At 69.1% G+C, this 56,627-nt stretch carries 53 protein-coding genes and 2 tRNA genes (1 of these 55 running past the window's edge); 24 read left to right on the forward strand and 31 right to left on the reverse strand.

The genetic code is table 11. The features are described from left to right. The first annotated feature begins 367 nt into the window (after positions 1–367). Entirely contained in the window at positions 368–4,243 is a 3,876-nt protein-coding gene (hrpA, locus tag CCK91_RS12520) for an ATP-dependent RNA helicase HrpA (RefSeq protein WP_086474339.1), read from the forward strand. Positions 4,244–4,400: 157 nt separating this feature from the next. Here hrpA and CCK91_RS12525 read toward each other — a convergent pair whose 3' ends face one another. Further along, on the reverse strand, positions 4,401–5,252 hold the full coding sequence (locus CCK91_RS12525; protein WP_086474340.1) for a sulfurtransferase: 852 nt from the start codon (positions 5,250–5,252) through the stop codon (positions 4,401–4,403). Positions 5,253–5,451: 199 nt separating this feature from the next. Here CCK91_RS12525 and CCK91_RS12530 point away from each other — a divergent pair, with 199 nt between their 5' ends. From CCK91_RS12530 to CCK91_RS12540, 3 genes are all read left to right on the forward strand, one after another. Next, on the forward strand, positions 5,452–6,084 hold the full coding sequence (locus CCK91_RS12530) for a flavin reductase family protein (protein WP_207568241.1): 633 nt from the start codon (positions 5,452–5,454) through the stop codon (positions 6,082–6,084). A 95-nt stretch (positions 6,085–6,179) separates the two neighbouring features. Then, on the forward strand, positions 6,180–6,560 hold the full coding sequence (locus CCK91_RS12535; protein WP_079705419.1) for a DoxX family protein: 381 nt from the start codon (positions 6,180–6,182) through the stop codon (positions 6,558–6,560). A 128-nt stretch (positions 6,561–6,688) separates the two neighbouring features. Then, positions 6,689–6,916, forward strand: coding sequence for a hypothetical protein (locus CCK91_RS12540; protein WP_086474341.1), 228 nt, complete (start codon positions 6,689–6,691; stop codon positions 6,914–6,916). 5 nt (positions 6,917–6,921) lie between these two features. On the opposite strand, the gene CCK91_RS12545 is transcribed toward CCK91_RS12540, so the two are convergent. The 5 genes from CCK91_RS12545 to nrdH all read right to left on the reverse strand — a co-directional run bounded on the left by CCK91_RS12545 (position 6,922) and on the right by nrdH (position 11,640). Next, positions 6,922–7,431: a hypothetical protein gene (locus CCK91_RS12545; protein ID WP_133059988.1), complete on the reverse strand. Its 510-nt coding sequence runs from the start codon at positions 7,429–7,431 to the stop codon at positions 6,922–6,924. Between the two features lie 130 nt (positions 7,432–7,561). Continuing rightward, on the reverse strand, positions 7,562–8,536 hold the full coding sequence (gene nrdF, locus CCK91_RS12550) for a class 1b ribonucleoside-diphosphate reductase subunit beta (RefSeq protein ID WP_056007612.1): 975 nt from the start codon (positions 8,534–8,536) through the stop codon (positions 7,562–7,564). A gap of 243 nt (positions 8,537–8,779) precedes the next feature. After that, a complete protein-coding gene (nrdE, locus tag CCK91_RS12555; protein WP_079706251.1) occupies positions 8,780–10,885 on the reverse strand; it encodes a class 1b ribonucleoside-diphosphate reductase subunit alpha in 2,106 nt (701 codons plus the stop codon). Between the two features lie 23 nt (positions 10,886–10,908). Beyond that, entirely contained in the window at positions 10,909–11,322 is a 414-nt protein-coding gene (gene nrdI, locus CCK91_RS12560) for a class Ib ribonucleoside-diphosphate reductase assembly flavoprotein NrdI (RefSeq protein ID WP_064296523.1), read from the reverse strand. 84 nt (positions 11,323–11,406) lie between these two features. Beyond that, on the reverse strand, positions 11,407–11,640 hold the full coding sequence (nrdH, locus tag CCK91_RS12565) for a glutaredoxin-like protein NrdH (RefSeq protein WP_056007615.1): 234 nt from the start codon (positions 11,638–11,640) through the stop codon (positions 11,407–11,409). A gap of 353 nt (positions 11,641–11,993) precedes the next feature. Between nrdH and CCK91_RS12570 the strand changes: the two genes are divergently transcribed. Next, positions 11,994–13,202 carry an MFS transporter gene (locus tag CCK91_RS12570; RefSeq protein WP_086474343.1) on the forward strand — a complete coding sequence of 403 codons (1,209 nt, stop codon included), beginning with the start codon at positions 11,994–11,996 and terminating at the stop codon, positions 13,200–13,202. A gap of 11 nt (positions 13,203–13,213) precedes the next feature. Here CCK91_RS12570 and CCK91_RS12575 read toward each other — a convergent pair whose 3' ends face one another. Then, positions 13,214–13,780: an NADPH-dependent FMN reductase gene (locus CCK91_RS12575; RefSeq protein WP_086474344.1), complete on the reverse strand. Its 567-nt coding sequence runs from the start codon at positions 13,778–13,780 to the stop codon at positions 13,214–13,216. Between the two features lie 48 nt (positions 13,781–13,828). Here CCK91_RS12575 and CCK91_RS12580 point away from each other — a divergent pair, with 48 nt between their 5' ends. The 4 genes from CCK91_RS12580 to CCK91_RS12595 all read left to right on the forward strand — a co-directional run bounded on the left by CCK91_RS12580 (position 13,829) and on the right by CCK91_RS12595 (position 17,715). Further along, complete coding sequence (locus CCK91_RS12580; RefSeq protein ID WP_086474345.1) at positions 13,829–14,680, forward strand: aldo/keto reductase; 852 nt, start codon at positions 13,829–13,831, stop codon at positions 14,678–14,680. 22 nt (positions 14,681–14,702) lie between these two features. After that, complete coding sequence (locus CCK91_RS12585) at positions 14,703–15,551, forward strand: alpha/beta fold hydrolase (RefSeq protein WP_086474346.1); 849 nt, start codon at positions 14,703–14,705, stop codon at positions 15,549–15,551. Positions 15,552–15,613: 62 nt separating this feature from the next. Next, positions 15,614–16,528 carry a DUF4349 domain-containing protein gene (locus CCK91_RS12590; RefSeq protein WP_086474347.1) on the forward strand — a complete coding sequence of 305 codons (915 nt, stop codon included), beginning with the start codon at positions 15,614–15,616 and terminating at the stop codon, positions 16,526–16,528. Next, a complete protein-coding gene (locus CCK91_RS12595; RefSeq protein ID WP_086474348.1) occupies positions 16,525–17,715 on the forward strand; it encodes an acyl-CoA dehydrogenase family protein in 1,191 nt (396 codons plus the stop codon). Before CCK91_RS12590 ends, CCK91_RS12595 begins: the two co-directional genes overlap by 4 nt. A gap of 9 nt (positions 17,716–17,724) precedes the next feature. Here the strand turns inward: CCK91_RS12595 and CCK91_RS12600 are convergent, their stop codons facing one another. Next, a complete protein-coding gene (locus CCK91_RS12600) occupies positions 17,725–18,003 on the reverse strand; it encodes a metal-sensitive transcriptional regulator (protein ID WP_064296530.1) in 279 nt (92 codons plus the stop codon). 83 nt (positions 18,004–18,086) lie between these two features. On the opposite strand from CCK91_RS12600, the gene CCK91_RS12605 reads away from it, so the two are divergent. Next, positions 18,087–19,364, forward strand: coding sequence for a DUF445 domain-containing protein (locus tag CCK91_RS12605; RefSeq protein WP_086474349.1), 1,278 nt, complete (start codon positions 18,087–18,089; stop codon positions 19,362–19,364). Between the two features lie 12 nt (positions 19,365–19,376). On the opposite strand, the gene CCK91_RS12610 is transcribed toward CCK91_RS12605, so the two are convergent. Next, on the reverse strand, positions 19,377–20,426 hold the full coding sequence (locus tag CCK91_RS12610) for a hypothetical protein (RefSeq protein ID WP_086474350.1): 1,050 nt from the start codon (positions 20,424–20,426) through the stop codon (positions 19,377–19,379). Positions 20,427–20,555: 129 nt separating this feature from the next. Between CCK91_RS12610 and CCK91_RS12615 the strand changes: the two genes are divergently transcribed. From CCK91_RS12615 to CCK91_RS12625, 3 genes are all read left to right on the forward strand, one after another. Beyond that, positions 20,556–21,902 carry an MFS transporter gene (locus CCK91_RS12615; RefSeq protein ID WP_242664535.1) on the forward strand — a complete coding sequence of 449 codons (1,347 nt, stop codon included), beginning with the start codon at positions 20,556–20,558 and terminating at the stop codon, positions 21,900–21,902. Between the two features lie 72 nt (positions 21,903–21,974). Then, on the forward strand, positions 21,975–22,940 hold the full coding sequence (locus CCK91_RS12620; protein ID WP_369821899.1) for an aldose 1-epimerase family protein: 966 nt from the start codon (positions 21,975–21,977) through the stop codon (positions 22,938–22,940). A gap of 25 nt (positions 22,941–22,965) precedes the next feature. Beyond that, positions 22,966–23,217, forward strand: a complete 252-nt coding sequence (locus CCK91_RS12625; protein ID WP_079001938.1) for a response regulator — start codon at positions 22,966–22,968, stop codon at positions 23,215–23,217. A gap of 62 nt (positions 23,218–23,279) precedes the next feature. Here CCK91_RS12625 and CCK91_RS12630 read toward each other — a convergent pair whose 3' ends face one another. Further along, positions 23,280–24,740, reverse strand: a complete 1,461-nt coding sequence (locus CCK91_RS12630) for a serine hydrolase domain-containing protein (protein ID WP_086474352.1) — start codon at positions 24,738–24,740, stop codon at positions 23,280–23,282. A 229-nt stretch (positions 24,741–24,969) separates the two neighbouring features. Here CCK91_RS12630 and CCK91_RS12635 point away from each other — a divergent pair, with 229 nt between their 5' ends. After that, positions 24,970–26,433: an MFS transporter gene (locus tag CCK91_RS12635; RefSeq protein ID WP_242664536.1), complete on the forward strand. Its 1,464-nt coding sequence runs from the start codon at positions 24,970–24,972 to the stop codon at positions 26,431–26,433. Between the two features lie 13 nt (positions 26,434–26,446). Here CCK91_RS12635 and CCK91_RS12640 read toward each other — a convergent pair whose 3' ends face one another. The 8 genes from CCK91_RS12640 to galU form a co-directional block, all read right to left on the reverse strand. Beyond that, complete coding sequence (locus CCK91_RS12640; RefSeq protein ID WP_207568233.1) at positions 26,447–27,109, reverse strand: MurR/RpiR family transcriptional regulator; 663 nt, start codon at positions 27,107–27,109, stop codon at positions 26,447–26,449. 185 nt (positions 27,110–27,294) lie between these two features. Continuing rightward, positions 27,295–28,470 carry a mechanosensitive ion channel family protein gene (locus CCK91_RS12645; RefSeq protein WP_086474686.1) on the reverse strand — a complete coding sequence of 392 codons (1,176 nt, stop codon included), beginning with the start codon at positions 28,468–28,470 and terminating at the stop codon, positions 27,295–27,297. A 769-nt stretch (positions 28,471–29,239) separates the two neighbouring features. Then, positions 29,240–30,415: a N(5)-(carboxyethyl)ornithine synthase gene (locus CCK91_RS12650; RefSeq protein WP_086474353.1), complete on the reverse strand. Its 1,176-nt coding sequence runs from the start codon at positions 30,413–30,415 to the stop codon at positions 29,240–29,242. A 147-nt stretch (positions 30,416–30,562) separates the two neighbouring features. Next, positions 30,563–30,639, reverse strand: a tRNA-Ala gene (locus CCK91_RS12655). Between the two features lie 51 nt (positions 30,640–30,690). After that, positions 30,691–31,344, reverse strand: a complete 654-nt coding sequence (locus tag CCK91_RS12660; RefSeq protein ID WP_133059989.1) for a hypothetical protein — start codon at positions 31,342–31,344, stop codon at positions 30,691–30,693. Positions 31,345–31,451: 107 nt separating this feature from the next. Then, complete coding sequence (locus tag CCK91_RS12665) at positions 31,452–32,477, reverse strand: hypothetical protein (protein ID WP_086474355.1); 1,026 nt, start codon at positions 32,475–32,477, stop codon at positions 31,452–31,454. 248 nt (positions 32,478–32,725) lie between these two features. Then, positions 32,726–33,379, reverse strand: coding sequence for a GNAT family N-acetyltransferase (locus CCK91_RS12670; protein WP_086474356.1), 654 nt, complete (start codon positions 33,377–33,379; stop codon positions 32,726–32,728). A 135-nt stretch (positions 33,380–33,514) separates the two neighbouring features. After that, positions 33,515–34,408, reverse strand: coding sequence for a UTP--glucose-1-phosphate uridylyltransferase GalU (gene galU, locus CCK91_RS12675; protein WP_085510398.1), 894 nt, complete (start codon positions 34,406–34,408; stop codon positions 33,515–33,517). Between the two features lie 153 nt (positions 34,409–34,561). Here galU and CCK91_RS12680 point away from each other — a divergent pair, with 153 nt between their 5' ends. From CCK91_RS12680 to mscL, 3 genes are read left to right on the forward strand one after another with little or no spacing between them, the layout of a single operon-like run. Beyond that, positions 34,562–35,161 (forward strand): 5-formyltetrahydrofolate cyclo-ligase, encoded by a 600-nt coding sequence (locus tag CCK91_RS12680; RefSeq protein ID WP_086474687.1) that lies wholly within the window; start codon positions 34,562–34,564, stop codon positions 35,159–35,161. Positions 35,162–35,193: 32 nt separating this feature from the next. Then, complete coding sequence (locus tag CCK91_RS12685) at positions 35,194–35,541, forward strand: FmdB family zinc ribbon protein (RefSeq protein ID WP_086474357.1); 348 nt, start codon at positions 35,194–35,196, stop codon at positions 35,539–35,541. A 51-nt stretch (positions 35,542–35,592) separates the two neighbouring features. Then, positions 35,593–36,039, forward strand: coding sequence for a large conductance mechanosensitive channel protein MscL (gene mscL / locus CCK91_RS12690; RefSeq protein WP_086474358.1), 447 nt, complete (start codon positions 35,593–35,595; stop codon positions 36,037–36,039). 36 nt (positions 36,040–36,075) lie between these two features. Here mscL and CCK91_RS12695 read toward each other — a convergent pair whose 3' ends face one another. From CCK91_RS12695 to CCK91_RS12705, 3 genes are all read right to left on the reverse strand, one after another. After that, complete coding sequence (locus CCK91_RS12695; protein ID WP_086474359.1) at positions 36,076–36,291, reverse strand: hypothetical protein; 216 nt, start codon at positions 36,289–36,291, stop codon at positions 36,076–36,078. A 16-nt stretch (positions 36,292–36,307) separates the two neighbouring features. After that, on the reverse strand, positions 36,308–40,009 hold the full coding sequence (locus CCK91_RS12700) for an AAA family ATPase (RefSeq protein WP_242664537.1): 3,702 nt from the start codon (positions 40,007–40,009) through the stop codon (positions 36,308–36,310). Positions 40,010–40,144: 135 nt separating this feature from the next. Further along, complete coding sequence (locus CCK91_RS12705) at positions 40,145–41,359, reverse strand: ROK family transcriptional regulator (RefSeq protein WP_086474361.1); 1,215 nt, start codon at positions 41,357–41,359, stop codon at positions 40,145–40,147. A 116-nt stretch (positions 41,360–41,475) separates the two neighbouring features. On the opposite strand from CCK91_RS12705, the gene CCK91_RS12710 reads away from it, so the two are divergent. Then, a complete protein-coding gene (locus CCK91_RS12710) occupies positions 41,476–42,678 on the forward strand; it encodes a glycosyltransferase family 4 protein (RefSeq protein ID WP_086474688.1) in 1,203 nt (400 codons plus the stop codon). On the opposite strand, the gene CCK91_RS12715 is transcribed toward CCK91_RS12710, so the two are convergent. Continuing rightward, positions 42,641–43,675 carry a Gfo/Idh/MocA family protein gene (locus CCK91_RS12715; RefSeq protein ID WP_085510392.1) on the reverse strand — a complete coding sequence of 345 codons (1,035 nt, stop codon included), beginning with the start codon at positions 43,673–43,675 and terminating at the stop codon, positions 42,641–42,643. The two genes, CCK91_RS12710 and CCK91_RS12715, sit on opposite strands and share 38 nt — an antisense overlap. A 164-nt stretch (positions 43,676–43,839) precedes the next feature. Between CCK91_RS12715 and CCK91_RS12720 the strand changes: the two genes are divergently transcribed. After that, positions 43,840–44,337 carry a LysM peptidoglycan-binding domain-containing protein gene (locus CCK91_RS12720; protein ID WP_165767053.1) on the forward strand — a complete coding sequence of 166 codons (498 nt, stop codon included), beginning with the start codon at positions 43,840–43,842 and terminating at the stop codon, positions 44,335–44,337. A 19-nt stretch (positions 44,338–44,356) separates the two neighbouring features. On the opposite strand, the gene CCK91_RS12725 is transcribed toward CCK91_RS12720, so the two are convergent. Beyond that, on the reverse strand, positions 44,357–45,781 hold the full coding sequence (locus tag CCK91_RS12725; protein ID WP_086474689.1) for a CitMHS family transporter: 1,425 nt from the start codon (positions 45,779–45,781) through the stop codon (positions 44,357–44,359). A 228-nt stretch (positions 45,782–46,009) separates the two neighbouring features. On the opposite strand from CCK91_RS12725, the gene CCK91_RS12730 reads away from it, so the two are divergent. After that, entirely contained in the window at positions 46,010–47,749 is a 1,740-nt protein-coding gene (locus tag CCK91_RS12730) for a sensor histidine kinase (RefSeq protein WP_086474363.1), read from the forward strand. After that, entirely contained in the window at positions 47,749–48,420 is a 672-nt protein-coding gene (locus CCK91_RS12735; RefSeq protein ID WP_086474364.1) for a response regulator, read from the forward strand. Before CCK91_RS12730 ends, CCK91_RS12735 begins: the two co-directional genes overlap by 1 nt. A 216-nt stretch (positions 48,421–48,636) precedes the next feature. Here CCK91_RS12735 and CCK91_RS12740 read toward each other — a convergent pair whose 3' ends face one another. The 6 genes from CCK91_RS12740 to CCK91_RS12765 all read right to left on the reverse strand — a co-directional run bounded on the left by CCK91_RS12740 (position 48,637) and on the right by CCK91_RS12765 (position 53,537). Continuing rightward, a complete protein-coding gene (locus CCK91_RS12740) occupies positions 48,637–49,290 on the reverse strand; it encodes a ScbR family autoregulator-binding transcription factor (RefSeq protein WP_086474365.1) in 654 nt (217 codons plus the stop codon). 182 nt (positions 49,291–49,472) lie between these two features. Further along, on the reverse strand, positions 49,473–50,315 hold the full coding sequence (locus CCK91_RS12745; RefSeq protein WP_086474366.1) for a LysR family transcriptional regulator: 843 nt from the start codon (positions 50,313–50,315) through the stop codon (positions 49,473–49,475). A 78-nt stretch (positions 50,316–50,393) separates the two neighbouring features. Continuing rightward, a tRNA-Arg gene (locus tag CCK91_RS12750) sits at positions 50,394–50,465 on the reverse strand. A gap of 25 nt (positions 50,466–50,490) precedes the next feature. Next, positions 50,491–50,988, reverse strand: a complete 498-nt coding sequence (locus CCK91_RS12755) for an HNH endonuclease (protein WP_079001921.1) — start codon at positions 50,986–50,988, stop codon at positions 50,491–50,493. A gap of 428 nt (positions 50,989–51,416) precedes the next feature. After that, positions 51,417–52,586: a CHAP domain-containing protein gene (locus tag CCK91_RS12760; RefSeq protein WP_133059990.1), complete on the reverse strand. Its 1,170-nt coding sequence runs from the start codon at positions 52,584–52,586 to the stop codon at positions 51,417–51,419. Between the two features lie 249 nt (positions 52,587–52,835). Further along, entirely contained in the window at positions 52,836–53,537 is a 702-nt protein-coding gene (locus CCK91_RS12765; RefSeq protein ID WP_079705381.1) for a metal-dependent transcriptional regulator, read from the reverse strand. A gap of 144 nt (positions 53,538–53,681) precedes the next feature. On the opposite strand from CCK91_RS12765, the gene serC reads away from it, so the two are divergent. After that, a complete protein-coding gene (gene serC, locus CCK91_RS12770; RefSeq protein ID WP_086474368.1) occupies positions 53,682–54,794 on the forward strand; it encodes a phosphoserine transaminase in 1,113 nt (370 codons plus the stop codon). A gap of 86 nt (positions 54,795–54,880) precedes the next feature. On the opposite strand, the gene CCK91_RS12775 is transcribed toward serC, so the two are convergent. Both CCK91_RS12775 and CCK91_RS12780 read right to left on the reverse strand, forming a co-directional pair. Next, entirely contained in the window at positions 54,881–55,570 is a 690-nt protein-coding gene (locus CCK91_RS12775; protein WP_086474369.1) for a DUF3027 domain-containing protein, read from the reverse strand. Next, the gene (locus CCK91_RS12780; protein WP_079705376.1) at positions 55,563–55,946 is read right to left on the reverse strand and encodes a cold-shock protein; all 384 of its coding nucleotides are present in this window, start codon (positions 55,944–55,946) and stop codon (positions 55,563–55,565) included. Before CCK91_RS12780 ends, CCK91_RS12775 begins: the two co-directional genes overlap by 8 nt. A gap of 135 nt (positions 55,947–56,081) precedes the next feature. Here CCK91_RS12780 and CCK91_RS12785 point away from each other — a divergent pair, with 135 nt between their 5' ends. Beyond that, on the forward strand, positions 56,082–56,357 hold the full coding sequence (locus CCK91_RS12785; protein WP_133059991.1) for a multidrug ABC transporter ATPase: 276 nt from the start codon (positions 56,082–56,084) through the stop codon (positions 56,355–56,357). 5 nt (positions 56,358–56,362) lie between these two features. After that, positions 56,363–56,627: the start of a helicase-associated domain-containing protein gene (locus CCK91_RS12790; protein ID WP_086474371.1), read on the forward strand. Its footprint extends 1,571 nt past the window's final position; the window shows 265 of its 1,836 coding nt (coding positions 1–265); the start codon lies at positions 56,363–56,365; the stop codon falls past the right edge of the window.

The raw sequence follows: 56,627 nt of genomic DNA on the forward strand, positions 1-56,627 counted from the left end.
AGCTGCGCGGCGTATTCGTCGCCGACGCGGGTCGCGGTGCGGGTGGTCTCGGTCATGGAACCAGTCCACCATGGACCACTGACATTCCAGATGCCGAGTCGGCCCGGTTGTGGAAGTCTCCTCGTTTGCCCTTCGACAAGCTCAGGGACCGGCGGGGCGTTGCGGAGTTCGCGAGGTTCTCCGCCTGCCCTTCGACAAGCTCAGGGACCGAAGGAGGTTGCTCAGGGACCGGGGAAGGCGGCTCAGGACCGGGGAAAGCGGCTCAGGGACCGGCGGAGGTGACTCAGGGACCGGAGGAAGGGTTCGCCGGATCAAGAAGGTCCGGAGCGGCAGCACAACGCGTCCAGCCCGATACGATGGAGGGCTGATGTCCGACCTCCGAATCTCCTACCCGCCCGAGCTGCCGGTCAGTGCCGCCCGCGCGGACATCGCGCGTGCCATCAGCGAGCACCAGGTCGTCATCGTCGCCGGGGCGACGGGTTCCGGCAAGACCACTCAGCTGCCGAAGATCTGCCTCGAGCTCGGTCGCGAGTCCATCGGGCACACGCAGCCCCGACGACTGGCCGCGCGCACGATCGCCGAACGCATTTCGGAGGAACTCGGCCAGGAGCTCGGTGGCATCGTCGGCTACCAGGTCCGCTTCACCGATCAGGCGTCGAAGGCGACGAAGATCAAGCTGATGACCGACGGCATCCTGCTGAACGAGATCCACCGCGACCGGATGCTGCGCAAGTACGACACGATCATCATCGACGAGGCACACGAGCGCAGCCTCAACATCGACTTCCTGCTCGGCTACCTCAAGCAGCTCCTCCCCCAGCGCCCCGACCTCAAGGTCATCATCACGTCCGCGACGATCGACCCGGAGAGCTTCTCGAAGCACTTCGACGGAGCGCCCATCGTCGAGGTCTCCGGCCGCACGTACCCGGTGGAGATCCGCTACCGGCCGCTCGTGGCCGACGAGCCCACGGACGACGATGAGGACGCCCCCGAGTCCGAGGCCGCCGACCGCGACTACCTCGAAGGCATCAACGCCGCCCTCGACGAGCTGGCGCGCGAGTCGATGGGCGACGTCCTCGTCTTCCTGTCCGGCGAGACGGAGATCCGCGACGCCGCCGACGCCATCCGCGGCCGCAACCTGCCCGGCACCGAGGTGCTGCCGCTCTACGGCCGGCTCTCCTCCGCCGACCAGCACCGCGTGTTCCAGCCGTCGACCGTGGCAGGCCTCCGCCGGCGCATCATCCTCGCGACGAACGTGGCCGAGACGAGCCTCACGGTGCCCGGCATCAAGTACGTCATCGACGCCGGAACCGCCCGCATCTCGCGCTACAGCGTGCGCTCCAAGGTGCAGCGGCTCCCCATCGAGGCGATCTCGCAGGCGTCGGCGAACCAGCGTTCGGGTCGATCCGGCCGTACGAGCGACGGCATCGCCATCCGGCTCTACTCGGAGGACGACTTCGCGAAGCGCCCGGAGTTCACCGAACCGGAGATCCTCCGCACGAACCTCGCCGCGGTGATCCTGCAGATGATCTCCCTCGGCCTCGGCGACATCGCCGCTTTCCCCTTCCTCCAGCCGCCGGACGCCCGCGGCATCAAGGACGGCGTCGACCTGCTGTCCGAACTCGGCGCGATCGAGACGCGCACCTTCGCCGACGGCTCACCTCGGGGCGGCGGTCCACGCCTCACGCGGGTGGGGCGCGACCTCAGCCGCCTGCCGATCGATCCGCGGTTCGCGCGCATGGTCGTGGAGTCGAAGCGGCACGGGGTGTCGCGGGAGGTGCTCGCGATCGTCGCGGCGCTCACCATCCAGGACCCACGCGAACGACCGCTCGAGCACCGGCAGAAGGCCGACGAACTGCACCGCCGGTTCGTCGACCCCACGAGCGACTTCCTCGCCCTCCTGAACCTCTGGAACTACCTCGAGGAGAAACAGGACGAGCTGTCGTCGAGCGCGTTCCGTCGGCTCTGCAAGAACGAGTTCCTCAACTACCTCCGCGTCCGCGAGTGGCACGACGTCTACCGCCAGCTGCGTCAACTCGCGAAGCCCCTCGGCCTGACGATCAACGAGCCGACGGTGAACCCCGACGGCATCCACAAGTCGCTCCTCGCCGGGCTCCTCTCCCACATCGGGCTGAAGGACCAGACCGTCGCTCCGGTCGTGAAGGGCCGGAACGCTCCACCGGCGACGAAGACCGCGAAGAAGGGCGACTACATCGGCGCCCGCCAGACGCGCTTCGTCCTCTTCCCCGGGTCCGCGCTCGCGAAGAAGCAGCCGAACGCCGTGATGAGCGCGGAACTCGTGGAGACGAGTCGGCTGTTCGCCCGCACCAACGCCTCGATCGACCCGGCGTGGGCGGAGCAGATCGCCGGCGACCTCTGCAAACGCTCGTACAGCGAGCCGCACTGGGAGAAGAACCAGGGCTCCGCCGTCGCCTTCGAGAAGGTGACCCTCTTCGGCGTGCCGATCGTGCCGCGCCGCCGGGTGCAGTTCGGTCGCATCGACCAGGAACAGGCCCGTGAACTGTTCCTGCGGCACGCGCTCGTCGACGGCGAGTGGACCCACGACATCGGTCGCGACAAGCTGTTCGACTTCCACCGCGCGAACCGACGACTGCGCAAAGAGCTGAGTGAGCTCGAGGAGCGGACGCGACGCCGCGACATCCTCTTCGACGACGAGGCCGTCTTCGACTTCTACGACGCCCGCGTCCCTGCCGAGACCTCGACGACGCGGGGCTTCGAATCCTGGTGGCGCAAGACGCGCGCCGACCAGCCCGAGCTGCTCACGATGCGCCAGGAGGACCTCCTCCCCGAGGACGCTCCGGCGGTGGATGAGGACCGCTTCCCCGCCGAGTGGGTGCAGGCCGATCAGCGGTTGAAGCTCAGCTACCGTTTCGAGCCCGGAAGCGACGACGACGGCGTGACGGTCATCGTCCCGCTCGCCCTGCTCGACCGACTCTCGCCCGCGGGTTTCGACTGGCAGGTCCCCGGTCTCCGTCGGGACCTCATCACGGCGATGATCAAAGCGCTCCCGAAGGCCCTGCGTCGGAACATCGTGCCTGCGGCCGACTGGGCGGCGAAGCTGCTCGCCGAGCTCCCCGCCGACGTCCCGGCGGTCGCCCCCGGCAGTCCCGCCGCCGAGGACTCCTTCGCCACCCGTCTCGCGAACGCGATCAAACGGCTCTCCTACATGGACATCTCGGCTTCGGACTTCGAGATGGAACGCGTCCCCGAGCACCTGCTCGTGACCTTCCGGGTCATCGACGAGCGCGGCCGGACGCTCGCCAGCGGCAAGGACCTCGTCGAGCTGCAGCAGCGCCTCAAGCAGCGCACGCGGGCGAGCGTCGCCAAGGTCGCCGCCGCCAGAGTGCCCAACGCCATCGAACGGTCCGGGTTCACCAGGTGGGACTTCGACGACCTCCCCCGCTTCATCGACATCCGCCAGGAGGACGGCGTGATCCGCGGCTACCCCGCGATCGTCGACGACGGCACGAGCGTGTCGATCCGGATCATGAGCACGGAGGCCGACCAGGCCCGCGCCATGCCCGCGGGGGTGCGCCGCCTCCTCCTGCTCGCGATCCCGTCCCCGACGGCGTACGTGCAGCAGCACCTCAAGGCCAACGAGAAGCTCGCGCTCGCGACGAGCCCCTACCGGTCGACGCCGGCGTTGTTCGAGGACTGCCTCGCCGCCTGCATCGACGATGTCCTGTTCCGTGTGGTACCCGACGGACAGGTGTTCTCCCGGCTGCAGTACGAGACGCTTCGCGACCGCGTCTCCGCCTCGGTCATGGACCGCATGTTCCAGACGGTCGCCATCGTCGCCCGCATCCTGCAGGCCGCGCGCGACACGGAGAAGGCCATGAAGGCGGCGACGAGCATGACGCTGCTCGCGGCCCTCACCGACATGCGGGGCCAGCTCGACGGACTGGTCTTCCCGGGCTTCGTCTCCCGGACGGGCTCAGCACGACTCGAGCATCTGCCCCGCTACCTCGCCGGCATCCGTTACCGCGCCGAGCGGCTGACGGACAACCCGAACCGCGACCGGGTGTGGATGACGGAGGCGCAGACGGCGTTGGCGCGGTTCGAGGCCGCCGGTGGCACGATCCCACTGCCCGCCGAGGCTCCGGAGCACCTCGTGAAGGCCAGGTGGATGCTCGAGGAGCTCCGGATCAGCCTGTTCGCCCAGCAGCTGGGCACGGCCGAATCGGTCTCGTTGCAGCGCCTGCAGAAGGTCCTCGCGGGCTAGCGCTCCCTGCTCCCTGAGCCTGTCGAAGGGCGCCGGTCCCTGAGCTTGTCGAAGGGCGCCGGTCCCTGAGCCTGTCGAAGGGCACCGATCGCGGACCCCGGTCCCTGAGCCTGTCGAAGGGCGCATCTCGACAGGCTCGATGACCGGGGTCAGCGATTCAGGCGTCGGGTCCCGTCGCCACCGGACGCTCCGGGTGGTTCGCCCACTCGCTCCACGACCCCGGGTACAGCACCGGTTCGAAGCCGGCCAGAGTGAGTGCGGCCGCGTTGTGCGCCGCGGTCACCCCGCTGCCGCAGTAGGTCGCGACCGTCGCGTCCTCCGGCACGCCCGCGGCGAGGAACTGCTCACGGAGGGTCTCAGGCGACAGGAATCGGCCGTCTGTGCCGACGTTGGCGGTCGTCGGCGTGCTGAGCGCTCCGGGGATGTGACCGGACCGAGGGTCGATCGGTTCGACCTCGCCCCGGTACCGTTCGCCGGCGCGCGCGTCGAGTAGCACACGTCCCTCGCCCGCCCACGTCGCGGCGGTGTCGATGTCGATGGTCGGCAGGACACCCGCGGTCAGCGTGACCGTCCCGGGTTCCGGGACGACCTCGCCGCGCTCCAGGGGCAGTCCGGCGTCCGTCCACGCCCGGAACGCGCCGTCGAGGATGCGGACGTCCGCGATGCCCGCGTTCCGCAGCACCCACCAGGCTCGTGCCGCCGACAGGCTCTTGAGATCGTCGTAGACCACGACCACGTCGCCGTCGTCGACGCCCCACGATCGCGCAGACCCCTGAAGCGCCTCACGATCAGGCAGGGGATGACGGCCTCGGACGGCCGCTTCTCCGGTCGGTACGTGGTCGGCCAGCTCGTGGTCGAGGTCGACGTACACGGCGCTGGGCAGGTGCCCCTCGAGGTAGGCGGGCCGTCCGTCCGGTGCGTCGAGTCGCCACCGCACGTCGAGGACGCGCACCGGCGTCTCGGAGGCGATCAGGGCTGCGAGGTCGTCCGGGGCGATGAGAATGGGCATGCGTCCAGCGTACGCAGGCGAGGTCGACGAGACCTGCGCCCGAACGCTCGGTCGCCGTCACACCGGGTAACAGAGTTGCAGCTCCGGCCGGATGAGCGAAACGTAGCCTGTGCAGCGTCGACCGAATCGGCGTTGCAGCAGTCGTCCACAGCCGTTCGAAGGATCCCCCGTGAGCTCAGTCCACCCGGCAGCCGCCTCCGTGACCGCCTTGCCGTCCCCCGTCGACGGTGGCGAGGTCGCGCCAGGTTTCGCCTCCCTGTCCCCCGACGACTTCAAGGCGGCGTTCCGCCAGCACCCGGCTGGCGTCTCGGTCATCACCGCGGACGACGGCAGCGGGCCGGTGGGACTCACCGCCACCTCGGTCTTCTCCGTCAGTGCGGAACCGCCGCTCCTCGTCTTCTCCGTGTCGTCGCTGTCCTCGAGCGCACCGACCATCACCGCGTCCGACACCGTCGTCGTCCACCTCCTGGGTTCCGAGCAGCTGCACATCGCGAAGCTCTGCGCGACGAGCGGGATCGACCGCTTCGCCGACACCTCGATCTGGGACCGCCTGCCGACGGGCGAGCCGTACTTCACGGGCAACGGCGTCTGGATCCGCGGACGCATCGTCAACCGCATGGAGGCAGGCACTTCGACGGTCATCGCGGTGCACGCACTGGAGTCGAGCGTCTCGCAGCCGCAAGCGGCCGAGGAGCCGGTCCGGACCGAGCCGGCCGCCGAGACACCCGCTCCCGCCGTCCCGGCCTTCACCCCGAGCTTCGACGGCGCGCCGCTCGTCTACCACAACCGCACCTGGCACCGTCTCGACGCGAACTCGCAGATCGACGGCTGAGCGGTCGGCTGCTGGACATCTGTGCACTCCAACCCGCCGTCGGTCCACCGATCTCCGGATAGCGTGGTGACATCACCATCGTCGAGAGGACCCTCATGGCTGGATCGAAAGCCCGCACCGCCGCACGTCTGCTGCTCGGAGGCGCACTCGTGTTCGCCGGCATCAGCCACCTGACCTTCGCTCGCAAGGACTTCCAGGCGCAGGTGCCGGAGTGGGTCCCGATCGACGAGGACACCACCGTGCTCGCCTCGGGCGTCGTCGAGATCGCGCTGGGTGCGGCACTCGCCTCAGGCGTGAAGCGGACGGCCGTCGGCAACCTCGCTGCGGCGTTCTTCACCGCGATCTTCCCGGGCAACCTCTCCCAGTGGCTCAACCGCCGCGACGCCTTCGGCCTCGACACCGACAGTCGCCGGTTCACCCGCCTCTTCTTCCAGCCCGTGCTCATCGCCTGGGCCCTCTGGTCCACCCGCCGCTGATCACCCGCCGTCGCTGAGTCGCCCGAATCTGCGCGTTTCCTCGTCGAAATCGGACATCCTCGGGCGAGTCAGCGGCGCACGGCGGCTCTCCAGGTAGGGTCGAGGACACCAGAGCCACAGGGAGAACGATGCTGACGACCGAAGCGACCATGGACGAGCTGCTCGTCGCCGAACCCGTCGAGGCTCCGAGCGCAGGACGCAACGGTGTCGTCAGCCTGGTCGCGCTCGTGGCCATCCTCACGATCGTGGTCACCGCGATCGCGGCGCTCTTCTTCCCGGTCGTCCAGGGTGCGACGGCGTTCTTCTACTTCTTCCTCGCGGCCGGCGGCGGTATGAGCGGTGCCCTGGCCGGCTGAGCGGCTCAGTCCTGCAGGGGTGAGATCTCCACGCTTCCTGATGCGAACGGGAACGGGAACAGCACGTCGATCGGGCCTCCATCCCAACTGGTCACGTCGAGTTGAGCGAACCAGACCTGCGCGACGAGGATGCTCACGAGCGCAACGCCGCAGACGATCCAGCGGGCACGGGAGATGAACCGCAGGGCCTGGGCCTGAGATGACGCTCGGCGGAGGATGACACTCAGCACCCCGATGATGGTGCCGCCGATGACGCCGTAGACGATCGGACTCGGCAGCAGGGAAACGGTCAAGCACGTGGGCGCTGTGTCCGTCGGTCCGCCGTCGGCATCGATGAACCCACCGCTGCCGTCGAACCCGCCAGGACAGATGCCCTGCGTCGCGTGACTCAGCGCGGTGTAGACCAATGACGCCAAGACGGCCCAGATCAGTAGCGCGCGGATCGCTCGGATGATGTCTGCCCCTGGCAGCTCCGGACCGATGGCCTCGCGGTGTTGTTCGAGTGTCGCGCTCACGGTGGTCTCCCCCAAGATCGATCGTGCGTCCCTCCACGCTAACCGCTGAGGTCGCTGCACGCACGAGGGCCGGATGGAATCGTGGATTCCATCCGGCCCTCGTGCGTCCAGCGCAGTGCTTGCGTGGTGACTAGAAGTCCCAGTCCTCGTCTTCCGTGACCACGGCCTTGCCGATCACGTAGGAGGAGCCGGAACCGGAGAAGAAGTCGTGGTTCTCGTCGGCGTTCGGGGAGAGCGCCGACAGGATTGCCGGGTTCACGTCCGTGACCGTCTTCGGGAACATGGCCTCGTAGCCGAGGTTCATGAGCGCCTTGTTGGCGTTGTAGTGCAGGAACTTCTTGACGTCCTCGGTGAGACCGACCTCGTCGTAGAGGTCCTGCGTGTACTGCACCTCGTTGTCGTAGAGCTCGTAGAGCAGCGAGAACGTGTAGTCCTTGACGTCGTCGCGCTCGGCCTGCGTCAGCTTCTCGAGGCCCTTCTGGAACTTGTAGCCGATGTAGTACCCGTGCACTGCCTCGTCGCGGATGATCAGGCGGATCATGTCGGCCGTGTTGGTGAGCTTCGCGCGGCTCGACCAGTGCATCGGTAGGTAGAAGCCCGAGTAGAAGAGGAAGGACTCGAGGAGGGTCGAGGCGGCCTTCCGCTTCAGCGGGTCGTCACCGTGGTAGCGGTCGAGGACGATGGACGCCTTCTTCTGCAGGTTCGGGTTCTCGACCGACCAGCGGAACGCCTCGTCGATCTCCTTCGTGCTGCTGAGGGTGGAGAAGATCGAGGAGTAGCTCTTCGCGTGCACCGACTCCATGAACGCGATGTTCGTGTAGACGGCCTCCTCGTGCGGGGTGATCGCATCGGGGATGAGGGCGACGGCGCCGACGGTGCCCTGGATCGTGTCGAGAAGTGTGAGGCCCGTGAACACGCGCATGGTGAGCTGCTGCTCCTGCGGCGTCAGGGTGTTCCACGACTGGACGTCGTTCGACAGCGGGATCTTCTCGGGCAGCCAGAAGTTGTTGACGAGGCGGTTCCAGACCTCGACGTCCTTCTCGTCCTCGATCTTGTTCCAGTTGATCGCCTGGACGCGGTCGACCAGCTTGAGCTTCTCTGACATGAATTGGTGTCCTCTATCGGGAAGTGGGGTTGGCCCTTCGACAGGCTCAGGGACCGGTGATGCCGGTGGCCCTCGACGGACCGGTGATGCCGGTGGCCCTCGACGGACCGGTGCTACTCGTGGTCCTCGACGGACCGATGATGCTGATGCCCTTCGACAGGCTCAGGGACCGGGGTCGGGATCAGGGACCGGAATCCCGGTCACCGAGCCTGTCGAAGTGCGGATGACGAAGCGCGAAGCTCCTTAGAGCATGCAGCTGACGCAGCCGTCGACTTCCGTGCCCTCGAGCGCGAGCTGGCGGAGACGGATGTAGTAGATGGTCTTGATGCCCTTCTTCCACGCGTAGATCTGCGCCTTGTTGATGTCGCGCGTGGTGGCGGTGTCCTTGAAGAACAGCGTCAGCGACAGCCCCTGGTCGACGTGCTGCGTCGCCGCGGCGTACGTGTCGATGATCTTCTCGGCACCGATCTCGTAGGCGTCCTCGTAGTACTCCAGGTTGTCGTTCGTCATGAACGGAGCCGGGTAGTACACGCGACCGAGCTTGCCTTCCTTGCGGATCTCGATCTTCGACGCGATCGGGTGGATCGACGACGTGGAGTTGTTGATGTAGGAGATCGAACCGGTCGGCGGGACGGCCTGGAGGTTCTGGTTGTAGATGCCGTACTCCTGGATGGACGCCTTGAGGGCCGTCCAGTCCGCCTGCGTCGGGATCTGCACGCCGGCCTGCTCGAAGAGCTCGCGACCACGAGCCGTCTCGGGCTCCCAGACCTGGTCGATGTACTTGTCGAAGAACTCACCCGACGCGTACTGCGAGTCGGCGAAGCCGTCGAAGGTCTCCCCGCGCTCCTTGGCGATGAGGTTCGAGGCGCGCAGCGCGTGGAACACCACCGTGTAGAAGTAGATGTTCGTGAAGTCGATGCCCTCGGGGCTGCCGTAGTGCACGCGCTCGCGGGCGAGGTAGCCGTGGAGGTTCATCTGGCCGAGGCCGATGGCGTGCGACTTGTCGTTGCCGTCCTCGATCGAGCGCACCGAGGAGATGTGGCTCTGGTCGGACACGGAGGTGAGGCCGCGGATGGCGGTCTCGACCGTGCGACCGAAGTCGGGCGAGTCCATCGTGAGCGCGATGTTCAGCGAGCCGAGGTTGCAGGAGATGTCCTTGCCGATCTCCTTGTACGAGAGGTCCTCGTTGTAGGTGGTCGGCGTGTTGACCTGGAGGATCTCCGAGCAGAGGTTCGACATGTTGATGCGGCCCTTGATGGGGTTCGCCTTGTTCACCGTGTCTTCGAACACGATGTACGGGTAGCCGGACTCGAACTGGATCTCCGCGATGGTCTGGAAGAACTCGCGCGCGTTGATCTTCGTCTTCTTGATGCGGGAGTCGTCGACCATCTCGTGGTACTTCTCGCTCACCGAGATGTCGCCGAACGGCACACCGTAGACGCGCTCGACGTCGTACGGGGAGAACAGGTACATGTCCTCGCCCTTCTTCGCGAGGTCGAAGGTGATGTCGGGGACGACGACGCCGAGGGACAGCGTCTTGATCCGGATCTTCTCGTCGGCGTTCTCACGCTTGGTGTCGAGGAAGCGCAGGATGTCGGGGTGGTGTGCGTTGAGGTACACCGCGCCGGCGCCCTGACGCGCGCCGAGCTGGTTCGCGTAGCTGAAGGAGTCCTCGAGGAGCTTCATCACGGGGATGATGCCGCTCGACTGGTTCTCGATCTGCTTGATGGGCGCACCGGACTCGCGGATGTTCGACAACGAGAGCGCCACACCGCCGCCACGCTTCGAGAGCTGGAGCGCGGAGTTGATGCCACGGGCGATCGACTCCATGTTGTCCTCGATGCGGAGGAGGAAGCAGGAGACGAGCTCGCCGCGCTGGGCCTTGCCCGAGTTGAGGAAGGTGGGCGTCGCCGGCTGGAACCGACCCGCGATGATCTCCTCGACGAGCGCGACCGCGAGCTGCTGGTCGCCGTCGGCGAGACCGAGGGCGGTCATGACGACGCGGTCCTCGAACCGCTCGAGGTAGCGCTTGCCGTCGAAGGTCTTCAGCGTGTACGAGGTGTAGTACTTGAACGCGCCGAGGAAGGTCTGGAAGCGGAACTTCTTCGAGTAGGCCAGGTCGTTGAGCTCCTGGATGAAGTCGAACGAGTACTTGTCGAGCACTGCCTGCTCGTAGTACTCCTTCTCGACGAGGTAGTCGAGCCGTTCCTTCAGCGAGTGGAAGAAGACGGTGTTCTGGTTGACGTGCTGGAGGAAGTACTCCCGCGCGGCCTCACGGTCCTTGTCGAACTGGATCTCGCCGTTCGGGCCGTAGAGGTTGAGCATCGCGTTGAGCGAGTGGTAGTCCATCTGGCTCGTCGACGGTGCGTCGATCACTGAAACTGGCGCTGCTGCCAAAATGATTCCAATCCATTGTGGACGGTGGTGACATCGTCCTGGGTTCCGAAGAGTTCGAAGCGGTACAGGTGCGGGACCTTGCATTTGCTGGCGATCACGTCGCCGGCGAGCCCGTAGGCTTCGCCGAAGTTCGTGTTGCCGGCGGCGATGACCCCGCGGATCAGGGAGCGGTTGGCCTCCACGTTGAGGAACCGGATCACCTGTTTGGGCACCGCTCCGTCGCCGTTGCCCCCGCCGTAGGTGGGGGTCACGAGGACGTAGGGTGCCGTGGCGTGCACGGCTTCGTCTTTCGCATACAGCGGGATCTGCAACGAGGGCAGGTCGAGCTTCTGCATGAAGCGATGCGTGTTGCCGGAAATGCTGGAGAAGTAGATCAGCCGTGGTTGCACGGGTGGCCTCCTCGTCGACGTCCGGACGGTCGGATGGTGCGGTGCTGCTGGAGCCGGCTCATGATGACGCCTGCGACCGTGGGCTCAAGCCAGACGTGCGGCGAGCTCTTCGATCTTGTCGGGACGGAAGCCCGACCAGTGGTCTTCCTCGGTGATGACGACCGGCGCCTGCAGGTAGCCGAGGGCCTTGACCTGCTCGAGTGCGTTCTCGTCGACCGAGAGGTCGAGGATGTTGTACTCGATGCCCTTGTTGTCGAGTGCGCGGTACGTCGCGGTGCACTGCACGCAACTGGGCTTCGTGTAGACCGTGATTGCCATAGCTCTTCGTGCCTTCCCCTCAAAATCTGGTGATTCCCGCGGCGTCCTGCGCCGGGGTTCCAATACTACATATAGTTGGCGACCTTCAGGCCAACCCCAAGGGCTAGTAGTTACAGCCCTGTAGTTTTCCACCGGGTTCTCCACCGTTTCGGGCGAGTTATCCACCGGTTCTCCACTGGGTACAACGCTCGTGGGCGACGCGAAAATCCCGGATTGACGGCCTTTTCTCCCCCGTCTGAGGGATATCTATCCACAGGCAAGATTCTCCTCCGCACCTCCGACATCCGTTGTCGGTTTGGGCGTGTCGCGGGCGTGTCGCGCGTGTCGGAACCGGTCCCTAGACTGGTGTCCTTGTGAGCAGCTACCGTGACCTTCTTCGTACCCCCGGCGTCGCCCGGATCATCGCGGCGCAGCTCACCGCACGCTTCCCGTTCGGGATGCTCTCGTTGGCCTTCCTGCTCCACATCGAGCAGGTCACGGGGTCCTACGGGGCCGCCGGGCTCGTCCTCGCCGCCACGAGCATCGGGCAGGCGATCGCCGGCCCCCTCACGAGCCGGTGGATGGGCGTCTGGGGCATCCGCAAGGTGCTCCTCCTCACCCTCGCGGTCTGTGCCGTCTCCGTCACGACCATCGCCCTCGTCACCATGACCGTTCCCGCCTACATGGCGGTCGGATTCGTCGCCGGGCTGAGCACGCCGCCCGTCCAGCCCGCGGTCCGCACCATCTACCCGAAGCTCGTCACCTCCCAGCAGCTCACCCCACTGTTCTCCCTCGACGCCTCGGCCCAGGAGATCATCTGGGTGCTCGGGCCCGTCGTGACCACCTTCGTCTCCACCCAGGTCGGCACCGTCTGGGGCATCGCGCTCGCGGCCGTGATCATGGTCGTCGGCTGCCTGTGGTTCATCTCCTCACCGGAGGTCGGGCGCGTCCGCATCCCGAGGAGCCGTCGCAAGCTCGGACAGGTGCTCAAGCGCCCGCCGGTCCTCCTCGCCACCGTCGTCGGCTTCCTCCTCATCGGTGCCTGTTCGGCCGTCGAGGCGGGCGTCGTCGCGACCTTCGGGCACGACGGCCTCGAAGCGGGCATCGTGCTCGCGATCTTCTCGGTCGGCTCGCTGGCCGGCGGCCTCGCCCTCGGACACACCCCGATCGGTCCCTACGCGCTGGCGCGCCGCATCTTCATCGTCTTCGCCGGACTCGCCGTCGCGAGCCTCTTCCTCAACGCCTGGTGGCTGTCGGTCACCCTCTTCGTCGCCGGCATCGGCATCGCGCCGGCCCTCGCCGTGCTGTTCGCCATCGTCTCGGCGAGCGTGAAGTTCAGCGACACGGCCGAGGCCTACGGCTGGGTCGGCACCGGTCAGCTCATCGGTGCCGCGATGGGGTCGGCGGCGGCCGGCTTCCTCATCGACGGTTCCGGAGCGGTCGGCGCGTTCTGGGTCGCCGGCGTGTTCGCGCTGTTCGGCTTCGTCATCCCGTGGATCGGTCACCGCTGGCACCCCGACCTCCGCGGACGCGATGCGAGCCCGATCCCCGACACCGAGCCGATCAACACCCACCCGTCCTGAGCCGACCCGCTTCAGTCGATGGCGCGCAGCGGCGCGAGGGCCCCGTCGAGTGCTGCCAGTTCGCCCAGCAGCATCGGCAGCATGGTCGTCTGGCGGTCGTTGGGCGCGAACACGCCGTCGGCGATCTGCCGTGAGACGTACGGGATCTCCACGTTCGCACCGGTACTGACGAGACCGAGCGCCTGCAGGACGGGTCGAAGCGCCACGACGCCGCGGGTTCCGCCCGACAACCCGCCGTAGCTGACGATCCCGACCGGCTTCCGCGCCCACTCGTGCATGAGGTAGTCCAACGCGTTCTTGAGGGCGGGCGCGTAGCTGTAGTTGTACTCGGGCGTCACGAACACGAAGGCGTCCGTCCGGTCGACCCGCTCGCTCCAGGAGATCGTGTGCGGGTGGACGTAGGCGCGCTTCCGCGGGTGCGCGGGCTCGTCCATGAACGGCAGCGCCAGCTCCCGGAGATCGACCGCGTCGACGGTGAACCGCTCGTCCGCCTCGGCCACGCCCGCGACCCAGTCGGCGACGGCACCGCCCACCCGCTCGGGACGGACGCTCCCGGTGACGATCATGAGTTGCGGCATGGGCTCCCTTTCGACGGTGACGGTGGCCCTGTCGAGGATACTGGTGCCATGGCAGACAGCACCCCGACCGTCCTCCTCAACGACGGGCACACGATCCCCCAGCTCGGCTTCGGCGTCTACAAGGTCCCGGACCTCGCCAGCACCGAGATCGTGCGGACGGCGCTCGAAGTCGGGTACCGCCACATCGACACCGCCTCGCTGTACGGCAATGAGCGGGGCACCGGCGTCGCGATCCGCGAGTCGGGCATCCCCCGCGACGAGCTCTTCGTCACGACGAAGGTCTGGAACACCGATCAGGGGTACGAGGAGACGCTGCGCGCGTTCGACACGAGCTTGGACCTCCTCGGCCTCGACCACGTCGACCTGTACCTCATCCACTGGCCGGCCCCGGCGCAGGACCGGTACCGCGAGACCTGGCGCGCGCTCGAGCGGTTGCGGGCCGAGGGACGTACGCGCTCCATCGGCGTCTCCAACTTCCACCGCAGCCATCTCGAACGACTCCTGGAGTCGGCGGAGGTCACCCCGGCCGTCAACCAGGTCGAACTCCACCCGTTCCTGCCCCAGCGGGAGTTGCGCGCCGTCAACGCGGCACACGGCATCGCGACGGAGGCCTGGTCGCCACTCGCCCGCGGCCGCTTCTTCACGCCCGCCGCAGACGGATCCGACGCCACCTCCGACCTCGGGGCCATCGCACGGAAGCACGGGCGCACGGTCGCGCAGGTGGTGCTGCGCTGGCACGTGCAGCTCGGCAACATCGTCATCCCCAAGTCGGCCACGCCGGCGCGGATCGCGGAGAACTTCGCGGTGTTCGACTTCACCCTCGACGCCGACGACCTGGCCGCCATCTCGGCGCTCGAGAACGGCGAGCGCACCGGCACCGACCCGGACCGACTCGACTGACGCGAGACCGTAGGCTGAACGCATGACCGAGCCCGTCGTCGACACCGCGTCCAGCCTCGCCGCCCGCACGATCACGCCCGTGGAGCTCCCGCGTCACCGCTGGGGTCGTCACGACGCGCCGGCTCGGGCGCTCGTGGTCCACGGACTCGGCAGCAACGGTCCGAGCACCTGGCGCATCTGCGCCGCCCTGGCCGACCGGGGTTGGCTCGTGGAGGCGGTCGACCTCCGCGGCCACGGCGTCGCCCCGCGTGCGCTCGACTACCGGGTCGAGGCCTACGCCGCCGATCTGCTGGCCACCAGGCCGACCTCCGGGATGGGCGTCGGGCACGCCGCGTGGGACCTCGTCGTCGGACACTCGCTCGGGGGTGCCGCCACGGCGGTCGCCGCTGCAGCCGATCCCCGATGGGCGGCGGCGGTCGTGCTGCTCGACCCCGCCATCGCGCTCGACGACCACGACGCCGAGATCATCCGGGCCAGCCAGGAGGCCGCCTTCGCGGACAACACGATCGCATCCGTCCGCGCGAAGAACCCCGAGTGGCACCCGCTGGACGTGGAGATCAAGGTCCAGGCGGTGTCCGAGGCGAGCCGATGGGCGATCGAGCAGACGAGCGAGCAGAACCATCCGTGGGACGTCCGCCCCGCTGCGGCCGCTCTGCGCAACCCGACCTTCGTGATCGCCTCCGACCCGGAGGTGTACAGCCTCTTCCGCGGCGCGCTCGCCGCCGAGGTCCTCGCCAACCGCCAGGTCAGCCTGACGATCGTCCAGGGCGCCGGTCACAACGTGCACCGGGACCGCCCGGCGGAGACCACGAAGGCCATCGGCGATTGGGCCGAGCTGCAACTCGAGCAGCGGTCGCGTCGCGAGACCTGATCGTGACCCGCTTCCCAGGGTCCCTGCACCTCCGCGGTGCGGTGGCTCCCTAGGGTGATGCCATGAAGCGCTCAGCAGTGACCCGCACCACCACCGTGTTCGTCTCCGCCGTCCTCGTCGGGCTCGTCCTCTCGGGCTGCTCGGCCGGGTCGAGCACCGAGGCCGGCAGCGACTCGCGAGCTGCGATACCCGCGCCCGGCCAGGTCGCCGGCGACGCGCAGCTCGGCGTCGACGGCGCCGCCTCCCCCGACCTCACCCAACAGCAGGTGGTCACGACCGGTTCACTCACCGTCACCGCTGACGACCCGATCAGCACCGCGACGGACGCCACCCGGATCGTCACCGAGGCGGGCGGGCGGGTCGACAGCCGCGACGAGACGCCAGGCACCTCCGACCAGGCCGCGCAGGCGACCCTGACGGTCCGCATCCCCGCCGACGACTTCGACGACGTGCTCGCGCAACTGCAGGCGCTCGGCACGGTGAACAACCTCTCCGTGTCCGCGGTGGACGTCACGGCACAGGCCGCCGACCTCGACGCGCGGGTCACCGCCCTCCAGGCCTCGGTCGACCGACTGCTCGGACTCATGGCGGCTTCGACCACGACGGCCGACCTCCTCGCCGCCGAGACCAGCCTGTCCCAGCGGCAGGCGGAACTGGACGGGCTCGTCGCCCAGCGCGACGCGCTTGCCGATCAGGTCGACTTCTCCTCCGTGTTCGTGAGCTTCGTGGCCCCGGGCTCGGTCGCGCCGGGCGTGCCCACCGACTTCTGGGGCGGCGTGGTCGCCGGGTGGAACGCGCTCGTCACCGCCGCCTCGGGACTCGTCGTCGTGGTCGGCGTCCTGGTGCCGTGGCTGCTCCCCCTCGCGATCGTCGCCGTGGTCGTAGTCCTCCTCATCAGGTCGGGCCGTCGGCGCACTGCTCGCCGCTCGCAGACACCTGCCACCTCGGCCGGGCCCGATGCGACAATGGACCGGTGACCGCTCAAGCGCAGCACCACCCGTCCGATCGACCGTTCGACCCCGCGTCGATCCTCAGTGACGGGCTCGTCGAGCGCATTCGCGAACGTGCCGCCGTGGCGGACCGCGAGAACGCCTTCTTCGACGAGGACCTCGCCGAGCTGCGAGCGTGCGGCTACCTCCGGGCGTTCGTCCCCGAGGAGTTCGGCGGCCTCGGCCTCGGCATGAGCGAGGTCACGCTGCTCCAATCCCGGCTCGCCACCGCCGCCCCGGCGACCGCCCTCGCGATCAACATGCACCTCGTGTGGACGGGGGTCGCGCGACTGCTCCACACCCGAGGAGACGACTCGCTCCGCTTCGTCCTCGAGGGAGCTGCCGGGGACGAGCTCTACGCGTTCGGGGTGAGTGAGGCTGGCAACGACCTCGTGCTCTTCGGATCCGACACCGAAGCCCGTCCGGGCCCCGACGGTTCCTATCGGTTCCACGGCCGGAAGATCTTCACCTCTTTGTCACCCGCGTGGACCTGGCTGGGGACGACCGGGCTCGACACGACCTCGGCCGACGGTCCGAAGGTGGTCTACGGGTTCATCGAGCGCTCGCGCGGCGGGTTCGAGATCCTCGACGACTGGGACACCGTCGGGATGCGGGCCAGCCAGAGCAGGACGACCCTGCTCCAGGGCGCCGAGTCGACGGCGGAGCACATCGTCCGACGCCTCGACCCGGGGCCCAACCCGGACCCCATCGTCTTCGGGATCTTCGCCTGCTTCGAGACCCTCATCGCCGCCGTGTACACGGGCATCGGCGAACGCGCCCTCCGGCTCGCGGTCGAGACCGCCCACCGGAAGACGTCGAAGAAGGCCGGTGGCGCGAGCTACGCGGCGGACCCCGACATCCGCCGTCGGATCGCGGCGGCCGCCATCGCGTACGACGGCATGCTGCCGCAGCTCGCCGGCATCGCCCGTGACCTCGACGACGGGGTAGACCACGGCGCGCTCTGGTTCCCGAAACTCGTCGGGCTCAAGGTCCGCGCGACGGAGACAGCCCGCGAGGTCGTCGACCAGGCGATCCGGGTCGCCGGCGGCGGCAGCTACTTCGCCGCGAGCGAATTGGGCCGGCTGTACCGCGACGTCCTCGCCGGGATGTTCCATCCCTCCGACGACGAGTCCGCCCACGCCACCGTCGCGAACGCCTGGCTCGGACCCGTGTGACAGCCCGACTCAGCCGCGGTTGTTGCTGAGCTCGAAGATCCGCAGGAGCTCGCCGACCGCGGCGTCCTTGCTGTCCCCGCCCTCCTCGAACATCTGCGTGACGTGCGTCAGCAGGTGGTTCTCGACGAGCAGCTTGTTGAGTGACCCCAGCGACTTCTGGATGGCGAGCGACTGCGTGATGATGTCCATGCAGTAGTCCTCGTTCTCGATCATCTTCTCGAGACCACGCATCTGGCCCTCGAGGATCTTCGTCCGGTGGAGGGCCCGCTTCTTGATGTCTTCGATCACCGGCTCAGGGTACCACCAGGGGGTACGGTGCCCTCCTGTTCCATCGGACCGGAGGACACGGTCGACGAGCCTAGGATGGGCGGATGACGAGCTCCCCCGCACTCGAACTCACCGCCGCCGACGCGGACCGCGCACGAGCCCTGCGCTCGATGAAGCGCCTCGCCACCGGACTGCTCCTCGTCATGGCGGTCATCTTCGCCGTCGCGTTCGCGCTCGAGGGACGCTACCCGTGGTTGGCGTACGTCAGGGCCGCTTCGGAAGGCGGCATGGTCGGGGCGCTCGCGGACTGGTTCGCCGTCACCGCCCTCTTCCGCCACCCGCTCGGCATCCCGATCCCGCACACGGCGATCATCCCGAAGCGCAAGGACGAGATCGGCGTCAGCCTCGGCGAGTTCGTGGAGACCAACTTCCTCTCCGAGGAGGTCGTGCGGCAGAAGCTCGCGTCCGTCTCCGTCTCGGAGAAGCTCGGCGCATGGTTGTCCGAACCGGCGAACGCCGAACGGGTCACCGCCGAGGGGTCCATCGCGGTGCGGGGTCTCCTGGAGACGTTGTCCGACGACGACGTCCGCGAGGTCATCGAGTCGCTGGCGTCCAAACACCTCATCGACCCGCAGTGGGCTCCGAACATCGGCCGTTGGGTCGAGCACATCGTCGGCGTCGGCGCGCACCACGACGCAGTCGACCTCCTCCTCGACCGCACGGGCGAATGGCTAAGCACGAATCCGAAGGCCTTCGAACGCCTCGTCTCGAGCCGTCTGCCGACCTGGGTGCCGTCCTTCGTCGACCGGCTCGTGGACGACAAGCTCTACCGGGAGGCCGTGTCCTTCGTCCAGGCCGTCCGAGCGGACCCCGATCACCAGCTCCGTCATGCCCTCGACGGCTACCTCAGCGAGCTCGCGGAGCAGCTGCAGCACGACGACGCGACCATCACCCGCTTCGAGAACGCCAAGCACGAGGTCATCGACAGTCCTCGCGTCCGAGAGGTGGCCGGCAAGACCTGGACGGCCGCGAAGAGCGCGTTCCTCGAGGCACTCGACGCCCCCGACAGCGACCTCCGTGTGCGGATCGCCGGCACCATCGCGGATTTCGGACGCCGTCTGTCGACCGACCGGGCGTTCTCCACCCGCGTCGATACCCGCGTCGCGGACGCCCTGTCCTACGTCGTCACCCGCTACCGGCACGACATCGCGAGCATCATCACCGAGACCGTCGAGCGTTGGGACGCCCGAGAGACGACCCAGAAGATCGAGCTCCTCGTGGGACGCGACCTGCAGTTCATCCGATTGAACGGCACCATCGTCGGCGCGCTCGCCGGCCTCGCGATCTTCACGGTCGCGCAGGCGGTCCTCCGCGCGTTCTGACGACGGGACCGGTCAGCGCTTCGGGAGCAGCTCCACGGAGATGAGGCTCACGACGTCGTTCGCCAGCAGATCGAGCGAGCCCTGGTCTTTGCAGGTGAAGGTGAAGACGACGAGGATCCCCATCTTCGTGAGCGACCGGACGCCCCAGTACGTGCGCTCCCCCGTGGGCTGCGTCCACGACAGGACCCGGAACTCGATGAGGCCCCCACCACTGTTGTAGTTGAGCTGCTCCGTCGTTCCGTCCGCCTTGACGTAGTCCGCCCCGACGTACTTCGACAGATAGGCATCGCTCGAGCGCTGGTCGTCGCCGACCGCGATCTCCGCCGGAGTCAGGGCGATGTTGCCGAGTCGCACCTCACACGAGGTCGAGGCGTTCGTGTAGATGTCGATCCCGTTCGCGTCCTGACCCGCTGCCGCCCACGACGAGTCGAAGTCGTTCGTGAGGTAGGCCGTCCAGTCGGCGGGGACGTCCTGTCCTGCTGCGAAATCGAGGTCCGGCGGGATGGTGACGTAGGTCTTGGTCGGCTCGGGCGTCGAGTCCGTCTCCGTGGGCGTCGGAGACGCGGTCTTCGTCGGTGTGGCTGAACGAGTGGGGCTCGGGTCCGCGACCGGTGCGCCGCCCTGTGTGAGCACGAGGGCGACGACGGTGATGATCGCCGCCAACACGAGCGGGACTCCGACGGCGAGAGCGATGATGAGTCCCGTCCGCTTGCGCTTCGGGGCGCCGGGAGGCGGCGGCTGCTGGCCGTACCCGGGAGGGCCCTGCGGTGGCTGCTGCTGGTACGGGTTCTGTTGCGGCTGATACGGCGGCTGCGGCTGCCCGCCGTACGTGTTCTGCTGGTACCGGTTCTGCTGCCCGCCGTACGGGTTCTGCTGGTACGGGTTCTGCTGCTGGCCGTGCGGGTTCTGCTGCTGCTGCGGTCCCTGCCCGAACGGCGGCTGCTGCGGCTGGCCGTATGGGTTCTGCTGCTGACCATACGGCTGCTGCGGCTGCTGACCCGCGGGCCATTGCGGCGGGCGACCGTCAGGCTGCTGCGGGTCGGGAGGCGGTGCATCGGTCACGGGAGTGGCCTTTCGACGGAACGGCGGGCGGAGCGGGTGAACTGCCCGGCCGCACGCCTGCAGTTCGTGCCGTCAGCCTATCTGCGACGGACCGGCGCCGGTGGGCACATCCTGCACCAGAATGGTGACGTGTCCACCGCCCCCACCACACCCCGCACCCGCAGCGAGCGCCTCGACGCGCTCCCGTTCACCAAGGCCCACGGGCGACTGCTCGTCGGTTCCGGCGTCGGCTGGGCCCTCGATGCCATGGACGTGGGACTCGTGTCCTTCGTGCTCGCCCAGCTCGCCGTGCAGTGGCAGCTCGGCAACACCGAGCTCTCCTGGATCGCCTCAGCCGGGTTCATCGGGATGGCCATCGGCGCGACGCTCGGCGGTCTGCTCGCCGACCGGGTCGGACGGCGCCACGTCTTCGCGATCACGCTGCTCGTGTTCGGCATCGCGACGGGCGCGTCGGCCCTCGCCTGGGGACTCGGCGTGCTCATCGTGCTGCGGTTCATCGTCGGCCTCGGACTCGGCGCCGAGCTGCCCGTCGCGTCGACCCTCATGAGCGAGTTCGCCCCGCCACGGATCCGCGGGCGGATCATCGTGTTCCTCGAGGCGTTCTGGGCCATCGGGTGGATCGCCGCCGCGCTCATCGGCTACCTGGTCGTGCCGACGAGCGACGACGGGTGGCGCTGGGCCCTCGCCATCGGCGCGTTGCCCGCGGTCTACGCGGCCATCGTACGGACGCGACTGCCGGAGTCGGTGCGCTTCCTCGAGTCGCGTGGTCGCCACCGCGAGGCCGAGGCCGTCGTCCGCGAGTTCGAGGCATCGGCCGGCGTCGCCCACCCGGAGGCCGCCGGTGACACCACCACCGACACCCCCGTGAGCGCCGGCCTCTCCGTCGGCGAGCGCCTCCTCGGACTGTGGGTGCCCACGCACCGCCGCGACACCGGGGCCCTCTGGATCGTGTGGTTCTGCGTCAACTTCTCCTACTACGGTGCGTTCATCTGGATCCCGACGATCCTCGTGGCCTCCGGCTTCTCGCTCGTCCGGTCCTTCGGTTTCACGCTCATCATCACCCTGGCCCAGATCCCGGGCTACGCCGTCTCAGCGTGGTTGATCGAGGCTTGGGGACGGAAACAGACCCTCGCGACCTTCCTCGCGGGTTCCGCGGTGTCGGCGGTCCTGTTCGGCACCGCGACGACCGAACCGATGATCATCGTGTTCGGCATGTGCCTGTCCTTCTGCAACCTCGGCGCCTGGGGCGCCCTGTACGCGACGACGCCGGAGCTGTACCCGACGGCGCTCCGTGCGACGGGGGCGGGGTGGGCCGCGGGTATCGGCCGCATCGCCTCGATCATCGCCCCGCTGTCGGTTCCGGTGCTCCTCGTCGCAGGACAGGCCCTGCTCTTCTCCGTGTTCGCCGCCTTCTTCGTCGTCGCCGCGGTCGCCGCGCTGTTCCTCTCGGACATGCGCGGCCGATCCCTCGACTGAGCCGCGTCCCACTGCCCGACCCGCACCGCCAGTCGGCCGGGTCGGTCGGCGACGATGCGACAGAATGGGGCCGTGACCGAATCCACCAGCGCCGTGTCCCCGTCCGCCTCCGTCGACCGACGTCCGATCTCAGGACGTCGTGTCGATCTCGAGCACGGTGCGTACACCGCGTCGATCGCCTCGGTCGGTGCCTCACTGCGGTTCCTGCAGCACGATGGCCGCGACCTCGTGGTCCCGTTCGACGCGGAGGAGGTCCGTCCGGCGTTCCGCGGCGCCATGCTCGCCCCGTGGCCCAACCGCGTCGTCGACGGCCGCTACACCTTCGCCGGCGTCGACCACCAGCTCGCGCTCACCGAACCCGCTCGCGGGCACGCCCTCCACGGGCTCGCCGCCTGGTCGGAGTGGGACCTCGTGTCGTCGAGCGCGTCGTCGGCGGCGTTCCGCGTGGTCATCGAAGCGCAGGAGGGCTATCCGTTCCGCGTCCAGGTCACCGCGACCTACACACTCGACGACCACGGACTCCGCACTGACGTCGAGGCTCTGAACCTCGGCGACGTCGACGCCCCGTACGGCACCGGGCCGCACCCCTATCTCGTCGCGGGCGAGGGGCGCGTCGACGACTGGACGCTCGAGCTGCCCGCCGCCGAGGTACTCACCGTCACGCCGGACCGGCTCATCCCGGTCTCGCTGGAGCCGGTCGACACGGAGGCGACGGAACACTTCGACTTCCGCGCACCCCGGGCCATCGGCGACACCTTCATCGACCATGCGTACACGGCACTCGACCACGACGCCGACGGTCGGGTCATGGTGCGGGTGACGGCACCGTCCGGCGGTGGCGTCGCGATGCACTGGGGCGAGGGTCTGCCCTGGGTCCAGGTGCACACCGCCGATCGGCCCGTCGCGGAGCTGAACCGACTGGGGCTCGCAGTAGAACCGATGACCTGTCCCCCCGACGCCTTCTCCACCGGGACCGACCTCGTCGTCCTCGCTCCCAATACACCACACCGGGTGTCCTGGACAATCGCAGCACTCTGACGGTCGTCGGGGCTAGGCTGGCGACATGTCACAGACTCTTGCGAAACTCACCGGCGGCCCGCTCGACAGCGAGATCATCCCGCTCGAAGACGGTCAGGACGGCGAGCTCGTCCTGCCCTACGGCGAAGGCCAGCTCATCTACCGTCCCGTCGGCGAAGCGACGAACACCGGCGACCACGACGGCCCGACGACGACCGACTACGAGTACGTCGAGTCGACGGAGGACATCTCCCCGACGAACCGCAACGGCAACGGCGACGACGACTCGATCGGCTGAACCGGACCGCCCTGTTCCACCTGAACGCCGGTAGCTGAGCCTCAGCTGCCGGCGTTCGGCGTTCACTCACCCTGGTCGTCGACCGTCACCGTGAAGGTCTGGACCCGGAGTGGCAGCACGGGTGTCATCCGGACCTCCAGGCGGAGGCGGCCCTCCGTCCCCTCGACGAACCAGACCAGGTGGTCCGGCGAATCGCAGATCGGCGTCGCGCGCCCCGAAGCCACCTCGGCGATGCCACCGACGGCGGTGACAGCGGCGTCGACCGCTTCGCGTCGCTCGTCCACCGGGCGGTCGAGGGCGACGTTCTCGGCGAACAGCGAGGCGGCGACGCGGTCGTCCCAGTGCGACAGCAACCCGGTCGCGGTCATGGATGCCACAAGCGTCTCCGGCCAGGGGCGGATCGCCGGTTCCTGCAGCTCGCCGGAGGCCTGGGCGCCGGCGATCGCCAGCCGCAGGGCCTGTTCGGCGGGCTTCGCCACGGCCGCGTAGCCGGCGTTCTCGAAGGCGACGACGCCGAACCCCGATGTCGGGTGCCACCGCATGTGGGCGCTGTAGCCGGGGTAGCCGCCCGAGTGCGAGACGAGCGTCCCGAGATCGGCGTCCTCCTCGACGAAGAGGCCGAAGCCGTAGCCGAGCGCGAGTCTCGGCGGCACGCCGTCGAGGGTGGGCCGCGACGGAACGAGCCGCTGCAGCTGCTGCAGCTCGCGGCGGCTGGCGCTCGACAGCGGTCCGGTCTCGTCCCCGGTCCACGCGCCGTCGAGCCAGCGCACCCATCCGATCAGGGTGGAGGCCGAGGCGAAGAGTCCGCCGATCGAGGAGAAGACCCCGGGGCCGGAGAACGGGACCTCGACGAATCGACCGTCCTGGTCGGCGGCCCGTTCGCGTCGGACACGATGACCGGTCGCCGTGACCGCCACGTCACCCTCGGGTCGCTCGAACACGGCACCAAGCCCGAGCGGCTCCAGCAGGAGCGAGGTCACCGCGTCGATGTAGGACCCGCCGGTCACACGCTCGACGACCTGCCCGAGCAGCGCGTAGCCGAGGTTCGAGTAGGAGAACGCCGTACCGGGTGTCGAGACGCATCGGACGCCGCGCACGAGCAGCCGCCGGAACTCGTCCACGCTGATCGACTCCTGACGATCACCCCACGGATCGTCTGTTCCGAGCCCACCCGACATCGTCAAGAGCATCCGCACGGTCGGCCGGACGGCGATCCCGTCAGGGAGGGCCGGCGCGAACTCCGGCACGAACCCGTCCACTGGCGCGTCCAGGTCGAGGCGACCGGCGTCGCGGAGGATGAGGAGCACGGCCGCGGTGAAGCTCTTCGTGCAGGAGGCGATGCGGAACAGCGTGTCGGCGTCGGGCACCGGACCGCCCACGGTGACCCCGCCGAACCCCTGCTCGAACCGGACCCGCTCGCGGTCGAACACGGCGACGTACGATCCCGGGGCGACGCCGGAGGTGATCCGGTCCTGGAAGACCCGTGTGATGTCCGTCTCGGTGCTGTCCTCGACCAGGTGCATGCCGCCTCCTCCTCGACGGCCCTCGGCAGCCGTCCGCGATCTCGTCGCGCTTCGAGCGTACGACCATTCCGCGCCACCGGGCGCCATCGCACGGGGTGCCGGGCGTAGGGTGCTCCTCCGCCAGGACGAAGTCAAGGGGCAACGATCCGCTGCGTCGGAACGCCGCCGCGGGAGTAGCGTCATCTCCCGGATCGACCGTCGACGGGACGGCCGTGGAAGGAGTCATTCCATGTCGAGCACGTCGACCTCCGGGCAGCCGGCCCCGGTCCGGAGCCTCGTCCCCGCCAGGATGGACCGATTGCCGTGGACCCGGTTCCACTGGATGATCGTCGTCGGTCTCGGCTTCTCCTGGGTGCTGGACGGCCTCGAGATCCAGATCGTCGCCTCCGCCGGGTTCCAGAAGTCGCTGGGCCTCTCTGCGGCTGAGGTCGGCCTGCTCGGGACGATCTACCTGCTCGGCCAGGTGACGGGTGCCCTCGTCTTCGGCCGCATGGCGGACCGCCTCGGCCGCAAGAAACTCTTCATCCTGACCCTCGCGATCTACCTCGTCGCGAGCGGCATCGCCGGCCTGTCCCCCACGTTCTGGTTCCTCGCCATCTTCCGGTTCTTCGCCGGCATGGGCATCGGCGGCGAGTACGCCGCGATCAACTCGGCCATCGACGAGCTCATCCCGTCGAAGTACCGCGGGCACGTCGACATCGCCATCAACGGCACCTACTGGGGCGGCGCCGCCCTCGGATCGGCGGCGAACCTGTTCCTGCTGAACACCGACTACTTCGCCGAGGACGTCGGCTGGCGCATCGGGTTCTTCATCGGGCCGGTCCTCGGTCTCGCCATCATCTTCCTGCGCCGCCACATCCCCGAGAGTCCGCGGTGGCTCATGACGCACGGTCGGGAACAGGAGGCGGAGGCCACGGTCGACGACATCGAGGCGACCGTCCGCAAGCAGGGCGGCACGATCGAGCCGGTCGACGAGTCGAAGGCGCTCACGGTCCAGGCCCAGGGCCACATCCCGATCCGGACCATCTTCGGCGTCCTCTTCTCGAAATACCCGAAGCGCACCTTCGTCGGTCTCGCGATGATGATCACCCAGTCGTTCCTGTACAACGCGATCTTCTTCACCTACGCGCTCGTACTGCAGAACTTCTACGGCACGAGTCCCTCGTCGACGCAGTACTACTTCTTCCCCTTCGCGATCGGCAACCTGCTCGGCCCACTCCTCCTCGGCAGGCTGTTCGACACCTGGGGTCGTCGCCAGATGATCTTCCTCACCTACGGGGTCTCGGGAGCGGTGCTGGCCGTGTCGGCGGTGCTGTTCAACGCCGGTGCGCTCGACGCGACGACGCAGACGATCTTCTGGTGCGTCTCGTTCTTCTTCGCCTCAGCCGGTGCGTCGAGCGCCTACCTGACCGTCAGCGAGATCTTCCCGCTCGAGCTCCGCAGCCAGGTGATCGGCTACTTCTTCGCGATCGGACAGATCGCGGGTTCGGTCGCACCCCTGCTCTACGGGATCCTGATCGGCGACGGCACCGACCGCGGACCGCTCACCGTGGGCTACTTCGTCGGTGCCGGCGTGATGGTCCTCGGCGGGTTGATCGCCCTCATCTTCGGGGTCGACGCCGCGCGGAAGTCACTCGAGGACATCACGGAACCCCTGTCGATCGTGCGCGAGGGGAAGGGCTCGGGAAGCTGATCCCGGTCCGCGCTCAGTCCTCGTCGGAGACGTAGACCCCGAGCGTCTCGGCGAGGCGCTCCCGCTCCACCGCCCGACGGCCGGCGCCCTTGGCGCTGGCCGTCGTAAGCGTGGCGAGGATGTGCAGGGTGAGCGCGATCCCGATCGAGGAGCTCGGGTGGCCGTCCTCGGCACGGCCGAGCACGATCGTCTCGTCGGCGTACGGGGTCAGCGGGGCGTCCGGCGCGTCGGTGATGAGCACGAGGCGGCCTCCCGCCTCGGCGAACGGGACGACGGAGTCGATCGTGTACTTCCGATACCGCTGCAGCGACACGGCGATCATGACGTCGCTCGTCCGCACGTCGCTCAGGACGTCGAGGGGACGCACGATGGTGCCGTCGATGAGTGTGACGTTCGCGAGGCCGTAGCTGAGGTCCGCGGCGAGGAGCGACGCGTAGGTGAACGACTTCGACGCCCCGATGAGGAAACGTCGCCGCGCGGAGACGATGAGGGCCGCTGCGCGTTCGAGGGCACCGTCCGCCTTCGCCGAGGCGAGGGACTCCTCGAACTGCTTGCGTTCCTGCTCGAGGAGTCGGTGCTTCAGGACGGACGCGGAGCGTCGTTCGAGACGCTGCTCCGGGCGTTCGCCGGGAACGGCGGTGTCCTCATCGGTGAGGAAGAGGGTGTCGTCGTTCACGCGCGGTCTCCTTCGCATGCCGTCGCCGGGGTTCGGGCCGGCGCCGTCCGTTCGTGTCGGCAGCAACACCGACGGCCCGCCGGCAGGTCACCCGGCGAGGTTCCCTTGATGGTAGCGACGGGAAGCGCATACAGGATCGCCGGAACGACAACGATTCGGTGCACACGCGTCCGGCCGCGCGACGGTCAGCGTTCGGGCTCGTCGTCCAGGTCGGGCAGGGTGATCGAGGAGGTGAAGAGGCTCGCGCGCTGCTCGGCCTCGGCGCTGCCGCTGAACAGCCCGACCGGCTCGGTGACCGGCCCGCCGCGCTTCGGCACCGGACGAGGCTCCTGCTCGACCATCTGCACCCGGTTGCGCGGGATCGCCGACGGGTTCTGCGCGAGGATCCACTCGACCATCTGCTCGCGCACGAGGCATCGGAGATCGAAGAGGGTCGGTGCGTCCACCGCGGTGACGAGGATGCGGATGCGCACGTAGCCGCCGACAGCGTCCGTGACCTGTAGCACCTGTGCCCGGCCGTCCCAGAGGTCGGTGCGGTCGAGGATGCGCTCCAGCTCGGTCCGCATGACCGCGGGGCTGACCCACCAGTCGAGGTCGAACTCGACCGACCCGAGCAGCTCGCTCGTGTTCCGCGTCCAGTTCTGGAAGGGCGTGGAGGTGAAGTAGGTGGACGGGAGCACCATGCGGCGATCGTCCCAGATGCCGACGACGACGTAGGTGAGGGTGATCTCCTCGATACGGCCCCACTCCCCCTCGACGATGACGACGTCGTCGACCCGGATCGCATCGCTGAAGGCGAGCTGGATCCCGGCGAACACGTTCCCGAGGACGGACTGCGCCGCGAGGCCGGCGACGATGCTCACGACACCGGCGGAGGCCAGCACGCTCGCCCCGACGCCCTGGACGCCGGGGAACGTCAGGAGGATCGACGCGACACCGACGATGACGACGACCGCGATCGCCAAGCGACGGACGAGCGCGAGCTGCGTCTGCATGCGGCGAGCGACCTTGTTGTTCGGGACGTCGATGCGGTACCGGGCCTGGCCGAGCCCGATGACGAAGGCGAGCAGCGCGGCGACCAGCCACGTCGCTGCGGCGATGACGGCGATCCGGAAGGTCTGGTCGATGAACCCACGGGCGGTCTCATCGGGAAGCGTCGCCGCCACCGCCGGCCACACGGCGACCAGGATCACGAGGGCCCGGAAGGGGTGCCTTGCACTCCCGGCGAGCGCACCCGGCCAGTCGCTCCGCCGCGCCGCCATCCGGAAGGAGACCGACACGATCACGATCACGACGAGCGCTGCGATCAGCGCTATCCCGGCCGCTGCGGCGACACCCCACCAGCTCTGCCAAACGAACATCCATGCCTCCTCGAGCCGGTCGTGCACTATGTGTTCCCCCGCCGACCGATGCCGTACGGCGCAAGCGTCCAGCGTAGGGGCGGGCGCATCCCGCGCTCGACCGCTTGCGCGGCCTGCCACGAATCTCTCAGGCCGAGTTCACGTGGCGGGCGCGTCTTACGTGGACTTCCCCCGGCCCCTGACAGCCTCCCCGGTCACTGAGCTTGTCGAAGTGCCCACGAGGAACCCCTCGACAGGCTCAGTGACCAAAGCACCCGGGCAGTTCTCTCCCGTTCACCGAGGCGACACGGCCCAGGCCGCCCTTCGACAGGCTCAGGGACCGAAGCATGCCGAACAGACCTTTCCCGGTCACTGAGCTTGTCGAAGTGCCCACGAACAGGCCTCATCGTTCCGATTCAGTACGGGTGCACCTCTTCCTGTCACTGAGCCTGTCGAAGTGCGGCACAGCTCGGGGACCGCAGCGGTGCGGACAGACGTTTCCCGGTCACTGAGCTTGTCGAAGTGCCCACGAACAGGCCTCATCGTTCCGATTCAGTACGGGTGCACCTCTTCCGGTCACTGAGCTTGTCGAAGTGCCTACGAATGCGCTTCGACAAGCTCAGGGACCGGAGGGGGCTGCTCAGAGACCGGAGGGTTCCGGGTGGACCATCTCCGGTCACTGAGCCTGTCGAAGTGCCCACGAGAGGCCTCCCGGGCGGGGTGTCTCCGTCAGCGGTTCACCGACAGGCCCACCGCGGCCCCACAGCTTGAATGACCTGCCACGAACCGATCAGCCCGGCTGGACCTCATGCGGGTACTCGGCCGACCGGTGCTGGAACTCGGTGATCGCCGGGTTGAGGATGACGCCGTCCTGGATCTCGACGGCCCGCTGAACGGTCAGGCTGTCGACCCAGACGTCCGGCCCTGCCAACACCGTGGGCAGGAACGGCAGCAACGCCTCACTGTTCTCCCAGCTGGACGAGTTCCACAGCAGCGACGGACTGTGGTCGACCGCGTAGTAGTTGATCTCCCCGCGCCCGACGGTGAACATCGGGTCGTCGAACCCGGTCGTGCGCGCCCATTCGAAAGCCATCCCCTCGTCGCAGGAGACGTCCACGATGAGGCTGCCGGGCCGGAACGCGCCGAGGTCGTCCTCGCGGAGGTAGAGCAGTGGTGCATTGGGGTCCTGCAGCGTGCAGTTGACGACGATGTCGCTCTCGGCCAGGAAGGGCGCGAGCGGCACGCGGCCCTCGTCGGTGATGACCTCGCTGAGGTACGGGCCGTCGTCGTGGTCGAACTGGATCATGCGGGCGGAGTGAATGGGTGCTGCGACCGCCGCGACCCGGCGGTTGGTGAGCACGCGCACGTCGTGGATCCCATGGGCGTTGAGTGCGGTCACGGCACCTCGGGCGGTCGCGCCGAAGCCGATGACCACGGCGGTCAGGCGACGGCCGTAGCTGCCGGTGGAACCGCAGAGTTCCAACGCGTGGATGACCGAGCTGTAGCCGGCGAGCTCGTTGTTCTTGTGGAAGACGTGCAACCCGAAGCTACCATCGGCGGCCCAGTGGTTCATCGCCTCGAAGGCGATCAGGGTGAGCCGTTTGTCGATCGCGAGCTGGGTGAGCGCGGTGTCCTGGACACAGTGCGGCCAGCCCCAGAGCGTCTGCCCGTCGCGGAGTTCCTGGACGTCCTCGAGCTGTGGTTTCGGCAGGAGGACGACGTCCGCCTGCTCGATGACCTCGGCGCGCGTCGCGAACGAGCGGACGTAGGGCGCGATCTCCTCGTCGGAGACGCCGAACCGGGAACCGTAGCCGTGCTCCACGACGATCCGAGACCGGAACTCCTCCGGGATGCGCTCGAAGTGCGCCGGGTGGATCGGCACGCGTCGTTCGTCGGGCTTCAGCGAGGTGCCGATCACCCCGAGGACGGCGTCGCGCTGCACGGTCGGTTCGGATGCTGATGGCATGACTGCTCGTCCCGTTCACGGGAACCGAAGCGGCGCCGTGCCCCTGACCGTACAGGACGCGGGGCACCGCCGACACGGGACAGGACGCTGCCGACACCCGGAAACGCGACAACCCCGCTCCGTGAGGTGCGGGGTTGTCGTTGCAGCTGGTGGACCCAAGGGGATTCGAACCCCTGACCCCCTCGATGCGAACGAGGTGCGCTACCGGACTGCGCCATGGGCCCAACTACTCGTCCAGGCTAGCAGAACCGGCGAGCCGTTTCGAACCGGCCGTGCTAGTCCTCGTACGGGTTCGGACCGTCGTCGACCGGCATGCTGCCGTCCTTCGGATTGGCGGCGATGAGGGCAGCGAGGTCGAGATCGCGGAACCAGCGGAGCCGCTGGCTCCGGGCACGCCGATAGTACTCGTCGACGACCGGCTCGTCGAGGACCCGGTCGAGCTTCGCCTGGATGGCGCGCTCCAGGTCGCCCCACGCACGCTCACGAGCGGATTCCGCGATCGCCGCGACGAACTCCTCGTCCTTGCTCACCCGACGGAGTTCGGCGGCGAGCCCCGAGTACACCTCGCGGCGACGGGACAGGGCGCTCAGGTCACCCGCACGGTAGTCGTGCTGGTGGCGCGCACTCCCCCGACGCTGGAAAGCTGTCTGGCGCGCCTCCCGTGCGAGGTCCGCGTACTCCTCCTGCTCATCAGCCATGCGTCCCAGCTCGCGCCGGACAGCCGCCTGGGTCGCCTCGGCGTCGTAGGACGCGCCGTCGCGGAGTGCTCGCTCGATGATCCAGTTCGTGACCTCGACCACGGTCCAGGACCGCGCGATGAGGAGACCTTCCTCGACCGCGTGCTCCACCGGCGGCGGAGCCACCTCAGGGGGCGCGACGTACGGCTTCATCGGCTTCCGCCGGCTCTTCCGCCACACGCCCATGGTCACCTTTCGCGTTCCAGGGCGTCGACGAGAACCGAGCGACGAACCCCCTCGACGAGTCTATCCGTCGCCGGTGACCGGTTCATGAACGACCGGACGGGCGCGGTCGGGACTCAGCCTGCGGCGCGGCGACGCTGCAGCAGGGTCGAGCCGCCGGCGGCGATCTCGCCCTCGTCGACGACACCCATCGAGGCGAAACGACTCGGTGCCGGCTGCGGTTCGACGCGCTCGGGCTGCGGAGCGGCGACGGGCTCTGGACGACGGACGATCGTCGGTACGACCGGCGCGAGACGCTCGGCGCGAGAGGCGATGGCCTCCTGCATGGCCGCCTGGCGCAGGCGATCGTAGGCGTCGGCCTTCGCCAGCTCGGCGGCAGCCGAGGAGCCCTCGGAGAGGTGGAGCGGCTTCGGGATGGACGTCGGGGTCCACGTCTGCGCCTGCGATGCCGCCTTGACGGGCTCGTTGTACTCGAAGAGCGCCGACTCGACACGCCTGGTCGTGACGGCGACCGCCGGTACCGGCGCGACGGCACGGTGGGCGATGCGCGACATGCGGGAGAGCGCAGAGAGAGCGAGCAGCCCGACGACCGTGGACGAGATACCGAGGACGAGACCGCCACCCGCGAGGAACGCGGTCACGCCGGAGCAGAGCCCGATGATGGAGGCGACCAACACGGTGGTCGCGAGCAGCCTGGAGCGACGACGACTCCGCGCGAGCTTCGCCGCTCGGGCGTTGCGCTGCACGGCACGGGCTGCGGCAGCGGCCGCACGACGAGCATCCTCCGCGGCACGGGCGGCGGCTTCGGCCTGCACGGCCCTGGCCTCCTCCTCGCGGCGGATGCGATCGGCTTCGGCGAGTTCGACGCGCGCCGCGGCCTCGGCCGTCGCCTTCGTCCTCGCCTCGAGCTGCTTGAGGAGCTTGCGCTGCGCTGCGACCTCACGCGACGTCGCCTCGAGCCGCACGGCCTCCGGGACCTCAGCCGTCTCGGCGAGCACACGGAGCGTCTGCTGCAACCGGATCGCGTTGCGCTCACTGGCGGAGAACTGACTGTCACGCACCCACGACGGCACCAGGTACACCAGCCACAGCATCGCTGCGACCAGAATGATCACCCCACCGCTCAGGAATCCGCCGTCCATGTCCCTGACCGTAGCGGGTGCAACGACCGGAGACGGGCAGTCGTCGGGTGTGTCCCCGGATGGAGGGGGAAAATGGCTTCGGCAGGTGTCTCCCTGCGAACGCTGCCCTTCGACAAGCTCAGGGACCGGCGGAGGTGGACTCAGGGACCGGCGGAGGTGGACTCAGCGACCGGCGGCGGTGGACTCAGCGACCGGTGGAGGTGGACTCAGGGACCGGCGGAGGTGGACTCAGGGACCGGGGAGCCGGCTCAGCGGGTGGGGAACGGCGACGCGGCCGCGAGACGGTCGGCCTCGGGGATCACGCACGCGTCCTTCGGGACCTGGCCGTCCAACCACCGGTTCAGGACGCCGCCCGGGACCTCCTCACGGACGAGGCCGAAGCAGAAGTGGTCGCGCCAGTCGCCGTCGATGTGGATGAAGCGGCGCCGCAGTCCCTCGTACCGGAACCCGAGCTTCTCGACGACCCGCAGGCTTGGAGCGTTCTCGGGCCGGATGCAGATCTCCAGACGGTGGAGCTGCAGGGCGGTGAAGCAGTGGTCGGTGGCCAGGGCGGTCGCGATCGGTGTGGCACCGAGACCAGCGAACCGCTGGGAGACCCAGTAGCCGATCGACGCCGAGGCCAGCGATCCGTAGGTGATGCCGGAGACGTTGAGCTGGCCGGCGAACTCCCCGTCGACCTCGATGACGAACGGGAGGCCTGCACCCGAGCGGGCATGGTTCTGCAACGACCGGATCGCCGCACGGCTGTCGGCCGGGACCGGGCCGTAGGGGCTCGTCGCCTCCCAGCGGCGCAACCAGGCTCGGTTCTCCGCGAGCTCGCGCTCGAGCGGCCTCGCGTCACGGACCTTGATCGGCCGGATGCTCACTCGCCCACTGCTCAGAACGGGTACGACCTGCGCCACCGTGCCACCCCTCTCGCGTTCTGTGGCGAGCCTAGTGGAGCACTCACCGTTGCACCGACACCGTGGTGCCGACAGCACCGCGCCCCGAGATCCGCTGCTGCGGACCCGGGGCGCGTCGTGTGTCGTCCGATGGACTCAGTCGAGGTCCCCGGCGAAGCCCTTGAGCCACGGACGGAGCTCGGGACCGAGGTCCTCGCGGTCGACCGCGAGCTGCACGATCGCCTTGATGTAGTCGAGGCGGTCGCCCGTGTCGTAGCGACGGCCACGGAAGATGACGCCGTAGACGCCGCCCGTGCCTTCGACGTCTGCGGCCATCTCCTGGAGTGCGTCGGTCAGCTGGATCTCGCCACCCTTGCCCGGCTCGGTGCGCTCGAGGATCTCGAATACCTCGGGCTTCAGCACGTAGCGGCCGATGATGGCGAGGTTGGACGGCGCATCCTCCTTCGCGGGCTTCTCGACGAGGCCGGTCACCCGGACGACGTCGGGGTCGTCGGTGGCCTCGACGGCTGCCGCGCCGTACATGTGGATCGAGTCGGGGTCGACCTCCATGAGGGCGATGATCGTGGCGTTCCGCTTGTCCTGCTCATCGAGCATGCGCTCGAGGAGGACGTCGCGGGCGTCGATCAGGTCGTCGCCGAGGAGTACGGCGAAGGGCTCGTGGCCGACGTGGCGCTTGGCCCGGAGGACGGCGTGGCCGAGGCCCTTCGGGTCTCCCTGGCGCAGGAAGTGGATGTCGGCGAGCTCACTCGACTCGTTGACCTTCTCGAGGCGCTGGGTGTCGCCCTTCTTCGCGAGGTTGAGCTCGAGCTCGGTCACGCGGTCGAAGTGGTTGGCGAGGGCGTTCTTGTTGCGGCCGATGATCATGAGCACATCGGCGAGCCCGGCGCTGACGGCCTCCTCGACGACGTACTGGATGGCCGGCTTGTCGACGACGGGGAGCATCTCCTTCGGCAGGGCCTTCGTCGCCGGAAGGAACCGGGTGCCGAGACCTGCTGCGGGGATGACTGCTTTGGTAACACGAGTGGTCATGAGGGAAAACCTATCGTGTGGAGTCGGGTAAGTCGCCGAATACCCCCTCGAACGAGGGTGAAATCCCCTGAACCCCTGGACGAGGCGGCGGATGTCGGGTAAGACGTCGGGCAACGAGCCGGGCGCGACGACGAGCCGTTTAGAATGGGTCGCATGACGAGCCCCGCCGAACACGAGAAACGAGCGCTGCGCGCCGAGCTCCGTGAGCGGCGGGAGCTGCTCACCTCGCTGGAGAAGGAGCGGTCGACCACCGGCCTGACGGACAACCTCCGCGCCCTCGTCTCCCGCTTCGGCGCGACCTCCATCGCCTGCTACCTCTCCTCCCCGAGTGAACCCGACACCCGTCCCTTCCTCCAGTGGGCGCAGGAGGCGGGCATCCGCATCCTGTTCCCCATCACCCGCACCGACGGGCTCCTCGACTGGACGATCGGCGAAGACGGCATCGAGACGGTGGGCTTCGCCGGCACCCCCGAGGTCGTGGGTACCACCCTCGGTCCCATCGCGATCAACGACGTCGACCTCATCCTCGTCCCTGCGGCCGCCGTCGACGCACACGGCATGCGCATGGGCTGGGGTCGCGGGTACTTCGACAAGACGCTCGGCTCGATGGAGCGCTGCCCTCCCGTCTACGCCGTGCTGTACGACACCGAGATCCTCGACGAAGTCCCGAGCGAGATCCATGACGAACCCGTCGGCGGCGCCGTGACCCCGAGCCGCATCCTCGACTTCGACCAGGTCAGACCGCGCCGCTGAGCGCGCCGACCCACCACATCCCAGGAGACCCCGTGCCCACCTACGCCTACCGCTGCACCGAGTGCGGCAACGCCTTCGACGTCCAGCAGTCCTTCACCGACGACTCCCTCACCGAGTGCCCGGCGTGCTCCGGCAAGCTGCGCAAGCTGTTCAGCGCGGTCGGTGTCACGTTCAACGGCTCCGGCTTCTACCGCACGGACTCCCGCGCCGGTGCCGGCAAGGGCTCGAGCTCGATCCCGGCCTCCTCGAAGTCCTCGGAAGGGTCGTCGAGCTCGTCCTCCTCGGACGCCAAGGGCGGATCCTCCTCCTCGGGCGGCTCGTCCAGCTCCGGCTCCAGCTCCAGCGCCACACCGGCCTCCGCCGGGAGCGCCGCGTCCTGAGCCGGTAGCGTAGCCAGGGTCCTGCCCATCCCCGATCCACAGGGAGACCCCATGCTCAAAGGCTTCAAGGAGTTCATCCTCCGCGGCAACGTGATCGACCTGGCCGTGGCCGTCGTGATCGGGGCCGCGTTCACCGCCATCGTCAACTCGCTCGTCGAGAACATCTTCAACCCGCTGCTCGGCGCGCTGTTCCAAGCTGAGAGCTTGAAGGACGCCTTCGTCGTCGACATCCCGACGCTCGCCGGAGCGACGGCGAAGCTCCAGTTCGGCGCGTTCATCGGCGCAGCGATCCAGTTCGTGCTCGTCGCCGCCGTCGTCTACTTCGTCATCGTGCTGCCGATGAACCACTTCAAGCGCATCACGACGAAGCCGACCGTCGCCGATGAGCCGGCAGCACCGAGTGAGCTGTCACTCCTCACCGAGATCCGCGACGTGCTGAAGACGGGCACGAGCGCTCCGCTGCCGCCCGCACGCGACGACACGACAGACGGCCGCTAGTCCGGCTCGTCCAGTGGCACCGACGTCCCGTCCCGCTCACCAGTGGGGCGGGACGTTGCGTTGCAGCTCCTCGTCGTTGCCACCGCCGCCAGCCGGTTTGACTGCGCCACCCCAAGCGGCGTCGGTGTCCTCCGCCGCCTTGACCGGATCGGCCGGCAGCTGCGGCGCGGGATCGGTCCCGGGAGCACCGGGCCGGATCGCCCGCCTCGATCCTCGGGGACGGACGATCCGTGGCTCCTGATCGTCCTGCATGATCAGTGTCCGACCATCAGTGGCGTGGGACCTGCACGGCGATCGGCGCGGTGTCGAGGTGCTCCGTCGTGTTGAGCCCGAGCACACCGGCCACGCGCTGCGCGACCGCCTCGGCGTCGGCGAAGAGGTCGAAGCTGTGCACGCGGACGTAGTGCCAGCCGAGGCGGCGCAGGACGTCGGGGCGGAGCCGCAGCGACTCACGGAGGCTCGCGTCGCCCAGTTCCTCGTCGCACTCGACGACCACGGCTCGGCCGCCCCACGAGGCGACCAGGGCGAGCTTGCCGCGGTAGCCCATGTCGACCCGCATCCCGAGCGTCTCGAGGCGCGTCGCGAGGTCGACGAGCATCGGCTCGGCCTCGTGCGTCGCCTGATCCTCGGAGGCGCGACGCGACGTGTCCGTGAGGATGCGTGCGAGCGCGAGGATACCGTGCTGGATCCGGTTCTGGTCGAGGTCCTCGGGGCGGACGCACGAGACGATCACCATGGACCGCCGTGCGCGCGTCATGCCGACGGCGAGCAGCCGGTCACCGCCTGGCTGGCCCAGCGCACCGAAGTCGGACAGGACCCGCCCGTGCGGCGTCAGGCCGTACCCGATCGAGAAGATGACGCGGTCGCGGCTCTCGGCCACGGACTGCTCGAGCGTCAGGACGGTGAACGGTTCCGCCCGCTCGCGGAGGAGGAAGTCGGAGAGGTCGGCACGACGCGAGAACGCTGCGAGGACCGCCTGCTGGACCCGGACCGCATGCTTGTCGCTCGCGGTCACGACCATCAGGGATTCCTTCGGGCGGTTCGAGGCGTGCTCGAGGACGAGTTCCACGACCCGATCGACCTCGACGTCGACACTCTCCACCGCTCCGGTGACCGGGTCGGGCATGCCGAGCCCGCCGGGCACGTAGTCGAGGCTCAGGCTGCCGTGGCCGAGGAACGAGCCGGCCCACGGCAGGGAGTCGATCTGGCCGCCGTAGAAACGTTCGTTGACGAGTTCTGCGAGGTCTTCGCCTCCGGCGCGGTAGGAGCGCGTCAGCATGAGGGTCGGCAGGACGGAGCTCAGCTGCTCGAGCGCGGACTCACGGTGCAGCTCGGCGATGTCGGCGTGCTGCTCGGGGGTCGCCTCCTGATCCGTCAGACGGATCTCGAAGGGTGACGGACTCTGCGTGACGGGGTCACCGAAAGCGACGACCTGACGCGCACGACGGATGGCGTCCACGTTCTCGGCGAGGAGCGTCGCCCCCGCGTCGACGAGGAAGACGGCGTCGAAGGACGCACTCTCGGGAATGCGAGGCACCTCGTACGGCGAGACGAGCCAGACCGGCGCGAGGACGCGGGACAGTGTGGGTGCCGCCTGCTCGAGCTCAGCCGCCCGAAGCGGTCGATCACGCTTGAGGAGCGAGCGGAGCGCCATGCCTTCGGTGGCGTGGTCGACGAGGCCGATCTTCCAGGTGTCGGCCAGCAGCGAGGCGAGGAGCTGCCCGGAGGCGGAGGCGTGCGCCTCGTCCACCAGTCGGAAATCGGACTCGAGACGCTCGACGACGCTCGTGTTCGCGCCGAGCAGACCGCGGTCCTCGGTGAGCACGAGTTCGAGCATCGACTGCCACCACGCGAGTTCGAGCTCGTCGGCGAGGCGCGTCCGCGGCACGTGCCGTTGGGACAGGTCGACGATGAGCTCGCCAAGACCCTGCTCGCGCAGGCCGGCGAGGATCGCGGTCCGCTCCTGGAGGTTGTGGAGGACCTCGGACTCGGCGGCGAGCTCGGAGATCGTGCGGACGAGACTCGGGATCGCGAGGCGTCCGAGGCGGTCCTGGGTGTCGGCGATACCGAGCGGCTGGTCGACCAGCTCGAGCTTCGCGGCGACCGTCTGGTACGCCTGCTCGACGTCCGCGATACCGAGCGGCACCTCGGGCGGCGCGCCGGTCGTCACATAGCGCTGCCACAGGGTGCGCTGCTGTTGGATCCGGCGGAGGGCGGCGTTCATGTCGGGCACGTGCGCGCCGGGGCGCAGGTATTCCTTGGCCAGGGCCTTGAGTCGACGGCGGCTCGCCGACGACATCGCGGCGGAGTCCTTCCGCGGGCTCGTCGCGACGATGAGGTCGGCGAGCGACCGGTCGAAGACGTCGGGCTGGAAGCGGTCGAGCGTCTCGCGGATGTCCGCAAGGAGTCGCAGGTAGATGCCAAGCTCGTCGATCGACTCGAAGGGCCGCATCTGCGTCTGCCCGATGAGGCCGTACGCGCGCTCCAGCAGCTGCGGCAGGTCCTTGCGGTGCAGGCGCTTGGCGAGGTCGTGGGTCTCCTGGGCTTCCGCGGTCGTGTCGAACGACGCGCCGTACCAGGGCGAGTCGCCCGGACCGTAGCGGAACTCGCCGAGAGCGGCCGCGCCCTCGAGCGCCTCCGCCGCGCGGGAGCGGCCCGCGGCGAGCCCGACGAGCGTCTGGCGGTCGAGCCGGACGAGGGTTCCCGGAGGGTGCGGCAGCTTGGAGAGCTTCGAGAGCGCTTCGAGCGCTTCGATGACCGAGACCCGTAGATCGGGGTCCTTCGCCTGCAGCGAGGTGCGGTAGTCGATGAGGACCCGTCGCAGCCGGACGAGCGCGTCGTCGACCTCGCCGACCTGCGGCGGGATCGACCGCTCGTTGCGGGTGATCGCCTGGATGAGGTCGCGGCGGAGGGTTGACGGCGACGCGCACAGACCCGGCAGACCGACCTTGGTCAGGCGGTGGCGGATGCCCTCGAGCGTGGAGCGACGGGGGCTGACGACGAGGACGCGCTTGTGTTGCGATGCGAGGACACCGATGGCGTTCACGATGGTCTGCGTGCCGCCCGTGCCCGGAAGCGTCGTGACGACGAGCGAGTTGCCGGCACCGATCTGCGCGATGACGTTCTCCTGCTCGACATCCGCGTCGAGCAGGAGGGTGTCGGTCGACGGCGGGCGGTCGTCCTGGCCCGGTGCGTCGACGGGCGTGAAGCTGCTGCGCACGAGGCCGACGGCACCCTCGTCGCCCGCGACGGCGTCGAGGATCGGGTGGTCGAGCTTGGCGGCGTCGTCGAGCAGGGAGTGGCCGACGGCGGCGAAGGAGGAGACGAGTAGACGCGGCTGGACGGTGAACCATTCGAGCCCGGCGGCGAGCGAGCGGAGGCGGTCGATGACAGGCTGCGGCTTGAAGACCCCGCCCGACTCGCTCAGCGCGACGAACTCGTCGGGATCGAGGACGATGCCGAACTGCTCGCGCAGGGCGCGGACGAGCTCCGGGTTCGCGGTGGTGGCACCACGCAGCTTGACTTCGTAGTCGCGACCGTATCGGCGGATGGCCAGCGGCCGGAGCAGGACCGGCGCGCTGAAGTCCTCACCCTGATGCGTCCACTGGGCGAGGCCGACGGCGAGGTGGACGGCGTCGATGCCGCGGACGGTGGAGAGCTCGATGCCCTTCGTCGTGATGCGGTCGGCGGCGCGCTTCGCACCGCGGAGCGCGATCTCGTCGCGGATGAGGTTCGACAGCAGCGTCGACTTGCCCGAGATGAACTGCGGCAGACCACCGGGATGCGTCGAGCTCAGCTCCACCCGGGTCGTCGGGCCGTCCACGAAGTGGAGCAGCGGCGAAGGGCCGCCGACCGTGCTGAGCTGCTGACGCCAGGCGTGCAGCGCCGTGTCGACCACGCCTGCCGATGCCGCCACGGGACCCTCGCGGAGTTGTGCCTCCGCCGCTTCCCGTTCGACTCCGGACGTCACGTCGCCGTCATCCCGTCTCTTCTCTAGCCGCCACACACTTGCACCATACGTGCCCGGTGGGGGAAACACCGGGAAGCGGTGCGGTTTTTCGCCGAGTCCGCCGAGGAAATGTGCGACGCGCGCGTCGTCCGAGGGTCAGGAGACGCCGAGGAGGCCGGAGAGCACCATGACCGCGGTGCCGCGCAGGACGATGTCGGCGCCCTGCTCGCTCATCCGGATCTGCACGCCGCCGTGGAACTCGGTCATCGTACGCGCCCGCACGGTCTCGATCGCGGCGTCGAGGAGCACACCGGCGAGCAGTTCCTCCGGGCCGCTCACGACGATCTCCGACAGGTTCAGCGCACCGACGATCGCGGCGAGCGAGACACCGAGGCGCTCCCCTGCGGCGCGCAGGATCTCCTCGCGGCGCCGCTCGACCTCCGCGGCGGGAAGATCGCTCGCCTCGGCCGCCGCGAGGAGCTCACGCAGGTGCGGCACGGCCAGCCAGGCCTCGAGGCACCCCCGCTTCCCGCAGGCGCACAGCGGCCCGCCGTCGGTGCCGACGACCACGTGGCCGATCTCACCGGCCGCGAACCGGCTCCCGAAGAGTGGGTGGCCGCCCACGAGCAGCCCCGCTCCGACGCCGTTCCCGACGCTCACGAGCATGAGGTCGCCGTCCGCGCCACCGAAGCTGTACTCCGCGAGCACCGCGGCGTTGGCGTCGTTCGCGACGATGACCGGCACCTGGGCGACCTGCTCGATCGCGCCCTGGAGGTCGACGTCGGTCCAGCCGAGGTTCGGGGCGCTGCGGACCGTGCCGGTCATGTCGACGACGCCGGGCGAACCGACCCCGATGCCCAGCACCTCGACCGTCGCCTCCTCGACGAGGTCCGCGGCGAGCGCGACGGCCTTCGCGATCGCATCCACCCCCGTGGCACCGTCGAGCGGCACCTCGAGCATCGTCACGACCTCGCCGTCGAGGGTCAGCACGGCACCTCGGAACACCTCGGTGTCGGAGAGGTCGAGGCCGACGATCTGGAACTCGTCGCGGTTGATGTCGATGAGCGTGGCGGGCTTGCCCGGGCGAGAGGTCTCGCGGAGGCCGACCTCGACGATGAGGTTGTCCGCGATGAGCGAGGCGACGAGGTCGGAGATGCTCACCCGGGTCAGGCCGGTGGCGCGGGCGATGTCGGCGCGACTCATGGCCCCGCTGGCGAAGAGGGTCTGGAGGACGAGCGCCCGGTTGTGGCCGCGGGCGTGCTCCGGCAGGACCTTCGCGTTGGGCCGCAGCCGTCGCGCCGGGGTGTACGAGAAGGATTCGACCCGCTCCGACGCGATCCCGCCGCCGCCTCCGAATCCACCAGCACTCATGGGATAAGTAAAGCAGGCTGCGCCTCATCGTGCGGCACCGCGATGTCACCCGATGGTCACCGACACGTCGCCCGCCGGGCACCGTTGCGACCCGTACGACGCGGAGCATCATGGGTGTGAGGATCGCAATCGTGACCGAGTCGTTCCTGCCGCAGATGAACGGCGTCACCCACTCCCTGCTCCGCATCATGGAACACTTCGCGGACCGAGGGGACGAGGTGCTCGTCATCGCCCCCGGTGCCGGAGCATCGACGCCGCGGCTCCACGAGGGCTTCCGGGTGGACGGCGTCCCGTCGATCCCGCTCCCCCGCTACCGGAACGTGCGGGTCGCCGCCGGCGGGGTCGGCCGGATCACGGAGCTCCTCCGCGGCTTCCGCCCCGACGTGGTGCACCTGGCCTCGCCGTTCGTCCTCGGCTGGCGCGGTGTCCAGGCCGCCGAGCGCCTGGGCGTCCCGACCGTCGCCGTGTACCAGACCGACATCCCGGCCTACGCCGGACGGTACGGGTTCCCGGTCGCCGAAGCGCTGCTGTGGCAACACGTCGAGCGCCTCCACGGTCGGTCGACCCTCACGCTCGCGCCGTCACGGCAGTCGATCGCGCAGTTGGAGGCGCACGCCATCCCGCGGGTCCGCCTGTGGGTGCGCGGCGTCGACGCCGTCCGGTTCTCCCCGGAACGGCGCAGCGAGGCCTGGCGTCGTTCCGTCGCTCCCGGCGGCGAACGGATCGTGGGCTATGTCGGTCGGCTCGCGGCCGAGAAACAGGTCGAGGACCTCGCGGTGCTCGGTGGACTCCCGGGCGTGAAGCTCGTCATCGTCGGCGAGGGGCCACTGCGTGCGTCGCTCGAACAGCGACTCCCGAACGCGGTCTTCACCGGGTTCCTGGGCGGCGAGGAGCTGGCGGTCGCGATGGCGGGGCTGGACGTGTTCGTCCACCCCGGCGAGTCCGAGACCTTCTGCCAGACCATCCAGGAGGCGATGGCCTCCGGCGTACCCGTCGTCGCGACCGGTCGGGGTGGGCCGGTCGACCTCGTCGACTCCAGTCGCACCGGGTGGCTCTACGAACCCGGCAGGCTCGACCAGCTGCGCGGGTTCGTCAAGGACCTCGTGGGCGACGAGGTGAAGCGGGCGGCGTTCGGTGCCGCGGCTCGGGCAGGCGTCCTGCCGCGCAGTTGGAAGAGCGTCAGCAGCGCCCTCATCGGGCACTACAGCGACGCCATCGAGCTGCACGAGGGCGCTCGGGCACGGCGGAGCGGTCTCGACCCGCGTGTTCAGGTGCCCCGGGTCACTCGCCCGGGTACCGGACGCCGATCTGGCGCCTGACCTCGTCGAGGGTCTCCATGATCGCAACCGTCTCGGCGAGCGGCATGATGTCACCGGAGAGGCGGCCCTCGGAGGCGAGCCGTTCGAGTTCCCACGCCTGGAAGTGCATGCCGCGGCCGTCCACCTCGGAACGGTAGGTCTCCACGACCTCGCCGTCGGTGCCGAACACTCGGAAGGTCGTCGCCGTGTACCAGACGCGGTCGAACTCGATCCAGCCGTCGGTCCCGACGATGGCCGCGCGGTTCGGACCGACGGTGTTACTCGCCGACAGGGTGTTCGCCACCTGGCCGTCCGCGTAGCCGAAGAGGGTCGCGACCTGCATGTCCGCCCCCGTATCGCGGAGCGCGGCCGTGGCCTGGATCGTCGTCGGGGTCCCGAAGACGGACGACGCGAAGGAGACCGGGTACACGCCGAGGTCGAGCAGCGCGCCGCCGCCCAGCTCGAGGTTGTTCATGCGGTGCTCCGGGTCGTCCGAGAGCAGCTGGGTGTGATCGGCGACGAGGCTGCGCGGCTGTCCGATGACACCGTCGGCGAGCAACTCGCGGAGTCGGACCATGTGCGGGAGGAACCGGGTCCACATCGCTTCGAGGACGACCAGGCCGCGCTCCGCCGCGAGCGCCACGACCGCCTGCGCCTCGGCGGCGTTGAGGGTGAAGGGCTTCTCGATGAGGACGTGCTTCCCGGCGTCGAGCGCCAGCACCGCCTGCTCGGCGTGGAACGGGTGCGGGGTCGCGATGTAGATCACGTCGACCTCGGGGTCGGCGGCGAGCGCCTCGTACCCCACGTGGACGTTCGGGATGTCGAACTCGGCGGCGAACGCGGCTGCGGTCTCGGCGGATCGCGAGGCGACGGCCCGGACGTCGAAGCCGTGCCGTCGGAGGTCGGCGGTGAAACTCTTCGCGACGCCGGCGGGGCCGAGGATGCCCCAGCGCAAGCCGGTGGACGGGCCTGCCGCGGGGGTTCCCGTTCCGGTCCGGTCGATGTCCTGCTCCGTCATGGCTCTCCTTCGATGCGCGTTCCAGCAGCCTACTGGAGGGCCTCCGGCGCTCGGGATTTCGGGGGTAGCCCTGCTCGGACTCGCAGCGCCTCGCCGTAGGCTGAGGGTTCAACCGAGCCCCGCCGACCGCGCTGAGGGCCCGGTCCATCCTGGGGGGATGCGCTGTGGGGCCGAACGAATCGACCGGACGTCGACGTGCGCTGTCGCACGCCCGGAACCTCGCGATCGGCGTCGTCGGTCTCCTCGCCCTCAGCGGCTGCGTCTCGGAGCCGGCCCCGCCGCCGGTGACGGTCGTCGTCACCCAGCAGCCGGACCCGTCGCCCTCGGTCGCCCCGGTGCCCACCTCCACTGCGCGCGACGCGCTGCCTCCGGAACCGGCGCCGATCGTGCCGAACGCGCCGGCGGAACCGGCGGAACCCCTTCCGGAGGGCCCCGCGTTCGACCTCGGACCGCGGGACGGCGCGCTCGGCCCGGTCGTCTCGGACGCGGATGGCAACCCGATCGGTTACACGGTCGTCGCCGGCGACGTGTTCTTCGACATCGCGCAGCGCTTCGACCTGCCGCAGCAGCAATTGCTCCGCATGAACCCGTCGATCCCCGGTCTCGGACTCGACATCTACATCGGCGACCTCGTCAACCTCGACTGGACGACCACGCGTTGACGCTCGGCGCCCGCCGGCGTCAGCCGAACGGGATGGTGCCGACGAGCACGCCGACGACGAGCATCACGAGTGAGACGATCGCGGCGCGCCACAGGACCTTCTTGTGGTGGTCGCCGAGGTTCACGCTGGCGAGCGAGACGAGCAGGAGGATGGCCGGCACGAGCGGGCTCTGCAGGTGGACCGGCTGACCCGTGATCGACGCGCGCGCCATCTCGACCGGTTCGATGCCGAAGGTCGAGGCGCTCTCGGCCAGCACCGGCAGGATGCCGAAGTAGAACGCGTCGTTGCTCATGAAGAAGGTCATCGGGATGCTGAGCACCCCGGTGATGACCGCGAGGAACGGACCGAGCTCCGTCGGGATGATGTCGACGATCCAGTCGGCCATCGCGGTGACCATGCCGGTCCCGTTGAGGACGCCGATGAGCACACCGGCCGCGAGCACCATGGAGACGACGCCGACGATGCTCGGGGCGTGGGCGACGATCTCCTTGGACTGCTGCGCGAGCCTCGGGAAGTTCACCAGGAGGGCGATGGCGGTTCCGACCATGAACACGTATGGCAACGGCACGAGGTCGAGCACGAGCAGCGTCATGACGGCGACCGTGAGCACGAGGTTGACCCAGATGAGTCGCGGGCGCAGGGTGTCGCGCTCGGGGTCGAGCATCGTGTCGGCCATGGCCGTGTCGTCGGGGCGGACGAGGGTCGCGAGGCGCCCACGGGCACTGGTCGAGAAGGTCGTCGACATGCCGCCGGTGAGCGGGTGGTCGGCGGGCCCGGAACCCGAACCCGGTGCGGCGACGCCGGAGGTGCCGTCGCCGAGGAGGTCGACGCCCGCGAGGCGCTTGCGCTCCCCGAGCCCGAGGAACCAGGCGAAGGCGAACACGAGGACGAGGCCGGCGGCGAGCGACGGCAGCATCGGGACGAAGATCTCGGTGGGCGAGACCCCCAGGGCCGAAGCGGCGCGGACGGTCGGCCCACCCCACGGGACGATGTTGAGCGTGCCGTTCGCGAGCCCGGCGACGCAGGTGAGGACGACCGGGTTCATGCCGAGCCGCAGGTAGATCGGCAGCATCGCGGCGGTCGTCACGATGAAGGTCGTCGACCCGTCGCCGTCGAGTGACACCGCGCCCGCGAGGAGCGCCGTACCGACGACGATCTTCGCCGGGTCATTGCCCAGCGCACGGACGATGAACCGGACGAGCGGGTCGAAGAGCCCGACGTCGATCATGATCCCGAAGTACATGATCGCGAACATCAACAGGGCGGCGGTGGGAGCGAGGCTGCCGATCGCCTCGATGACCATGTCGCCGAGCCCGAGTCCGGCGCCGGCGAACAGCCCGAAGACCGTGGGGACGATGATGAGCGCCACCATCGGGGTGAGGCGCTTCGTCATGATCAGCACCATGAAGGTGAGGATCATCGCGAATCCGAGAATGACCAGCATGTCGACTCCTTCGTCTGCGTGCACCGCGGTGTGCACGACGGGACGCGGCGCGGCGACACGGGCGATGGACCGAGCGCGGCGGGCGTTCACGGAACCGTACGGGAGCGGCACGGAGCTGTCTCGCTTGTGGGCGTTCGGCTCGGATCTGCGGGTTACACCACCTTCTGCGCATTCTGCTCACCATGCGGTCGACGCCGCCCATCGTCCCGGCGACGTACGATCGGAGCCATGATCGGCGACGAAGCGGAGCGGCCACGTCGACGACGGGGCGGGCGCTCCAGCTTCGCGGCGCAGGTGCTCGTCCTGCAGCTGGTCGTCGTCATCGCGGTCGTCGCCGTGTGCACGGGCGTGTTCGCCTGGATGAGCAGCGAGCGCCTCGTGCACGAGGCCCAGGCCACCGCCCTCGCGATCGCCCAGAGTGTCGCGAGCGACCCCGACGTCCGCACCGCCGTGACGCTCGAGGCACGTACCCCGGGGACGCCGACGGCGGCCGACCTCCGGACCGGCCCTCTGCAGGAGCTCGGCCGTGAGGTCGGCGCACGGACCGGGGCGCTGTTCGTGGTCATCACCGACGAGCGCGGGATCCGCCTGGCGCACCCCGACGCCGACCAGCTCGGGCTCCGGGTGAGCACCAGTGCGGAAGCGGCCCTGGCCGGGACCGAGTCGGTCTCATGGGAGACCGGCACCCTCGGCCCGTCCGCCCGCGCCAAGGTGCCCGTCTTCGCCGCCGAGTCCTCCGACACTGCTGGGGCTGCGATCTCGGCCGGCGCCGGCGAGGTCGTCGGCGAGATCAGCGTCGGGTTCGCCCCGCAGCGGGTGTTCGCCGACGTCGTGGGCGAGACCGCGCTGGTCGCGGGCGCAGCGCTGCTCGCGCTGACGATCGGCCTGGTCGCTTCGATGCTCATCCGGCGCCGGCTGCGGCGGCTGACCCTCGGCCTCGGACCGGAGGAACTCGCCGCGCTCGTGCAGAACCAGGCTGCCGTCCTCGGCGGAGTCGGGGAAGGCGTCCTCGGTGTCTCGCCGGACGGCGCCGTGACGGTCTGCACCGATCAGGCGGCCGGGCTCCTCGGCATCGGGTCGGTCGTCGGGCGCCGGTTCGACGACCTCGACCTGCCCGATCGACTGGTGGACCTGGTCGCGGACGACGCCGCGTCGCCGGCCTCGGCCCAGCTCGTCGTCGGATCCCGCGTCCTGTTCGTCGACGTCCGGCCGGTGTCCCGGGACGGCGTCGACCTCGGTCGGGTGGTCGTCCTCCGCGACCGCACCGACGTCGAGGCACTCACCCGGCGGCTCGACGCCGTCGCGACGATGACGACCGCGCTCCGCGCTCAGCGGCACGAGTTCGCGAACCGGTTGCACGCGATCTCCGGCCTCCTCGAGACGGGGCAGGACGCCGAGGCCCGCGACTATCTCGCCAACGTGCTCGACCACGGACCGCTGAAGTACCCTGTCCAACACGCGGACCGCCTCACCGAGCCCTACCTCCAGGCCTTCCTCGGTGCGAAGGGGGTCGAAGCCGCAGAACGCGGGGTGCTGGTCACCATCGGCTCCGAGACCCTCGTCACCGGCTCCCTGTGCGATCCTGAGGACGTGACCACCGTCCTCGGCAACCTGCTCGACAATGCGGTGAACGCGGCCGTCGCGGGCCGCGTCCGACCGGCCTGGGTGGAGGTCGAGGTCCTCGACCACGGTACCGAGCTGCACTGCTCCGTGATGGACTCGGGCGACGGCGTCGCGGCGACGGGCCAGGACGAGGCTCCACCCGCCGCGCCGACCAGCGACCAGAGCGACCTGGACGACGTCCATGGCCACGGGTTCGGTCTGCCCCTCTCACGCGACATCGCCCGTCGTCGAGGCGGAGACGTCTGGTTGGCCTCCCCCGGCGTCCGTGGCGAACACGGAGCGGTCTTCTGCGCGCGGCTCCCCGGGACGGTCGAGCCGGCGCCGTCCATGGCGGGAGACGGATGATGGCGGCCGATCTCACCGTGCTCGTCGTCGACGACGACTTCCACGTCGCCCGCCTGCACTGCCGGATCGTCGACGAGGTCGACGGGTTCCGCGCGCTCAACCCCGTCGGCTCAGCCGCCGAGGCCACGCGGAGCATCGCCGCCGAGCCACCCGACCTCGTGCTCCTCGACGGCTATCTTCCGGATCGGAACGGGCTCGAGCTCCTCGTGGACCTCCCGATCGACACCATCGTCGTCTCCGCGGCGTCGGATGGTGCGTCTGTGCGCCGAGCGCTTCGTGCCGGAGCCCTCGGCTACCTGGTGAAACCGTTCCCGCCACAGGTGCTCCAGGATCGGCTCGCCGCCTACGCCCGGTTCCGGAACGTCCTCGGCGAGGCGGCGAACGCCGACCAGGAGACGATCGAGCGCGCCTTGCGCATCCTGCACTCCGGCGACGCCGGGGCGATGACCCGGTCGAGGTCCGCGACGGAGACGGCCGTCCTCGAAGCGGTGTCGGAGGCGGACGGCGAGCGCTCGGCCGCCGAAGTGGCCGAGCTGGTCGGCGTCTCACGTGCGACGGCGCAACGGTACCTCTCCGCGTTGGCCGCCCGCGGTCTCCTGACGACCCAGCTGCAATACGGGACCACCGGGCGTCCAGAGCACCGGTACGCGCCGCCCGGCGCCGGCCGCTGAAGCGTCCACACGCCGTCGGCTGGGCGATCCCCCCACGACATCGCCCAGCCCGGCACGTGAACCAACGCTTCGCCGATGGAACGCGGAATGCCCCCGCACACCGTGATCCATCCGTCGTCACACGACGATCAGCAAAGTGAGTTAATCACCCGATTCAGTTTAGGGTGACCTCACGGCGCATGCGTCAGGGCTAGCCCCTAACGTGCACCCGACCGCTCAGGCGTCCTGCGCGTCGAAGGCTGCGTCGAGGACGGCGAGCACCTCGGCCTGGCGGTCCGCGACGATGACCGCCGCGATGAGGATCCGCCACATGGTGTCGACCGCGTTGAGCAGGTCGGTCCGACCCGCCAACAGGTTCGAGATGAGCTGTGTCCCGGTGAAGAACGCGACGAAGGACCTCGCCAGTTCCGCCGGCTCGAGCGCAGACTGCAACTCACCGAGCTCGATCGAGGCCTGCACCCGTTCCTCGACGCTCGCGATCCACTGCTCGTGGAACGCGGTCGTCGGCGCCTGGATGACGCCCTGCTCGAGGGACAGCCGCAGGCCGGCGCGGGTGATGGGGTCGGTGAGCAGCTGCTCGGTGATGAGGCGGGAGGCCTGGACCAGCCCACCGAACGGTGAGGGCGCCGTGGTCGGCGCGGTCAGCGCAGCGATCGAGCGCGTGCTCTGCTCGTTGATGACGGCGATCGCCAGTTCCTCTTTCGAGGGGAAGTAGAAGTAGAGCGAACCCTGCGTCGTCCCCGCCTCGCGGGCGATGTCCGACAGGCTCGCCTGTCCGTAGCCGACCCGGTCGAACATCCGGGCGGCACCTTCCACGACGGTCTGGCGTCGTTCATGACCTCGTTGCTGCTGTGGTCGTCGTTCGGGCATGTGCGTTTCCTGCTTCTGTCATCCCCCGATTCAGGGATAAGCGTACCCACTCCGAGCTGAGAAGACGGTGTCGAACGCGGCAGAAATTCGGAACAAGTCGACCGACTTGATCGCGAGAAGATCCCGGTCGGGTCGCAAAAGGGCGCATCGAGGGTGTCATCACCGACTGAGACCGAGCGAACTCACTCGCGGCGGGTGACCAAGGCGAACCGCTCGCGGAGCTCAGGTGCGTCGGCGAACGGCCGCCAGCACAGACCGTCGTCCTCCCGCATCGCAGCTACCGGACGCAGGGCGACGAGTCGCTCACCGAAGCGCAGGGCATCGAGGAACAGGGTGTCGTTCCCCGCGTCGATCGTCAGCGAGCGCGGGTACCAGCCGCGCGCCGCGAGCGCGCTGGCCAACCACGCCGAGTACGCCGGGTCCTTGCCGGGCTCGGGACGGAGCAGCTCCTGGTCGGCGAGATCGGACCATTCGATGACGTCCTTCGCCGACAGCGGGTGCGCAGCGCGCATGACGACGCCGAGCGGCAGTGCAGCGATCTCCTCGGCGGCGAGCTCGTCCGGCAACTCGATCGGCAGACGCACGATGGTGGCGTCGAGACGACCGGTGGTGACGAGGTGTAGCTGCTCGACCGGTTCGATCGCGACGGCGACCGCTGGGACGTCGATGCGGCGGCCGGCCTCGGAGACGACCGCGTCCCACGTCGTCGGCGGACGGCCGACCCGGATGTGCCGAGCCGGTGACGCGGGATCCATGTCGGCGACGACGTCGATGAAGGTACGGACCTTCAACAGGAAGCGCTGCCCCTCACGCGTCGGGCGGTACTCCTCCCCCAGGACGCTGAACAGCTCGACCCCGAGCGCGGCCTCGAGCCGCCGCAGCTGCTGCGCGAGGCTCGGCTGTGCGACACCGAGCAGGTTCGCCGCGGCGCCGAGCGTCCGAGCATCCGCGACGACCACGGCCGACCGCAGCTGACGAAGGGTGATGGCGTCGCGTTCGAGTTGGCGGTGGAGGTCGTGCGTCATGCTTCGAGCCTACGGCGTGCCCGCAGCCCTACCCGACATGCGAAGCCGTGCTCAGCTCGACGGCCGCACCTCCGACGGTGCCCCTGGAGGGACTCGAACCCCCAACCCTTTCCTTAGGACGGAACTGCTCTTCCATTGAGCTACAGAGGCTGACCCGTCGAGTTTAGCCGGTCGCTCAGGCGGCGGGCGCCAGGTACTGCTCCCAGTCGGGCTCCGAGCGCTCGACGCCCCGCACCATCCACTGCGAGCCGTGCGGCGTCCCCGGTGAGACCCGGAGACTCCAGTTCATCTCCATCGGCGTACGGTCGCCCTTCACGTTGTTGCAGCGCAGGCAGCAGGCCACGAGGTTCTCCCAACTGTCCACACCCCCGCGCGAGCGCGGCTGCACGTGGTCGATCGTCGTCGCAGCCTTCCCGCAGTAGGCGCAGCGGTGTCCGTCGCGGCGCAGCACCCCGCGGCGCGTCACGGGCACCCGGCGGGCGTTCGGGATCCGGACGTATCTGGTGAGCAGGATGACCGACGGCCGATCGAACGATCCACTCGTCGCCACCACAGGATGCGAGGAGTCGATCTCGACGACGGTCGCCTTGTGATGCATCACGAGCACGAGGGCCCGCTTGAACGAGACGATCGCGAGCGGCTCGTAGCCCGCGTTCAACACCAGTGTGCGCATGCACGTTCCCTTCCGAAGGGCCACGACGGCTGCCGCGACCGGTCGACGATCACCACCTGCAGCGTCCCTGACGCGCCGGATCGAGTCGTTTCCGGGGAACAAAAAAGGGCACTGTCATGACGACAGCACCCTCTTGACCCACGGCGGAGCCGCGGCACGCTTGGCTGGAATGCCGCAGCACGTAGAGGCCGCGACCATTCGCGACCACGTGGCGACGTATAGCGTGCATCAGCTCCTGAACCTCTCCGAGTTGCAGAGCACCAGATTAACCCACAGCGACCGGATTTCCGCACGTTGCAGGAGAATTCCCTTCCGCGCCACCTCGGCTTCGGATGACGGACACCGCCTGGTCGCGAACGGTCACCGCGCATCGACGACGAATCGCGTCCCTCCGGTGGAGGGACGCGATCCAGGTCGAGCGGGTCGGATCAGCCGACGCCCGGCGGGTAGAGGTAGAGGGCCACAGCACTCGCGGCGATGGTGCGCGTGTTGTAGCTGTGACGCGCAGAGCCCCAGTTGTACTCCTCCAGCGTGACCGTTCCGTCGGCGTTGACCGACTGCACATAGGCGACGTGGTTGTAGTTGAACCAGGCGACGGAGCCGGCGATGGCGTTCGTCCCCTTGTTGTACTGCCAGGAGTCGGCCCAGCCGTAGGCGCTGCTCGGCGGCAGGCCGTTGCCCCAGGTGAAGGCCCAGTTCCCGCTGGGCGTGCCAGCGTCGCGGTTGAGCCGCCAGGCCACGAAGTCCACGCACTCGCGGTAGTAGTAGCGCAAGGGCGAGAGCCCGCCGCCCTCGTCGTCGGAAGCCTGATCGAACCAGGGGTAGTCGTCGCCCGCCTGGCGTGCGCCGACCGTGATCGAGTAGGTGGCGTTGCTGGCCGCTGCGGCGGCGTCGAGCTGACGCTGACGCTCGGCGAGCTCGTCCGGCGTCGTCGCGCTGTACAGGTCACGAGAAATCGGGGCGTCGGCCACCTTGTCGGAAGCGACGACGCTCTGGGCACCGGAGGTCTTCAGCTGCTCCGAGGCGGACGTCCCGTACTCGGTCTGCGCGCTGCTGCTCGCCGCATATGCGGGGAGGGCGACGGTGGCGACCAGTGCCGGCACGAGGAAGGCCATCGTGGCGACGCCGCGGACGGAGCCGGGTCGGGCTCCGGACGGCTTCGGCTTGCGCACGGCGACCGTCGACGCGGACGGCTTGACCGGGGGCTTGCTGCGGGCGACGCGGTCTGCACCGGTGCGAAGCGGAGCGACCGTCGCGAACGAGGCGTCGGTGGCGGACGTCACGGTGAAGGATTGCGGGGCCGTCGGCTCCGGCGCGGCGGGCTTCGTCAGCGGCCGCTCGTCGAGACGTACCTCGCCGGTCGTGACGGCGACGTCGGCCTCCTCGACGACGGCATCGTCGAGGACGATCTCGGGGTGGTCGACGGGTGCGTCCGGAGCGACGTCGGCGACGAGTGCGTCGTCGGCGTCCGACTGGGACGGTGTGCTCGCCTCCGCCTGCTTCGCAGCCTGCTCCTGGAGTCGGAGCTGCTTCCGGGTGAGGGGGACGTTCGGGGTCGTCTCGGCCTGGTCGGGGCCGCTCTCGCCAGCTGCAGTCAAGTGGATTCCTCCGGCACCCCGCATGAGCGACGACGATCGCGGTAACGCGATCGGCATGGCGCAGCCCCATCCGACGATTGGTGTCGGTTCGTGTGGCCGAGGGACGGGCTAGGGGGTGCCTCGGTTGTCTCCCTTGGGCCAGATCATGGCCTTCAGGACGAGTGACAGCCTACGGGTTACCCCTCAGAAAGTCACGTTTCGATCACGGAAAAACGGGCACATGAGGGAATCCTCATACGCGTCTCATGCTCACGCTGCAGGGGTCTCCACGAAGATGTGCGTCGCGAGCTCGTTGGGCAGCTCGAGGCCGCCCTCGACACCGTCGATGGTGACGAGCACGTAGCCACCCGCTGCCGCGAAGGTTCCCGAGCGACCCGGCATGACGCCGGCCTGCTTCAGCTGCAGGAGGAGTTCGGGGTCGACCTGCGCCGGTTCGCCGAGACGTCGGACCGTCGCCGTGACCGGCTCGGAGCGTCCTTCGACGAGGCCGACGATGTTGATGACGCCCTGCGAGAAGGCGACGGCGGGGCTGTCGCCGAACTCGTCGAGTCCTGGGATCGGCGTGCCGTACGGCGACTCGGTGGGGTGGTTGAGCATGTCGAGCAGCTTGCGCTCGACCTGCTCGCTCATGACGTGTTCCCAGCGACAGGCTTCCTCGTGGACGAACTCCCACTCGAGCCCGATGACGTCGCTCAGGAGGCGCTCAGCCAGGCGGTGCTTCCGCATGACGTGGACCGCCTTGCGTCGGCCCGGTTCGGTGAGCTCGAGGTGCCGGTCGCCCGACACGACGACGAGTCCGTCGCGCTCCATCCGACCGACCGTCTGCGAGACCGTCGGTCCGGAGTGCCCGAGACGCTCGGAGATCCGCGCACGAAGCGGGATGATGTTCTCCTCCTCGAGCTCCAGAATGGTGCGGAGATACATCTCTGTGGTGTCAATCAAATCGGTCATCGACGCCCTCCCTGCCCGATTGCACGTTCCCGGTAAGCCTAGTGCGCGGCGGCGACGTTCCCGCGCCAAGCCACTCCGCCCCGCGTGGACGCATCCGGGCACCGTGGCACGACGCCATGAGGCCCCCGCCTCTAGAATCGCCGTATGCCGGAGATCACGATTCCCACGTCCCTTCTGCCCGCCGATGGTCGATTCGGCTGCGGCCCCTCCAAGATCCGACCTGAGCAGATCGCAGCGCTCTCCGAGGCCGGCCTGTCCCTCCTCGGCACCTCCCACCGTCAGGCTCCCGTCAAGCAGCTCGTCGGCCGCGTGCGCGCCGGCCTGGCCGACTTGTTCCGCGCCCCCGAGGGCTACGAGATCATCGTCGGCAACGGCGGCTCGACCGCGTTCTGGGACGCGGCCGCGTTCGGCCTCATCGAGCAGCGCAGCCAGAACCTCGTCTTCGGCGAGTTCGGCGGCAAGTTCGCCAAGGCGGCGGGCGCCCCGTGGCTCACCGCTCCGGACGTCCGTGAGGTGCCGGGTGGATCCCGCATCGATCCCGAGGTGGTCGAGGGCGTCGACGTGTACGCCTGGCCGCACAACGAGACCTCGACCGGCGTCATGGCCCCGGTGCGACGCGTCTCCGGCGACGCCGGTGCCCTCACGGTGATCGACGCGACGAGCGCCGCCGGTGGTGTGGACTTCGACGCGAGCCAGGCGGACGTCTACTACTTCGCACCGCAGAAGAACTTCGCATCCGACGGCGGCCTGTGGTTCGCGCTCTGCTCCCCCGCGGCGATCGAGCGCATCGAACGGATCGCGGCGAGCGGCCGCTACATCCCGGAGTTCCTGAGCCTGAAGAACGCGGTCGACAACTCCCGACTCGAGCAGACGCTCAACACTCCCGCGTTGTCGACGCTCGTGCTCCTCGAGGAGCAGATCTCGTGGATCAACGGCAACGGCGGCCTCGCCTGGGCATCGGCACGAACGGCCGAGTCCTCCGGCGCCCTGTACGAGTGGGCAGAGCGCACCTCCTACACGACACCGTTCGTGACGAACCCCGACCACCGCTCGCAGGTCGTCGTCACGATCGACTTCGACGACGCCATCGACGCCGCGCTGGTCGCGAAGACCCTGCGGGCGAACGGCATCGTCGACACCGAGCCCTACCGCAAGCTCGGCCGCAACCAGCTGCGCGTCGCGACCTTCACGGCGATCGACCCCGCAGACGTCCGTCAGCTCATCGCGAGCATCGAACACGTCGTCGGGGCGCTCTGATCCGACTCCCCCGCTGAACGCCGAACGGGCGGTCGAACCCTCTCGAGGTTCGGCCGCCCGTTCGTCTGTCGCGTGGTGCGCGAGTGCTACTCGTCCTCGAACCGGTCGTCGTCCTCGTCGGAGTCTTCGTCCTCGTCCGAGTCGTCCTCGTCCTCGTCCGAGTCGTCGTCGTCCGAGTCGTCCGACGCCGCATCGACGTCGTCCTCGTCGTACTCGAGTTCGATGCCGTCGCGGTCGCGGTCGCGAGGATCCCCGGACAGCGCGACATCGTCCTCGTCGTCGAACTCGTCGGTGTCGTCCGCGTCGTCGAGCGCGTCGTCAGCCGCAGCAGCAGCCGCAGCCTCCTGCGCGGCGCGGTAGTCCGCGAGGCGTTCCGACCACGGCACCCACTGCGGAGCCAGCAACGCGCCATCGCCGGGCATCAGCTCCGTCTCGAGCACGTTGGGCGCGGCGTCGTCGGAGGTCCGCGAGAGCGTCACCGTCCAGAACCACCCGGGGTAGCCGGCCATCGTGTTCGCGAACAGCAGCGAGACGACGTGATCGTCGACCACGACGTGCCCGGCCGGCTCACCGACCGTGCTCGCGGGCGTGATCTCCTGCAGCGCTTCGCGCGCGAGCTCCACGGCCGCGATCAGGGTCTCGTCCGGCACGGGTGCCGGGGTCGACTCGCCATCGGCGCCATCGTCCGAGCGATGCTCGTCCGACTCCGCTCGGGCGTCCGTGTCGGCCGTGACGTCGCGATCCTCGACCGGCGTCTCCTGGTCGGCGTCAGGCATCCAGCTCGTCCGCGACCTTGCGCAGCACGGCAGCGATCTTCGTGCTGTGACTGCTGTTCGGGTACTTGCCGCGGCGCAGGTCGCCACCGATGCCGTCGAGGAGCTTCACGAGGTCCTCGACGATGATCGCCATGTCGTCGGCCGGCTTGCGCTTCAGCTTGACGAGGCTGGGCGGAGCCTCGAGGACGCGCACGGACAGCGCCTGGGCGCCGCGCTTGCCGTCGGCGATGCCGAACTCGAGCCGCGTCCCCGGCTTCACGCCGGCCGTGCCCGCGGGCAGTGCGGAAGCGTGCAGGAAGACCTCCTGGCCGTCATCAGAGCTGATGAAGCCGAAGCCCTTCTCCTCGTCGTAGAACTTGACCTTGCCGGTGGGCATGGGAACCTCGCTGTGTGTCGTGCGCAGAATTGCAGCGCCGTGCGGTGATCGCGCAGGACGCGCGATCGAGAGGACCATCGGTCCTCGGCCCCCAGCCTATTCGGTGCAGCAGCCGCGTGCCTCTATCCTGGGAGCGTGACTGATGAGCAGACGCCGAGCATCTCGCGGCCCGAACGGATCCTGGCCTACATGGTCGTGACGATCGTCGCCGTGTCGATCGCCGCGTTCGTCGCGGTGATGGTCGGCACCGCCACCGGCCTCCAGCAGGGCGACTTCGCCGTCGGCGCCTGGCCGGTCGTGACGATCCTGCCGCTCGTCGGACTCCCGATCGCCTTCCTGATGCTGATCACGCTCATCATCGTGGGTGCCGTCCGACGGTCCCGCGAGTCCCGCGGTCAGTCGCCGCGCTGACGACCATGGGCGAGGCCTTCGCGATCGCGCGCCGCCTCCGGGAGCTCCCGGACGACGCGCTCCGCAGGCTGACGCCCGACCGCAGGGCCTCCTCAGCCCGCATCGCGGACTTCTTCGACTTCGCCGAGGCCCTGTTGGACGATGCGAGCGTCGCCCGCCGGATGGCACTGCTCGACCGGGACACCCTCGCCGTGCTCGCCGCCGCGCTGGACGGGACGGAGCGCCAGTCGCTCGCGACCACGCTCGGACGCGATGACTCGGAGGTGGATG

This window comes from Plantibacter elymi (nom. nud.) (assembly GCF_900177795.1).
GTDB classification, from domain to species: Bacteria; Actinomycetota; Actinomycetes; order Actinomycetales; family Microbacteriaceae; genus Plantibacter; species Plantibacter elymi.

Excerpts from the sequence above, each read along its gene's own strand:
- CCK91_RS12705 (WP_086474361.1), bottom strand. The coding sequence starts at position 41,359 with ATGAGTGCTGGTGGATTCGGAGGCGGCGGCGGGATCGCGTCGGAGCGG.
- CCK91_RS12590 (WP_086474347.1), top strand. The coding sequence starts at position 15,614 with ATGAAGCGCTCAGCAGTGACCCGCACCACCACCGTGTTCGTCTCCGCC.
- CCK91_RS12645 (WP_086474686.1), bottom strand. The coding sequence starts at position 28,470 with ATGTTCGTTTGGCAGAGCTGGTGGGGTGTCGCCGCAGCGGCCGGGATA.
- CCK91_RS12715 (WP_085510392.1), bottom strand. The coding sequence starts at position 43,675 with ATGACGGAGCAGGACATCGACCGGACCGGAACGGGAACCCCCGCGGCA.
- nrdH (WP_056007615.1), bottom strand. The coding sequence starts at position 11,640 with ATGGCAATCACGGTCTACACGAAGCCCAGTTGCGTGCAGTGCACCGCG.
- nrdE (WP_079706251.1), bottom strand. The coding sequence starts at position 10,885 with ATGGACTACCACTCGCTCAACGCGATGCTCAACCTCTACGGCCCGAAC.
- CCK91_RS12680 (WP_086474687.1), top strand. The coding sequence starts at position 34,562 with ATGACGAGCCCCGCCGAACACGAGAAACGAGCGCTGCGCGCCGAGCTC.
- CCK91_RS12575 (WP_086474344.1), bottom strand. The coding sequence starts at position 13,780 with ATGCCGCAACTCATGATCGTCACCGGGAGCGTCCGTCCCGAGCGGGTG.
- CCK91_RS12730 (WP_086474363.1), top strand. The coding sequence starts at position 46,010 with ATGATCGGCGACGAAGCGGAGCGGCCACGTCGACGACGGGGCGGGCGC.
- CCK91_RS12695 (WP_086474359.1), bottom strand. The coding sequence starts at position 36,291 with ATGCAGGACGATCAGGAGCCACGGATCGTCCGTCCCCGAGGATCGAGG.
- CCK91_RS12665 (WP_086474355.1), bottom strand. The coding sequence starts at position 32,477 with ATGGACGGCGGATTCCTGAGCGGTGGGGTGATCATTCTGGTCGCAGCG.
- CCK91_RS12755 (WP_079001921.1), bottom strand. The coding sequence starts at position 50,988 with ATGCGCACACTGGTGTTGAACGCGGGCTACGAGCCGCTCGCGATCGTC.
- serC (WP_086474368.1), top strand. The coding sequence starts at position 53,682 with ATGCCGGAGATCACGATTCCCACGTCCCTTCTGCCCGCCGATGGTCGA.
- CCK91_RS12630 (WP_086474352.1), bottom strand. The coding sequence starts at position 24,740 with ATGCACCTGGTCGAGGACAGCACCGAGACGGACATCACACGGGTCTTC.
- CCK91_RS12525 (WP_086474340.1), bottom strand. The coding sequence starts at position 5,252 with ATGCCCATTCTCATCGCCCCGGACGACCTCGCAGCCCTGATCGCCTCC.
- CCK91_RS12635 (WP_242664536.1), top strand. The coding sequence starts at position 24,970 with ATGTCGAGCACGTCGACCTCCGGGCAGCCGGCCCCGGTCCGGAGCCTC.
- CCK91_RS12725 (WP_086474689.1), bottom strand. The coding sequence starts at position 45,781 with ATGCTGGTCATTCTCGGATTCGCGATGATCCTCACCTTCATGGTGCTG.
- CCK91_RS12650 (WP_086474353.1), bottom strand. The coding sequence starts at position 30,415 with ATGCCATCAGCATCCGAACCGACCGTGCAGCGCGACGCCGTCCTCGGG.
- CCK91_RS12780 (WP_079705376.1), bottom strand. The coding sequence starts at position 55,946 with ATGCCCACCGGCAAGGTCAAGTTCTACGACGAGGAGAAGGGCTTCGGC.
- CCK91_RS12765 (WP_079705381.1), bottom strand. The coding sequence starts at position 53,537 with ATGACCGATTTGATTGACACCACAGAGATGTATCTCCGCACCATTCTG.
- galU (WP_085510398.1), bottom strand. The coding sequence starts at position 34,408 with ATGACCACTCGTGTTACCAAAGCAGTCATCCCCGCAGCAGGTCTCGGC.
- CCK91_RS12585 (WP_086474346.1), top strand. The coding sequence starts at position 14,703 with ATGACCGAGCCCGTCGTCGACACCGCGTCCAGCCTCGCCGCCCGCACG.
- nrdF (WP_056007612.1), bottom strand. The coding sequence starts at position 8,536 with ATGTCAGAGAAGCTCAAGCTGGTCGACCGCGTCCAGGCGATCAACTGG.
- CCK91_RS12775 (WP_086474369.1), bottom strand. The coding sequence starts at position 55,570 with ATGCCTGACGCCGACCAGGAGACGCCGGTCGAGGATCGCGACGTCACG.
- mscL (WP_086474358.1), top strand. The coding sequence starts at position 35,593 with ATGCTCAAAGGCTTCAAGGAGTTCATCCTCCGCGGCAACGTGATCGAC.
- CCK91_RS12580 (WP_086474345.1), top strand. The coding sequence starts at position 13,829 with ATGGCAGACAGCACCCCGACCGTCCTCCTCAACGACGGGCACACGATC.
- CCK91_RS12605 (WP_086474349.1), top strand. The coding sequence starts at position 18,087 with ATGACGAGCTCCCCCGCACTCGAACTCACCGCCGCCGACGCGGACCGC.
- CCK91_RS12625 (WP_079001938.1), top strand. The coding sequence starts at position 22,966 with ATGTCACAGACTCTTGCGAAACTCACCGGCGGCCCGCTCGACAGCGAG.
- CCK91_RS12535 (WP_079705419.1), top strand. The coding sequence starts at position 6,180 with ATGGCTGGATCGAAAGCCCGCACCGCCGCACGTCTGCTGCTCGGAGGC.
- hrpA (WP_086474339.1), top strand. The coding sequence starts at position 368 with ATGTCCGACCTCCGAATCTCCTACCCGCCCGAGCTGCCGGTCAGTGCC.
- CCK91_RS12740 (WP_086474365.1), bottom strand. The coding sequence starts at position 49,290 with ATGCCCGAACGACGACCACAGCAGCAACGAGGTCATGAACGACGCCAG.
- CCK91_RS12745 (WP_086474366.1), bottom strand. The coding sequence starts at position 50,315 with ATGACGCACGACCTCCACCGCCAACTCGAACGCGACGCCATCACCCTT.
- CCK91_RS12735 (WP_086474364.1), top strand. The coding sequence starts at position 47,749 with ATGGCGGCCGATCTCACCGTGCTCGTCGTCGACGACGACTTCCACGTC.
- CCK91_RS12540 (WP_086474341.1), top strand. The coding sequence starts at position 6,689 with ATGCTGACGACCGAAGCGACCATGGACGAGCTGCTCGTCGCCGAACCC.